Genomic DNA, 57,671 nt, shown 5'->3' on the forward strand with positions numbered 1-57,671 from the left:
CGCGCCGTACGTAAGCATAAAGTGACCGGTTCTGGAAAACCTAAGCCATCGCGTCAGCGCAGCTAAGTTGTTTTATCCCAATGAAAAAGGCCGCTAAGCGGCCTTTTTGCTTTCTGTTATTTGCAGCTATGTTATAACAAGTCTCAGTTGGATTGAGGAGTGAATGAATGAAGCTAATTTCAGTGAAACGGATTTGGGAGCACGCTGTCCATAATGCGTTTACCGATTTAATCACGTTTCAGGGGGCACTGTTTTGCGTTTTTCGTGAAGGGACTGCCCATGTGTCACCCGATGGTGCGCTACGAATTCTACGCTCAGCGGATTTAGGCGACACTTGGCAGAGCGTGGCGCTGATCCGTTCGGATGAGGCGGATTTACGCGATGGCAAACTGATTGAGTATCAAGGGGAATTACTCTTACTCGGCGGCGGGACTTTACACGATAAGTCTGGTTTACAATCACATCTTTGGCGCTCAGCCAATGGGCTAGCGTGGTCGGATGCGTTAAAAGTCGCTGATAAAGGCTATTGGTTATGGCGCTTAACTGAGCATCAAAATGCACTCTATGGCGTGGGTTATCGCGCTGGGCCCGATGGTGATACCCGTTTGTATAAGAGTGAGGATGGGGTGAAGTTTGAAACTTGGCTAAAGCTGTTTAATAATCAAGGTTATGTCAACGAAACTGCCATTGTTTTTCATCAAGAAAACGGCTTTTGTCTATTGAGGCGCGATCCCGTATGGGGCCCAGAATTTGTCGGTTTACTCGGCCACAGTCGCGCGCCATTCACCGATTGGCAATGGCAAGAACTCGATAAGCGCATTGGTGGGCCAGTGATGTTGATGTATCAATCCCGTTTGTTGGCTGTAGTGCGTTTATATGATGAACAAGTTAGAACGGCTTTAGTTGAAATTCATCCAGATACTGGCGTGGTTCAAGAACTACTGACACTGCCATCGAAGGGCGATACCAGTTATGCGGGCGTTGTGATTGACGGAAATGAGTTGTGGGTAAGTTATTACTCCAGCCATGAGTTAGCTGACTCACCGCTGGATACGCAAAATTCGCTTGATGAATCAAACAGAGTCGCCAAAGCTAAAACGATGATTTATTTTGCAAAAATTCAGTTAAGCTAAGATTGGCGGTGCGCTATCTTTGTTGTACTTAATGTCATCGACAAGTTCGGGTTTCATTTTGAGAATATCTAAAATAATAAAGAGCCATAAATAGGCCCTTTAATATTGCTGAATCATACCGGCAGAAACTCAATAAGCGATTCGATTACTGTGCGTTAAACTGCTGTCCGTTGACGGCACTAGAATCTTGACCCACCAAATAGAGATAGGTCGGCATGATCTCTTCAGCGGTTTTGAGATCCAGTGGATTCTCTGCAGGGTAGGCTTTAGCGCGCATCTCAGTGCGGGTAGCTCCTGGATTGATGCTGTTAACTCGAACTGAGGTGCCATCGCATTCATGGGCGAGAACTTGCATCATGCCTTCGGTGGCAAACTTAGAGAAAGCATAAGGTCCCCAATAGGCGCGGCCTTGACGACCCACACTGCTCGACGTAAAGATAATAGATGCACTGGGTGCTTGGCGCATCACAGGTAGTAATGCTTTAGTTAGCATGACTTGGGCCGTGACGTTCACTTTTAGCACGTCTTCGAGTGATGGAATATCTATGTGTTCAAACGGGCCTAAGGCACCGAGCAAGCTAGCGTTATGTAATAAGCCGTCTAAATGATCGAATTGCTCGGCTATGGTATCGGCCATATCGCGATAATTTTGTTCCGTTGCGCCCTTAAGATCCAATGGCACTATGGCAGGTTTGGGATAACCAGCTTGCTCTATTACGTCGTAAACTGCTTCCAATTTTTTCACTGTTTTACCAAGTAAAATCACAGTGGCGCCGTGTTTTGCAAACTCAATGGCGGCGGTACGGCCTATGCCAGCACCAGCGCCTGTGACTAAAATCGTCTTGCCCTTGAGTAAATCTTTTGCTGCTTGATATTCCAACATGAGTCTCTTTTTCCTCTTGGCGAGAATGCCCGCCACTTCTAGAGTCGCCGAAGTGATAAACGCATGTTTCAAACAAATGAATGAAACTTTGTTATCAATAGCTAAAATCTTTGTGACAAACTTGTGGCTAACTCAATATTTTTACGTTAACTTGAAATGAGTTAGGGGCTAACATAAGCCCTATTGGTCACAGATCTAAAAGCTATTGTGACTAATTTCTTGGGGAAAACAAAACTATTACAACAAGATTTGGGGAAAAAAGATGAAAAGACTCATTTTGGGTGTTGCGATTGCATCTGCACTGGGCCTCACAGGATGTGGTGAGGACAGTTTTAATGAACTCAAGGATAAGACAGAAGTGCTCATCCCTGAATCGCACATGGTGTTCGACCCTGCTAATTCAAAAGTTCCATTACCGAATGATTTGCTGTTCAGTGGCACCAAAGATGGCACATTATCAATTCCGGGTGAAAGCTCGGGCAATTATGTTGATCCACAAATAGCGCTTGGGGCGTTAGATGGGTGGTCGACAACATCACCGATTTCTATTGATATCGATTTGGCGAAAAAACATGACGGTACACCGCTAACCTTAATGGCGGCATCGGTTGCGCAACCGGGTGCTGTCAGAATGTTTGAAGCCACAGTAGGCGGCGCATTATCATCTGATCCCGAATGTAAGGCTAAACCGTCAGTTTCAGCCTGTAAAGTGGGCGCTGAGTTGCAGTTTGGCGTTGACTTTATATCAACCGCTTCGGGCAAAAAAGTGGTGATAATTCCGCTTAAGCCACTCAAAGCCGGGCAATCTTATATTTATGCGACAACGAATCTTATTCAAGATTCTGAAGGTCGAGGTATCGCTCCTTCAACGACCTATGGTTTGTTGAAGCTGGATATCAATACGTTACCTTTAGAAACGCCAGATCAATTGATGCTGCAAACCTTAGTGAACAGTTATGAGAAAGGGATTGCTGCGGCCCATAAGGTCGATCCTTTAACCATCAGTTACTCTGGCTTATTTACCACTCAGTCTGTTGCTAACGTCTATGAAACCACCAAATTGCTGATGGCGAAGGGTGCTCCCTATGCACCAAGCTTTGCCCAGATGCCAACACCGACTGGATTGACTGTGGCTCAAGTGGCGGGCTTAACACCAGCTGCTGGAGCTGCCTATGTTGCCGCAAACTTGGCTGATGTGTATACGGCAAAAATTAAACTGCCTATTTACGGTGATTGTTCTTCAGTTGGTTGTTTATCCGCTGAAGGTAAACCATTAATTAATGGTCATTGGAAAGCACAAGGTGATAGCCCTGTCTCTGTGCTACTAGCACTGCAAGCGGGCACACTCAGCCAGAATAATTTTGGTATGCAAGCGGTGGCTAATGGTATTGCCAACCCTGCTGATGCTTTAGCCAATCCCTCGTTAATGGCGGGTAAAACATGGGTTTTAGACGATGGTACGGCAGTTGATAAAACCAAACATCTGACTAAATTCAATCCTATTCCAGCAATCAAAGGTTATGAAACAGTATCTGTACTGATTTCTATGCCCAATGCAACGAAATTGGCTGCTTTTTATCAACAGCAAGGTCGTGAGTTTATTCCTCCTACATCTGGTTGGCCAACAACAATTGCCCTTCATGGTTTAGGTGGCGGTAAAGAAATGTCATTGGCCTATGCCGGCACGTATGCGGCAATGGGGGTTGCAACTGTTGCTATTGATATGCCACTTCACGGTGCGCGTTCATTTGATGCTAACGGTGATGGGATTTATGAAGTCTCTGCGACAGATCCTGCCTTCGGTGCAGTTGTCGGTAAACCGGACGCCTTTAAAAATGGTAACCCGTTGGTGTTTGTGAATATTTCTAGCACCTTGTCGGTGCGAGATAACTTCCGCCAAGCGACGATGGACCATTTAGGGGTGCGTCTTGCCCTTACGGGCTTAGCACAGGGCTTAGCACAAGCAGGTCAGCCGCAAGTATTTGATGTGACTAAAATCAGTGCTCAAGGTCTGAGTTTAGGCGCCATTGTGGGCACCGATTTTGCGACCTATGCCAGCACAGGCATGAAGAATCCAGCAACCGGCGATGCCTTGCAAAATGCTTATGCTATCAATGCTGTATCCTTAGTTGCGCCAGCAGGTGGATTAGCAGGATCATTCGCAGGTTCTGCAACCTTTGGCCCAGTACTGTTTAGTAATATTACGGCATCTGCAACTTTCCAAGCACAGGTCGATGCGGCTAATACAGCAGGTTATGAGCCTGGTAGCCCTGAATATGCGGCACTGGTGCAGGGGGTATATGCCCAATTTATTCCGACGTTTGCCTTTGCGGTTCAAACAGCGGTAGATTCTGCAGATCCTGTTAACCATGCTGCTATGTTAAAAGCGACAGGCTTACCTGTGCACTTAATTGAAGTGGCGGGTGATGGTAACGGTAACTTAGCAGATCAAGTGCTGCCTAATCGCGTCGATAACTTCCCATTATCGGGCACTGAGCCGCTGATCGCTGCCATCGGGCTACCTTGTGCCGATAGCACGAGCAAAGGTCATGGTGTTGTGCGCTTCGCTAAAGGTCACCACAGTTCGATTGTTGATCCTAAAGAAAAGGAATCAACGGATGGTATGGCCGCGGCTGCCACGGTTGAAATGCAGACTCAAGTGGCAACCTATGCAGCTACTGCAGGTAAGGGCGATGCGACGATTTTAGTGACAAACAGTGAGGTCATTGCGACTTGTCCTAACTAATCTTGCCTTAATCGGAAAAACCCAGCCTTTGCTGGGTTTTTTTATGGGCCTTTAGGCTGTTAGAATAGCGCGCAATTGACTGAATGATGTAACGCCCTAACGGAGAACACTTTGGAATTTTTATACGAGTATGGAATGTTTTTGGCGAAAGCCATCACAATAGTGGTCGCAATCGTTGCCGTTATTATTGTGGTGTTGGCTTCCACTGTAAAACACAAGTCAGATAAGGGCGAGCTGAGGATCACTAACTTGTCTGAAGAGTTAGAAGAACTTAAGCATGGCTTAAAAGAAGAACTTCTGTCAAAGAAACAATTCAAAGCCTATGAAAAGCAATTAAAAGCTGACGAAAAGGCAAAAGACAAGGCCGCAGATGAAGCCTGCACGGGCAAAGTGTTCGTGATTGATTTTAAGGGCAGTATCGATGCCGCTGAGGTCGCATCACTGCGTGAAGAAATCAGTGCAATTATCGCTATCGCAGAAAAAGGCGATGAAGTGGTTGTTAATGTTGAGAGTGGCGGTGGTATGGTGCATGGTTATGGTTTAGCCTCCAGCCAGTTAGATCGCTTACGTCAAGCTGATATTACATTGACTGTCTGTGTTGATAAAGTGGCTGCCAGTGGCGGTTATATGATGGCCTGTGTTGCGAATAAAATTTATGCTGCGCCTTTTGCCATTGTCGGTTCAATTGGTGTTGTCGCTCAACTGCCTAACTTTAATCGCCTGCTGAAAAAGCATGAAATTGATTATGAGCAACATACGGCCGGTAATTTTAAGCGCACCTTGACAGTATTTGGTGAAAACTCCGATGAGGGAAGACAGAAGTTTCAAGAAGAACTCGAAGAAACCCACGTCTTATTTAAAGCGTTTGTTGGTAAGTATCGCCCTGAGTTGGATTTAGTGAAAGTCGCCACTGGCGAGCATTGGTACGGTCAGCAAGCCATTGAATTAGGTTTAGTTGATGCGATTTCGACCAGCGATGATGTGATAATGTCACTCGCCACAGAGCGTACTGTGTACAAGATACGTTATCAGGTGAGAAAGAAACTCGCCGATAAAATTGCCCACGGTGCTTCTTTGTCTGTGAACGCTATTTTCAATCGCCTCATAGAAAAAAATCGTCCTATGTAATTCTGTCTATTGGTGAATAAAAGTAAAAACGCCTGCATTTGCAGGCGTTTTCATTTGCTGAGCTTTCGCGGCTAATACCGAAGTGGGTTAGATTTGATAGCTGATATGTTGATGGAAACGTACGATGAGATCTTCACGCTCCGGATCGACACCTATGTCGGCTGCGAAGGCCTTCAGAGCCGTTTCAACATTGTTCATAAAACGACCGAAACCCGAATCGTCACAGTCCTTAGTACCTGCCACTATGGTAAAGTGCGCGGCTTCGACTAAGTTATCGGCATCCCAACGACGGATAACTTGTTGCTCAGTCGCATTAGGATCGAACCCTATCATTTGTACTTCGGCTTTGCTGTCGAGCTTTTCAAACTTACTGTTACGCACAAGTGGTGTTAAGCCGTTCGCTATCATAGCAAGGCGTGTCAGTTGTCTATTAGCTGCCGCTTTGAGGAAGCAGTCTTCAAGATGCTGATATAAAGGCGTAAAGTCAGTGGCTGAGTCAGGTAATAAACCCTGTTTGAGTTTGCGACTCAGCGGCAAGCTCACCGTCACATAGGTAAGAGAGCTAACGTTTTCTGGTAACTCACATTTTCTGGCTTTATATCTTGGGCCGATGGCGCGCAGTTTATAACCATAGGTTTCTTTATAGCCCTTAGCTTTTGCGAACAGATCATAGGATAAATGCTGATGGTCTCGGACCTTAACCTTAAGATCGCTTATTGGCATTAAGGGCATTAATTCAGTGAGTAACTCACGCACCTTGATATGGAAACTGGCGGAATTACTGCGAATATCGTCACCTGTGGCGAGAAACACAATGCGCAGTTTACGGGCGCGATAGTTTTCTTGCGAGAATAAGTTTTGGGCTTCGTGGTAGGCTGGGTTATAAAAAAATAGAATTTGTTCAGTGGTTTGGAAGCAATATGCTTCGGTATGGTAACGCACTACTGGCAGTTTATCGTTAGTGATCACGTGAACATTACGGAGATCGTGTTGTTCTGCCAAATTAAATATCAAACGGCTTAACGTTTGATAACAGCTTTGATAATCGGGATATTGATTGAGTAGCTCATCCGTCACCTTGATTTCGGCTGTGATGTATTGATTTGTACGGGCTTCCTTGGGTATGTACACTTTTTGCTGATGGCTAAGGGACATATTGACTCCTTGTTTGAGTTAACCATTTGCTAACACGAATTTTACTGTTTATCTATAGGGTTAATCTTGCGTTAGAACACGTTTTTATCCGTTGAGTATGAGTTTAGCTAAGTAAGCGGTTCGTTAGCTTAAAATAGCAGCTATTTTATTGGGTTAACGCATTTTCTATCCATGGTTGCATCCAAGCCGCAATCTGAGCTTGTGCCTTTTCGTTGGGATGAATGCCATCCCTTTGCATTAATTCTGGATGGGGCGCGATATCCTGCATAAAGAAGGGGATCAACACTATATCCTGGGTTTTAGATATGTCTTGATACACTTGGGTGAACTTTTGGGTATAGCGAGGGCCATAGTTAGGCGGTACCATGATCTCGGTCAGCAGCACTTTTGCGCCGCTATCTTTGGCTAGGGTAATGATTTGGATTAGATTATTTTCGAGTTGCGTTGGGGGGAATCCACGTAAACCATCATTACCTCCTAGCTCAACGACCACAAGATCGGGAGCAACAGAATCGAGCAAGGCGGGTAATCGGCGTAGGCCGCCCGCTGTGGTTTCGCCGCTCACTGAGCCATTGGTAAACTGATGTTCGGGCAGATTTTTTTGCAGTAGTGCTACCCAGCCTGACTGTTCTGCCATGCCGTAGCTAGCGCCTAAGCTATCGCCGAGGATCAGTATCTTTGCCGCGTGAGCGGGCGTGACCATGAGTACACTCAGTAGGATGAATGCCCCTAGGGTCTTCGCCATTGATTTTAATCTTAGCGATTGATACCAGAACGATTTATATAAGAAGGATCCTATGTCTAACGTCATCTTAAAAAACAGTGCCATTAATGTTGTTAACCTCGAAAAATCAGTGATTACTCAGGAAGGAACGCTCACTATCCTCAAGGGCATTAACTTAGATGTCAAGCAAGGTGAGAGTGTGGCTATTCTCGGCCCATCAGGTTCAGGCAAATCCACCTTATTGGGATTGCTTGCGGCGCTTGATACGCCTACGTCGGGGGAGATTTGGCTCGATGGTGTGGCATTATCACCACTGAATGAAGAGCAAAAAGCTGCACTGCGTAAACAGAAGGTCAGCTTTATTTTTCAATCCTTTATGTTAGTTGATACCTTAACTGCGCTCGAGAACGTCATGTTACCCGCCGAGCTTGCAGGCGTGAGCAATGCCAAGGAAAAAGCGCAGGCCATGTTGGTGCGGGTTGGTTTATCCCATCGCTTGACCCATTTACCCAAACAGCTTTCGGGTGGCGAACAGCAAAGGGTGGCAATTGCCCGCGCTTTTATCTGTGAACCTACAGTTTTGTTTGCCGATGAACCAACAGGCAATTTAGATAGCGTCAACGGCCATAAGATTGCCGATATGTTGTTTGAGCTTAATCAAGAAAGCCATACAACTTTAGTCCTTGTTACCCATGATCTGCTGCTGGCCAAGCGGTGTGAGCGTCAATTGGTGATGGATAACGGCCATTTACAGGAAGATATCACTCAAACAGAACCGCTAGCCGATGTTAAGGAGGCTTAATAATGGAGTTAAGTCTGGCATGGCGCCTGTTTAAACGCGAGTTACAGCAGGGACAATTGTTATTGATTATCCTCGCTATTACGCTCGCGGTTTTGTCTGTGAGTGGCTTGGCGCGGGTGAGTGAACGTCTGCAAGTGGCAATTAGTGGTCAAGCTTCACAGTTTATTGCTGCCGACCGTATTATCGATTCGCCGGTTAAAATTGATGCGGCGATTTTATCCAAAGCCGAAGCGCTTGGGCTTAAGCATGTGACTAACATGCAATTTAATTCCATGGTCTATTCGGGAGATAAGTTTCAGTTAGTCACAGTACGCGCCGTAGAGTCGGGTTACCCGCTTAAGGGCGATATTGAACTCACCAGCGGTAAAACCAAGGCGTTACCTCAAGCGGGCGAAATCTGGTTTGAGACTCGCTTAGGCGGACTTTTGGGTTATCCCAAATCCATCGAACTAGGTAACAGCGAATTTGTGCTCAGCAATGAGATCAGCCGCTTACCCGACGCAGGTTTTAATCCTTTTGCTTCATCGCCGGTGGTATTGATGCGGATGGAGGATGTCGCCAAAACAGGTGTTATTCAACCAGGCAGCCGCGTGACCTATCTGTATCAATTTGCTGGCGATGAAGCCTCGCTTACGGCCTTTGAGCAAAGTGTTAAACCGCTTTTGAATAGCACCCAACGTTGGGTCGATGTGCAATCCGGTGATTCACCGATTGCGGGAGCGGTTAAGCGAGCGGAGCGCTTCTTACTGCTGGCAAGTTTGATGGGCATTGCATTGGCCTGCGCGGCGATAGGTATTGCCGCCCAGCGTTATTGTCAGCGCCATTACGATGTGGTTGCCATGCTGAAAACCTTTGGCGCCTCGGCAAAGCAAATTCGCCTGTTGTTTGGTACTCATTTATTGTTGGTAACGCTACTGGGAATTGGTCTAGGTCTAATTGGGGGAGGGTTACTCGATTTTGGGATCAGTTATCTATTGCCACCCGAAATTGCGGCCTATTCACCGCCACTCACACGGCCATTATTACTCGGTATCAGCACTGGGCTCATCAGCGCCTTTATGTTTTCGGCTTATCCATTGATGCGTTTACTGGCTATTCCGCCACTGCGGGTGTTGCAGCGCCAGTTAGAAGGCTTACAGCTTGGTATGTGGCTGCATTTGCTACTGAGTCTAGGGGCTATGGCGCTACTGGGCTATTTGTATTCCCAAAGTTGGACTTTGACTCTGACTGTGGTCGCGGCTGTGCTATTGCTGGCTGTGCTATTAAGTCTGCTTGGATTTGTGATGATACGAGCAGGACACAGTGTTGGTATGAAGACTACCAATCCTTTGCAATTAGCGCTGGCGGGGCTAAGGCGTCGTGCGCGGCAAAATGCGGTGCAATTGGTTGGCTTTAGCGCTGCACTGGTACTGTTATTGACGATTTTGGCGCTAAGACAAGATTTACTTAACGAATGGCAAAAACAGTTGCCCGAAAATGCGCCTAATTATTTCCTTGTCAATATTGCGCCTGATGATGCAAAGCCCTTGAATGATTTCATGACTACTAAGGGGATAGTGGCGACGGACATTTATCCGGTGATCCGTGGCCGGTTAACCCAAATTAATGGTGAAGCACTGATTTCGAATGAACAGTCCGAAGCGGGTGAAAAGGGGAGAGTGGGCATTTCGCGCGAGTTAAATCTAACGTGGCGCAATACACTGCCTGCTAACAACGAATTGTTAGAGGGGCATTTTAATCAAGCCGCTGATGAAGTGTCGGTGGAGTCTGGCGTGGCGGAGCGTTTAGGTATTGGTCTTGGCGATAAGCTGACTTACGTGATTGATAATCAAGAGCTCACAGTTAAAGTTGCCAGTATTCGTGCCGTGCATTGGGAAACACTGCAACCGAACTTCTTTATGATTTTCACCCAAGAAGCGCTCGCGCCTTTTGCTTATACTTCGATGGCGAGTTTCTATCTGAATGATCAGGCGACTAACGATAAGACTATGAATGCTGATGGTACGCCTAAGGATGCAGTGATCCTTGCGCTTATTCAGCAATTCCCGACCATATCGATCATAGATGTTGGCGCTATGGTGGGGCAGTTGCGGCAGATAATTGAGCAAGTGTCGCTGTCGTTGTCTTTAGTGCTGGCCTTAGTGTTATTAGCCAGTGCCTTAGTCTTGATTGCACAGACTGAGGCTGGCATGGCAACTCGGCAACGTGAACTGGCGGTGTTACGTACCTTTGGTGCTTCAGGATGGTTATTGCGCAGTGCAACGGGTTTAGAGTTCGCCTTACTTGGCGGTATTGCGGGTGTGTTAGCCGTAATTGTGGCCGAATTTGCGTTATATCTACTTAAGACGCAAGTATTTGAACTTAATGTATACATGCACTGGCCTTGGTGGGGTATTGCCCCTGTTTCTGGAGCCTTAATCGTCGCCTTACTAGGGGTTTGGCGTTGTCGACAATTGCTCAGCCAATCTTGCTCTGAGCTATTAAAGGCTGGGAGCTAGGGCGGTTTGTGAACTCTGTTGATGGGCTAAAACATAAAGCTTATTAAGACAACAAGCTGAGCCAACATTAAAAGCACTGATGCGACATAAGCTCAGTGCTTTTTTGTTATGGGGTTGATTCTGCTGCACTTGAATTGAATATGCTTTTTACATCGGCTTACAAATTGATCTGTGCTTAAGCAGGTAGCAACAGAACTTAGTGCAACGCAATGGGTCTATCTAACTGAGAACAGCGACTAGCTTATATATGCCATAGAGGGAATATTATGTTCAAAGGAATAACAAAACTGCTTAAGGATAATCGCTCCTTTTTTCTGTTTATCAGTTTAATGTTAGTGTTCAGGAGCGCTGTGGCCGATTGGAATACTGTGCCATCGGGTTCTATGCTGCCGGCTATCGTCGAGGGTGATCGCATTCTTGTTAATAAGATGGCTTATGATCTTAGGGTGCCATTTACGCATATCGCATTAGTCAAACTGGCAGATCCTGTTCGCGGCGATATCGTGGTATTTGACTCGAAAAAGGCCGATAAAAAGCTGATTAAGCGGGTAATAGCTGTGCCAGGCGATACTGTGATGATGCAGGATAATCGCTTGTATTTAAACGGTGAACTGCTCAGCTACACATCCCAAGCATTGAGTGCTTATGCTCCCGCTGATGTGACAGAAATGCAGGAAAATTTACTTGGTATGGTCCACAGTATTCGCCTTAACCCTGTACCCTCAAGGCTTGCCAATTTTGGACCTGTCACAGTGCCAGATGCGCATTATTTAGCCCTGGGTGATAATCGTGATAACAGCGCAGACTCTCGGGTTATTGGCTTCGTGCCCCGTGATGAGATTGTTGGCCGTTCAAGTTCAGTCGTTTTCTCCCTTGATTATGATGATTATTACCTGCCTCGGCCTGAACGCTTAATGCGTGAATTCTAGTCTTAACTATTTTGAACCATGAAATAGGGCGCCAAAGTCGGCGCCCTATTTTTTAAGTGATTGAGTTATAAACAACTACTTCATAAAGCTCAGATAGCCCTGTAAGACAATTAAGTTAACTATGTCGATGAAGAAGGCACCGACGATAGGTACTACCATAAAGGCTTGGGGTGATGGCCCTGTGCGTGATACTAGCGCGCCCATATTCATTACCGCTGTTGGGGTTGCACCCATACCAAAGCCGCAGTGGCCACCGGTGATCACCGCAGCATCGTAATTACTGCCCATGACTTTGAACGTCACGAAATAGGCAAAAATGGCCAACACTGCGGTTTGTACCAGTAAAATCACCAGTAGCGGGATCGCTAAATCAAAAATTTCCCATAACTTTAAAGTCATTAAGGCCATTGAGAGGAAGAGAGACAGCGCGACAGTCCCTATCACATCGATACTTTCGGTATGGGGTTTGTAACCGCGGGTGAGTTCTGTGAGATTAGCGATGAGCACGCCAAGAAAAAGAGCATATACAAAGTCGGGCATCTTTAGCCATGCAATACCCGATTGGCTGATCCACAGCGTGAGCCATTTTGATCCTGCAACACACAACAACAGCACAAACAGAGTTTCTAATATGGTTTTGGCGGTGACTTGGTCTTCTTCTAAGTGATCATAAGTGACTAAATGCGGATGTTCACTGTGATGCTTGCGGCCAACCCCATAGCGAGAAACGAGATTATGTTTACCGATTAATCGCTGTGCGACGGGGCCACCGATGATCCCACCCATGATCAAACCAAAGGTTGCCGCGGCCATAGCAAACTCTAAGGTGTTGATACCGTAGCGCTCAGCAAAGGTTTGTGACCAAGCGACGCCAGTACCATGGCCGCCCGACAGGGTAATTGATCCTGCGATAAGTCCCATGATGGGATCGAGCCCCAATAGGCTGGCTAAACTGACGCCGACGGCATTTTGAATCACAATATACACTGAGGCCACACCTAAAAAGATGAAGACTTTTTTACCACCGCTGAGCAATAGCTTGTAGTTTGCCGAGAGGCCAATGGTGCTAAAAAACATCAGCATTAAGGTATTTTGCAGTGATAGGCTGAAGTCGAGACTGATATTTTGAAAGTGAAGAAATGTAACTCCCGCGGCGACAACTAGGCCACCCACTATGGGTTCGGGGATATTATATTGCCTGAAGACACGTACATGGCGATTGATAGAGTGGCCGATAAACAGCACGAAAATGGCAATTAAAAATGATTCTAGCTCGCCAATCATATAGGTCGTGTGCATGAAAATTCCTTACAAACTGTCTAAGTGCGGGCGTTTCATTGGGCACAATGTCCAATGAGAAGTAACCCATCTTGTTATTAAGTACCTGCTAATGCTGGATGTTAAGCGCTTGATGTCGAGGACAGATCAGTGTTAATCCGATAAAAAATTTAAAGGACGAGTAGGCGCGAGTGTGTATCGTTTTATGGTCTACAGACCAAGAACAGCAGATTAAATAGCCTGTTCCTGAGCATAAATAACTGTCTATTTATGAGGTGTTGCTGAGTCTATCTGTGGTCAAGGCTGAGGCGGTTAATGCGTGCCTCCTATGACCGAATGGAGGCGAGTTTAGCAGAAAATGGACGTATTGTCGCTAAATCATAATAGAAATCATGATGTTACATTCTTGTTTTTCTAGTGTTGCTAAAATAATGGCAAGATTGACGTTACAATATACCTGGTTGTTGAGCGGATTTGAGTACTAAGATGCCACCTGCATTAGCCACTGATTTTATCAGCATATTAAAGCTGAGTTTAGGCGCTAGCGTGCTAGCCTATTTGGCTAACACGTTTGTTAAGGCGTTATCGAGATCACTGAATTGAAACTGAAAACCCGCTTCGAGGGCATGTTTGGGGTAAACAAATTGCCCTTCCGTCAGCAGCTCCGACATTTCGCCCATCGCTAAGCGTAATGCAAGCGGTGGGGTCGTGATTAACGCTGGGCGATTAAGTGCTTTTCCGAGCGCTTTTGTAAACACAGCGTTACTCACTGGATTGGGTGCTGTGGCATTAAATATGCCTTTACAGTGTTGTTGAGTGAGTAAAAAATCAATAAGGGAAATGAGATCCTGCACATGGATCCAGCTCATACCTTGGCGTCCATGGCCAATTGGGCCACCGAGTCCGAGTTTAAATGGCGGTAACATTTTCTCTAAGGCACCACCTTTACCTAGCACGATACCAATACGGATAATGCAGACTCGTGTGTGCTCTGAGGTTGCATTTAGCGCTTCTTGCTCCCATTTTCGACAGATGTCATGGCTAAACTCAACATGGGCACCACTAGACTCATCGAGTAATTTATCATCGTGCCGCCCGTAATAACCGACTGCCGAACCACTCACCATGATCTGAGGAGGAGTGCTACTCTGTTGTATTAGCTGAGTTAATCTTGCCGTAATATCCCAGCGACTATCACAAATGCGTTGCTTCTGATTTTTACTCCAACGTTTAGCGACTATGGGTTCACCCGCAAGATTTACGATGGCATCAATGTGATTTAAGTCGCTTAGCACATCGAGACTCTCGAGGTAATGGTGCTGATTGCCGAGCACTTTTTGTGTTTGTTGCACTGAGCGAGTTAATAACGTCAGTTGATGATATGGCGCCAGTCGTTCGACTAATTGGCGGCCAATAAAGCCGCTTGCGCCGGTGATCAGTATATTCATGGAACCTCTCTTAATTGGTTAAGCTCTGCGGATATATACCAAAATGCGGTGTGCAACGATCACTTAGTCGGAGTATTTTTAGCCAGATTATTTTTGATAACATAACTCCATCGAGACTGAATCGGCAAAGCGTAGTGCATGGGGCTTGTCGATTTCGACACTGGCAAATTCAACCCAAGGATGCTCACTGGCGATGGCCAGCGTTTGGCTGGTGAGATTTTCGAGTAATGAGAAACGGTTATTCTCAATCAGTTCAATGATCTTTTTGGTGATTGTGCGGTAATTGAGCGCATCCTCGACATTGTCACTGTTGCGGGCACGTTCGGCACAATAATGGATCACGACATTAATGATCACGTCTTGGCGATTTTGGATTTCATCTTCTTTAATGCCAATAAAAGTACGAAGTCTTAAGTTTTTAATGCGTATAATCGCGGTTTCTGGTTTCATAATGACAAATGGCTATCTTAAGCTAAAGTTGCTGAGGTTAAGTGGTTTCAAGGGTTAGCCTAACAATTTTATCTAAGATCAAGAAGGATTTTTAATAAATGACTCGACCTAATGCGCCCTCTGCTGCTTATCGTGGCTTTGCGGTTATGGCCTTTGTAGTGATTATTTTGGCAGGGATTAAGGCGGCGAGCCCGATTGTGGTGCCGTTTGTGCTGTCCAGTTTTCTTGCGGTGATTTGTAATCCTGCAATCGGTTTGATGACAAAGTTCCGTGTGCCTAAATGGCTGGCAGTGATCCTCTTAATGGGTTTTATTGTGTTGATGGGCCTATGGTTAGCCTCAGTCGTTGGCAGTTCTGTCAACGAGTTTTCTAAACAATTGCCCCAATATCGCGATCAGCTGGTGGAGCAGTTTTCGTGGATTATCCATAAATTACAGGCATTAAATATTCAGATTTCGAAGGATCAGGTATTAGCCTATTTTGACCCAGGTATGGCCTTGTCTATGACCACCAATATGCTATCGGGTGTCGGCAATGTGATGGCGAATTTATTTCTGATCATCCTCACTATCGTCTTTATGCTGTTTGAAGCTCAGTCGCTGCCAAAGAAATTGCATCTGGCATTGGACGATCCTGATATGCGCTTAAAGCAGATTGACCGTTTTTTACAATCTGTGAATCAGTACATGGTGATCAAGACCTTAGTGAGTTTGGCTACTGGGATCATTGTTGGTGTGGGGTTGACCTTCATCGGCGTGGATTACGCCATGTTATGGGCGGTGATTGCTTTCCTGTTTAATTACATTCCCAATATTGGTTCTATCATTGCCGCCATTCCAGCGGTGTTGTTGGCCTTTATTCAGCTTGGCCCTGCGGCTGCGGGGGGGACTGCACTTTTGTACGTGGGTGCCAACATGGTGATGGGCAATATCATTGAGCCTAAATTTATGGGGCGCGGCCTGGGGTTATCGACCTTAGTGGTATTTTTATCATTAATTTTCTGGGGCTGGTTATTAGGTTCTGTGGGCATGTTGCTGTCAGTGCCATTGACTATGGTGGTTAAAATTGCCCTCGAATCGAGTAAGAGTGGTAATTGGTTAGCCATTTTATTATCGGACGATATTGAAGATAAGTTCTTGGCCAGTAACACGGAAAATTCAATTCCCGATGGCGATGAAGCCAATACAAGTGCAACTGAGAGTAAGTAGTAGAAGATGCAAAGTTTTATACAAGCGCTAGCGACAATTGAGTTAGGTGATGATGCGGTGCGGTTATTCCACGGCCGCGGTGGGCATTACGTGGGGTGTGAGCACCTATGTTTAGATTGGTTTGCACCCGTACTATTGCTGACCAGCTTTACTCCCTTGGAGGATACGGATTTAACTCTCTGCCAACAGGCGATTGCAGCGCGCTGGCAAGCTATTCGGCCAGATAGCCAATTGAATTTAGTCTACCAATACCGTAGTGCGGGGGAGACGTTTACCCAATTATTGCAAGGTGAAGTGCCTGAGCCGCATATCGTTAGCGAAAATGGCGCACGGTTTCAGGTGCACCTAATGCGCGGACAAAACCACGGACTCTTCCTCGATATGGCTAATGGCCGCGAGTGGGTGAGAGCAAACGCCCGTTATAAAAAGGTGCTTAATTTGTTCGCTTATACCTGTGGTTTCTCGGTCGCGGCATTACAAGGGGGCGCCGATGAAGTTGTGAATATGGACATGAGCAAAGGCGCATTAGGCATAGGTAAGCAGAACCATTTGCTGAATGGCTTTAGCGCGGGAGCCCGTTTTTTAGGCCATGATATTTTTAAATCTTGGGGCAAACTGAAAAAGCTCGGTCCCTACGACATTGTTGTTGCCGATCCACCGAGCAATCAAAAGGGCAGTTTTGTTGCGACTAAGGATTATGTGCGTTTAATTAGGCGTTTACCTGAGTTGCTTGCCGAGAATGGCGAAGTATTACTGTGTCTAAATGCACCTGAACTCGATACCGCTTTCCTGCGTCAACAGGTAGCGGAAGCAGCACCTGCACTCGAATACATAGAGCGCTTAGCCAATCCGCTAGCCTTTATGGATGTGTCGGAAGAGAAGTCACTTAAGGTGCTTCGCTACCGCCTATCGACTCAAGCCTAGGCCTGATTTAGCTTAACTGGCCAGTATTAACTGGCCTTTTTTGTCGGCTTAGGTTGAGTGTTTAGCTTTCTACACTGTCGCTTATTACACAGCACTTATTCTTCAGTAGCTTAATCGCTCTGATAGCTGCGATCGCCCATAGGTTTCAATCACTTTACTGACTTGATGTTGGTCTAAGTGTTTGAGGGTGGAAATTTCACCATAAAGCCTGCCCTGAACATCTAATGGCATTCCCTAGATTCATTTTATGTAAGCGATTTTTGTTAATCGCTTTTGTGTATAAAGCGAATGATGAAATGGCGTCAGCATGGTCTCAATATCCTCGTAGAAAGTGAAAGTCTTTCATGTAGAAGTACTGATTGTGAGCTATTCAAATGATAACCAGCCTTAAATGCCATGCTTGGTGATACAAAACTGAAAGTTTTCTGTAATTATGGCTTTTGCTTTGTTATACTCCCGCCCACGGAATGTATCCCTTTCCCCATAGGCAAAATGTCAGCATAGAATGGCAAGCCTCTGCGACCTTACCCAATCAAGCAGGAGTTGTTATGGAAGTTCATGAATACGAAAATGCTTATTATCAAGTGAAAGACGATGTACTAACGTCTTTACCTGCTGAAAGCGAAGAAGAAGTGATCCAGGCTGAATCGATAACGATTAAACTGACGGTACTTATGAGTCGGAAATAACAGAACAAGCACAAAAAATAGCAACCTTAGGGTTGCTATTTTTTTGGCTGAAAGTAAGCAGAATGATTGTATGACAAGGTATGCGCGGTGAAAGCAGGCAAGAAAGGGGGTTAACCGTTAACTTTGCGCTTTTCAGGCAGAAGTTCGACGATAATCCATTGGCTCCCAATTTTGTGTAGGCGTATGGTCCTGTCATCAATCCATGGTTGACCACCTTTAAGACCTTTCATTTTGACCACAACAATGACGTCTTTGGTAAATTTGCGGAAGAAGTCGATATCGATATCATCAATTTCCATTTCAACATTGGTCATAGATAGGCCGAGCATATTACGCTGTACGGCTGCGGCAATGTGGTAATGGGTGAGCACTTGTTTAATGGGATCGTCGACGTATTGCTTGGCTTGTTCAACATTACGATCAACATAAATCGCTTGAAAAAAGCCTAAGCTCACTTCTTCCGGTGATAACTGGCGCTGCTCTTGCGTTGAGGGATCGCCACAACCGAAGAGAAACAGGAGGGTGAAAAAAAATAGAGTTCGCATAAGTTTTAGTTATTGGAATTTGTTCCGAGTATCGCGATTTTAGCTGTAATGTACAAGTCTTGTCGTGATTCGCTGTCTATTGTGAAAAGCATTGACTCAAACCTCATGTGTGTGGCATATAGTTAGGAGTCATATAAAAAGGTTATCCACAGAAACTGTGGAAAACTATGTTGAAGACTTCAGTGATACTTTGTAAGTCACTGATATTGTCTTGCTTTATTTGCTGGTCAAAAAGTGACGCTTTTCTGCTTTCCATTATGTTCCACTTCTACTTGTGGATATTTTTCGCAATTTGCCGAGCTTATTCACACTGCATAATTCGATATTTCTCGTTTTTTCTTCATCTTTTGTAATTTCGACTCATCCATTAAGCGATTCTTACGATCAACGGTATGGTTTACGCTAAATTTGAGCATAAAAAAGCACCGGTAATAACCAGTGCTTTTTTGTGCGTAACGCTATGCAGATTTAATGCTGTTAGCCTTTCGCTGCGTCGTTTTGTGCGGCTTGAATTGCCGTTAGGGCGATAGTGTAGACGATGTCATCGACTAACGCGCCGCGAGACAAGTCGTTCACAGGTTTGCGCATACCTTGCAGCATAGGACCAATACTGATCAGATCGGCGCTTCGCTGTACGGCCTTGTAAGTCGTGTTGCCTGTATTAAGGTCTGGGAACACGAAAACGGTAGCTTGACCAGCGACAGGGCTATTAGGTGCCTTAGAGCGGGCAACGTTTGGCATAACCGCCGCATCGTATTGCAATGGACCATCAATAATCAGATCTGGGCGTTTTTCTTTGGCAATACGGGTTGCTTCACGCACTTTATCCACATCAGAACCTGTACCAGAGTTGCCAGTTGAGTAGCTGATCATTGCCACTCTTGGCTCGATACCGAAGGCTTTTGCTGATTCTGCCGATTGGATGGCGATATCTGCTAACTGCTCAGCATTGGGATCTGGGTTAATCGCACAGTCACCGTAAACAAGCACTTGATCTGGCATCAGCATAAAGAAGATGGATGAAACTAAGCTTGAGCCCGGTGCCGTTTTGATCAATTGCAGTGGTGGGCGAATGGTATTGGCTGTGGTGTTAACCGCACCAGAAACGATACCGTCGACTTCGTTTTGCGCCAACATCATAGTGCCGAGCACCATGTTGTCTTCTAACTGTTCACGGGCAACGACTTCAGTTAAGCCTTTGCTGCGACGCAGTTCCAACATAGGTTCTACGTAACGGTCGCGCACCTCTTCTGGATCGATAATGATCACGCCTTCGCCAAGCACCACATCTTGCTGTGCGGCGATACGCAGGATTTCATCTTTTTTGCCTAAAAGTACACAGCGAGCGATACCGCGTTCGGCACAAATGGCCGCCGCTTTAATGGTACGCGGCTCATCACCTTCTGGCAGCACCACAGTCTTGTGGGCGGCACGCGCCAATTCCGTGAGTTTGTAACGGAAAGCCGGTGGTGACAGGCGATGCTCACGGGGCGAGTTTTTAGTGACACTTTCAATCCACGTTTGGTCGATGTGGCTGGCCACATAATCCTGCACCAGATCGATACGAACCGCGTCATCGACGGGTACTTCATGGTCGAAACGTTGAATGTTGAGCGAGGTTTGCCAAGTGTTACTGTCGATCAAGAACACAGGTAAACCAGTTTCAAAGGCCTGTTCACACAGCTTAAGGATTTCTGGCTCTGGCTCGTAGCTACCTGTTAATAACAGGGCACCAATTTTCACGCCGTTCATGGCCGCAAGACAGGCTGATACGATCACATCTGAGCGATCGCCTGAGGTTACAAGCAAGGAGTCAGTCTTGATATGAGTGACCATGTTCGGGATACTGCGGGCACAAAAGGTTACTTTACGCAGGCGGCGGGTATGCATTTCACCAGCATTTAGAATGCGTGCACTTAAATGTTTCGCTAAATCCGACGCACGAGGTGCAACAAGATCAAGGTTGTATGGCACGCTGCCTAAAATGCGCAGTGGGCTCTTACCCGGCAGTTGGAACATGCTGGCCGCATCTGAGCGTTGAACACCTTGGTGATCAAAGACTTCAGATAAGTCAGGGCGCGCGCGACCTTCGTCGTCAACGGGGGCACCAATCTTGTTGATCACAGCACCAATTAAGCGTTTATTCTTTTTCCCGCCCCAAGAGTTATAGGCGATTTCGAGGCGATTCATTAGCCCTGTAGCCGTATCACTGCCTGGTGTGGCAATAAAAATCACGTCGGCATCCATAGCTTTAGCGATGGCATAGTTCACATCATCGGCGAAGGGATGATTACGCGTTGGTACTAGACCTTCGACAATTAAGGTCTCTGTGTTGCTAGCGCAATCGGCCGCACGGGCAATGATTTGCTCCATTAAGACGTCGATTTGGTCGGCGCGGATTAAGGCTTCGGCATGGGCCATGTCGAAGGGCTCTAAGGGATTTACTGTTGGCGATTTGCTCAGAATAGTGGTCGAGCGTTCTGGGCCATTATCGTTTGGACGAAGCTGAGAAATAGGCTTAAAGAACTGAACCTTAACCCCGTGGCGCTCCAGTGCGCGCACCATCCCAAGGCTTAAGGAGGTCAGGCCGACTCCGGTACCTATGGGGATTAACATAATATTACGAGACATAAAAACCTCTAGTTTCGATGGTTTTTGGCAGAAGAGTTTCTGCAAATTTGCTTGTGAGTACGGCTACGTAAGGTATAAAGCCGTTTGGGTGAGCAAACGGCTTAGGTCTTTTTATTTGTTGATAAGTTTAATGGAATCTTCGGCGATAACCCATTCTTCGTTCGTTGGGATCACCATGGCAATCGTGCCTTTATCTTGGGTGATGATACCTTTCTTACCGAAACGCGCCGCTTTGTTGCGCTCACTATCGACATGGAAATTGAATATTTCCAGCATGTTGAGCACTTTTTCACGGATTAAATCTGAGTTTTCACCAATACCACCGGTGAAGACGACTGCATCTAAACGGCCCAGTGGCACAGTGTAAGAGGCGATGTACTTGGCTAAGCGGTAGCAGAAGATTTCTAAGGCTAAGGTCGCGCCTTTATGACCGTCTGCGTAACCTTCTTCGATGCCGCGGCAATCGTTAGTCAGCTCGGAAATGCCCAGCAGACCACTTTGCTTGTTCATCAGGTTATTCACTTCTTCTAAGGTGTAACCCAGTTGATGAACTAAGTGATAGATGATTGAAGGGTCAATATCGCCACAACGTGTGCCCATGACTAAACCTTCTAATGGGGTTAAGCCCATAGAAGTGTCGACACTTTTGCCACCTTTGATGGCAGTGACTGATGCACCGTTGCCTAAGTGAGCACAGATTACATTCGTTTCTTCAATTGGCTTGTTGAGCATTTTGGCCGCTTCACGGCTAACGAATAAATGACTCGTGCCATGCATGCCATAACGACGGATACCGTGTTCACGGTATAACTTGTAAGGCAGGGCGTAAACATAAGCTCTGTCTGGCATGCTTTGGTGGAAAGCGGTATCAAATACAGCAACCTGTGGCAATTTAGGGAAAGAGGCCATTGCCGCGCGGATGCCGATAAGGTGAGCAGGATTGTGCAGTGGGGCTAATGAAGCACAATCTTCGATACCTTTGATCACGCTCTCATCGATGATCACTGAGCGAGTGAATTTCTCACCACCGTGAACGATACGATGGCCAACGGCTTGAATTTTTGCTGCTAATTCAGGTTGTTCCGCAAGAATTTTATTAACAATGTATTCAACTGCTTCACGGTGAGCCGTAAATGCACCTAAGGCTGCTTCATGTTTTTCGCCGTTGATTTTCCATTTAATGCGAGAGTCTTCTAAACCAAAACATTCGGCTAAGCCAGAAATTTGGTCGTCACCTGTTTGCGCGTCAATGACGGCAAATTTGAGAGAAGAGCTACCGCAATTGAGAACTAAAACCAGTTTATTTGACATGTGTAAACCCTTTGCCATTGTGTTTAATATAACGATTCAAAATAATGAGGAACTGCGGTGTTTTTACCATATCAGTCTTGGGGCGATTCGCCAGATTGTGCTATGGTAAGAGCAGTATTCCATTGTAGTTGGTGTCTAAGATTGAGCATTAAGATCCTCAAAACCTTAGGTGATGGTCATCAGTATATGAAGACTTGGCCTATGGTTAGACAACTGGGTTTTTATTTTCCTGAGTATCGGGTCGTCCGAGCGACTCAGCTCGCCATACTGGTGATGCCAGTGCTGGCGATTTTTGTGAGCATGAGCCAGCTGTATATTCATGGTTGGGCATTTCTGCCCCAAGCTGTCACTCTCGGTTTATTTTTCATCAGCTTACCGTTACAGGGGCTGCTGTGGTTAGGCTGGCGAGCTCGCCATCCATTACCGTTAACGCTGTTCGACTGGATTAACCAGTTGAGTGCGAAGTTGTCATCCATGGGTATCAATTGCCACACGTTAGGCGCTAAAGCCTGTTACCTCGATATGGCACTGATTTTAAAAATAGCCTTTGAGCGTTTAGATGCCAGTTATTGGGAAGAACTTTAGGCCGTTGCCGCGGTTATCCGTTTTGGCTTTTCTATTACTGTGGATTAATAAATCGCGTTAATCCCTTGTTGGACAAATACCGCTTTGATCTTTTCCATGGTTTCTCGACTCGGGGGGGATATCCCATCGAGTTGATAGCTTTCGCCCATGGCTTCCCACTTATGTTTACCTAATTCGTGATAGGGTAGTAACTCTACCTTTTCAATGTTTTTCATGGGCTTGATAAACTCGGCCAGTTGTAATGCCGATGCTTCATCGTCGGTAAATCCGCCCACTACGACATAACGTATCCACGTCGCTTGATTACGCTCTGCCAAATACTGCGCAAACTGTAATGTTCTATGGTTGCTGACTTTGGTTAACTCAATATGTTTTTCATCGTCCATGTGCTTGATGTCGAGCAGGACCAAGTCAGTATGGTCGAGTAACTCATCAATCACTGGCGTGTACTTACGTACAAAACCATTGGTATCTAAACAGGTATGAATACCTTCTTGCTGACAAGCCGTGAATAATTCGGCGACAAATTCGGCCTGTAAAATGGCTTCACCACCACTGGCCGTAACACCACCATTGCTGGCATCGAGAAAAGGCCGATAGCTGATGATTTGGCTCATTAACTCATCGACCAGAACTTCTTTTCCGCCATCAAGATCCCAAGTGTCACGGTTGTGGCAATATTGGCAGCGCATTAAACAGCCCTGCATAAAGGTGATAAACCGTATGCCGGGACCATCTACTGTGCCAAAGGATTCCACCGAGTGGATCCGACCGATAACTGCCATTGTGACTCCTGTTAAAATAAGTGAGGCTGTAGCACAGTGTACTACAGCCTTGACTAATTTAGCTTACAGACCTTTTGTGAATGTACGCGTGATCACATCTTGTTGCTGTTCTGGTGTCAGTGAGTTAAAGCGCACTGCATAGCCAGAAACTCGGATGGTCAGTTGTGGATACTTGTCTGGATGCTTAACGGCATCTTCGAGCATCTCGCGGTTCATCACGTTGACGTTCAAGTGTTGGCCACCTTCTTTTTTGTCATTGTGGTCGAAGTATCCGTCCATCAATGCCGCTAAGTTGGTACGGCGAGCATCATCATCTTTACCCAGCGCATTTGGCACGATTGAGAAGGTATAAGAGATACCATCTTGAGCGTGGGCAAATGGGAGTTTTGCCACTGAGGTTAAAGAAGCGATTGCACCTTTTTCATCACGGCCATGCATAGGGTTTGCACCCGGTGCAAATGGCGCACCTGAACGACGACCATCGGGTGTGTTACCGGTTTTCTTACCATAAACCACGTTTGAGGTGATGGTCAGAATTGACTGCGTTGGGATCGCATTGCGATACATTTTACGGTCACGAATTTTCGCCATAAAACGTTCAACTAAGTCACAGGCGATATCATCTACACGTGGGTCGTTGTTACCAAATTTTGGATAGTCACCGCTGATATCGAAATCAACTGCTATGCCGTTTTCATCACGAACCGGTTTTACGGTGGCGTATTTGATGGCAGACAGTGAGTCGGCTGCGATAGATAAACCCGCAATACCACAAGCCATAGTGCGACGTACGTCTCTGTCGTGCAGCGCCATAAGCGCGGCTTCGTAAGAGTACTTATCGTGCATGTAGTGGATTGAGTTCAGTGCAGTGACATATTGAGTCGCTAACCAATCCATTAAACCGTCTAAGCGATTCATCACATCATCAAAGTTGAGCACTTCGTCTGTGATCATGTCTGCTTTAGGGGCAATTTGGATTTTCAGTTTTTCGTCTACGCCGCCGTTAATCGCATACAGCATGGTTTTCGCTAAGTTAGCGCGAGCACCGAAGAACTGCATGTGTTTACCCACAACCATAGGGCTCACGCAACAGGCGATTGCATAGTCGTCTGATTGGAAATCAGGACGCATTAAGTCATCGTTTTCATATTGGATTGAGCTAGTGTCGATAGACACTTTGGCGCAATATTTTTTGAAACCGATTGGCAGTTTATCTGACCATAATACTGTGATGTTTGGCTCTGGACTTGGACCCATAGTGTAAAGGGTGTTCAAGAAACGGAAGCTTGATTTCGTCACTAACGTACGGCCATCTAAGCCCATACCGCCGATTGACTCCGTCGCCCAAATTGGATCGCCTGAGAACAATTCGTCGTATTCAGGGGTACGTAGGAAACGCACCATACGCAATTTCATCACGAAATGGTCAACCATTTCCTGAGCTTGTTGCTCAGTTAAGGTGCCATTTTTCAGATCACGTTCAATATAGATGTCGAGGAATGAAGAGGTACGACCTAATGACATGGCAGCGCCGTTTTGGCTCTTCACTGCAGCTAAATAGCCGAAGTAAGTCCATTGGATCGCTTCTTGTGCATTGGTCGCTGGACGAGAAATATCGAAGCCATACTTGGCAGCCATTTTCTTCATTTGGCCTAATGCACGGTGTTGCTCGGCAATTTCTTCACGTAATTGGATAACGTTAGATAATTCTTCACCCGCTTCGAACTGCGCTTGCAGTGAGCTAAATTGGGCAAACTTATCTTTCATCAGGTAATCGATACCGTAAAGTGCCACACGGCGATAGTCACCAATGATACGGCCACGGCCATAGGCATCGGGTAAGCCCGTTAAAATACCTGATTTACGACAGGCCATAATTTCGGGGGTGTAAACATCGAACACACCTTGGTTATGGGTTTTGCGCAGTTCTGAATAAACGTATTTAACATCTTCATCCAGTACACGATCATAGGCGGCGCATGAGCTTTCCACCATACGAATACCACCGTTAGGCAACATAGCGCGTTTTAGCGGCGCGTCTGTTTGTAAGCCAACGATAGTTTCTAATTCTTTGTTGATGTATCCAGCGTCGTGGGAAGTGATGGTTGAAACCATCTTAGTGTCGAAATCAACAGGCGCGTGGGTACGGTTTTCCTGTTTGATGCCTTCCATGACTTTATCCCACAATTTTGTGGTCGCTTCGGTGGCACCGGCGAGGAAGGACTCATCGCCTTCAAAAGGCGCGTAGTTTTGTTGGATAAAGTCACGTACATTGACTTCAGATTTCCAATCGCCAGGAGTAAAGCCTTCCCATGCGTTGGCAAACAGTTCAGTTTTGTCGGTCATCGTACTAATACCTTCTGGTTGAGATAAAAGGTTATTGGCGATCAGCGTTAAGCAATGCTGAGTATAAGCCAATAGCTAATTCCTGAAATAAAGCTCCCTTCATGATGACGCCCTATGATGGGAACTGGATTTTGAAGCGCTCGTCACTCCAAAAGTCTGTCTATTGATACCCGATAAGATGACAAATATTCGCTTACTTTGATTATCGGCTACTGATAAATCTTTATAATTGGTAAGACCAATTGTCCATAAGCATATTAACATAGGTCTGTCGCTATCGCATCTTAAACGGCTAGGTTTATGCTCTGTTAATCCCAAATTTGCTAGCTAGGTAGCATTTTTTTACCACAATAGGGAATACGGCACGCTTTTTAAGTTGGTGTGACATCTGAACCCCATTATCTCTTAAATCAGCCTGCCTATATTGTTCCCATTTACTGTCCACCTTTAGCGAGGATAAATCTATCCTCGTATAGGCTGATTTTGATTGGTGGGAGTCACGGCTCGATAATGGGAGCTGTCACAGTAGGCGCAGTGGTTATGATATTAAAAATAAGTTTGATGTTAGCTATTTGTATTAATTTATTTTTATTTGCTAACTTAGTGTCGATTTAGGAGACGGCATGTCATAACGCCATCAAATAAAGCATGCAATGCTTAAATCATTCAGGAAGGGTTAAAGAGTGGCTAAATACAGTCGTTTGCTATGATTCAGGCAACTTGTTACTTGCTGTTGGACTAAACTGTAAATGCTAAAGTATGGGTTATAGTGGGTTCAATTTAATGAATACCGAGATACACGCATCAAGCTATTGGTCATTTAATGTGTCATTGCTGAGGTTAACTTGAATCTATAGCGCATTAATTTAAGCGTTAGTTCGCTAAATATGAGATGGAAACGTGCAGAATATGCATCGTATACCATCTTAATTAAGCCACATTCTTGCGATGAAAATCGGGTCGCTGTGGTAAGACCAATTAACCTTTTGTGTTTTTGGCTTCAAAGTTTTCACATTTTGGGTGTGAATAGCATCACGCTTTAGCAATATCTGCTTCACAGCATAAGCGCGTTGTATGATACAAAGCGAGACTTTAGTGAATCATCATTTAAGCTAAGCAAATCATTATCTCGGTTTTGATTCGTGTTATCTGCGCAATGGCGCTGCTGGAGATACCTATGCTACGCGTTCAAGTTTGTTTATCTGAAGTTGGAGTTATGCAATGAAAAGCCCAAATCCATCGTCATCAGTTCCAACTGTGACAAACAGCGCACATGAAGCGCCACAGGTTTCAGCTCATTTTAGTTGTTACAATCAGGCTGAAATTTACGGGACAAGCAAAGTGGTTAAAGCACCTTGGCAGTCCTTTGGCTTAGCCGTGTTTGCTGGCGCCTTTATCGCTTTAGCCTTTGTTTTTTATTTAACCGTAACCACTGGCGCAGGCGATGCGTCTTGGGGTTTAGTTCGTTTCGTTGGCGGAATAGCCTTTAGTTTAGGTTTAATCTTAGTGGTTGTTTGCGGTGGAGAACTGTTCACCAGTTCTGTGCTCAGTACCGTCGCCTGGGCACAAAAACAGGTCACTGGCGCTGAATTACTCAAATGTTGGTGCCGCGTATATGCCGGCAATTTTGTCGGCGCTATGTTGATGGTTTGCTTGATCACTGCCGCAGGTATGTATGATCTCGATGGTGGTAACTGGGGATTAAATGCCCTTAAAGTGGCACAGCACAAACTGCACCATACTTGGATTCAAGCCTTTAGTTTAGGCATTTTATGTAACATGTTGGTGTGTTTAGGTGTGTGGATGACCTTTGCCAGCCGTGATGTGCTGACGAAATCGTTACTGTTAATTTTACCTGTGGCTATGTTCGTCAGTAGTGGCTTTGAACACAGTATCGCTAATTTATTTATGGTGCCTATGGGCATGATGATCCAATCAATCGCCAGCCCAGAGTTCTTCGTGTCTTTAGGGGTTACTCAAGCACAATTTGCCGATTTAACCGTGGCAAACTTTATATTCAATAATTTAATACCTGTAACCTTAGGCAATATTGTCGGTGGCGGTGTGATTGTTGGTTTAGGTTATTGGTGGATAGAGCAGGGTAAAGTCACCTTGGCTGAACCACACAAAGCTCATCATGAACACTTTTCTGCACCACATTCACATACTGAAAAACCTCAGCATCAGAGTGAGATTAAGCTGACTAAACATTCCTAAAACGTCTTTAATTATTAGTCTGAAGTGAAAGTGTCCAGCAGGTAGCTGGGCATTTTTATGTCGGTTTACTATGATGTGTAAATGATGAAGTAAATAAAAACGGCATCCGAAGATGCCGTTTTTTGATTGGGTTCTAACTAATAAATGCGAGATTAGAATTTCACATCATATTGTAAATAAACGAAGCGACCGATATTGTCATAGACGGTTTGATCGTAGAAAGGCCATTTATCTACTTCACTGAATGATGGCTGTCTATCCAGTAAGTTGCGAATACCTAAGGTAACTTTGTTGTCATCAGCAAAATAGTAAGCCGTTGTTAAATCAAACTGTACATAAGCTGCCACATGTTGACTTCTGCCTGGGTTAACTAAATCACCATTAGCATTAACTTCAGCACCTATGTCGTAGTAACCAACTAATTGGCAAGACTTGTTACCTGTATTCCGCTTATCATACATTTCGTACCCAGGGAGGTAACGCATATTAAGTGAGGTTACAAAATCATTTTGTTCTAATGAAATGCTGCCGTTAATACGATAGTCGCGCATTGAATTATCAGCAATATCATCACATAAAGGTTGTACCGCTGAAGATTGTGTTTTATAGCTTAGGAACTGTTCTGCTTGTAAGCTTGACTTCAAAGTACCAAATGAGAACTCACTGCTATATTGAAGATCATAGTTTAAGCCAGTTGCACTTTGTTCTGTCAGGTTTTGTCTGTTAGTTTGAACATAACCGTTTCTTTCTGAGTCCGTTAGACGGCCTTCTGAGTTACGTACGACTAAGTTTGTCAAATTTCCTTTTGCTTCTTCATCCAGAACCTCTTGAATAGCAAGGCTACCTACAACGTCGTCTATTTGAAGTGACCAGAAATCGACAGATAGTGATAAGTTGTCTGTAAGCTGATAAACCGCACCTAAGTTGTAAGATTTTGATGTTTCAGGTGTTAGCTCTGGATTGCCACCGCTTTTCGAGTTTAACTCGATGCGCTGACAATCTGGGTGGCTTTGAACATTGCCAGCAGCATTACACAGCTTAGTATCAATAGCTTTAGTAACACCAAACGATGTTGATAGGAATAAATCGCTTAGGTTTGGTGCTTTAAAGCCTGTTCCGTATGATGCTCGTAGCAATAAGTCGTCAATAGGGCGATATGATACTTTGGCTGAATAAGTCGTATCACTTGCATCCGCTAGTTCCCAATCCGCTTTATCTTGGCGAGCTGCTAGGCTGACTTCTAGATTCTCAAGTACGGGTAATGAAAGTTCGATGAAACCTGCAAGGTTATCAAATTTACCACCACCGTTTGAACCTGCACCGCCGATCACTTCACCATTTACAGAGGCTGGATCTGAGCGGTCGGTATATTTCTCTTGGCGTATATCTAAACCAGTAGCTAAACCAATTTCACCACCAGGTAACTCAATTCCTGGGAGCAGTCCTGATAAGACAAGAGAAGAGAAAGAGACTGTATATTCGCCTGTACGATGAATTGATGCTTGTAGATCTCGGCATGTATCAGCTAATTCTGCTGAATTACAGTTATTAATAACGAATGGATTCAGTTTTGACTTAGGATCATTGAATGCATCTGCAACACCTGCGGATAATAATTGACCCGCTGAGCCAATTTGACGGTTGGTTAAACGAGAAAAACCAATATCAAAGTCTAAGCCCCAATTATCGTCGATGTTATAATTTAAACCACCAACAGTTTCGAATGTTTCGTTTGTATTGTCTTTTTCACGATTCCCAAAATCAAGGTAACGACGGCCGACAATAACGTTGGCTTCACCCGCTTCAACTAAACGGATAATTTCTTCAGCTTTTGCTTGGTCATCTTTATAACGGTCATTTCGTAAAAAATCCGCTAGGAATGGACTGTTAGATACATCGACTTGACCTGGAGCCGGAGCATTAGAGGTTTTAGTATATGCACGAGTGTAACGGAATTGACCATTAAACGTTAGGTCATCATTCATCTCATGATTGATACTAGTGAAAATTGACTGTCGTTCTGACTTAGGTTGTAGTTGGTATAAAGAAGATGTGTCAAATAAACAACGAGTACCAGAAATACTTTCAGGAGGGCAACTAGACCAAGGGGCTTCACCTTGACCTTTTGCAGCATTATCTAAACGCTTACCATCTACTAGTGCTGAGTTAATATTGGTAAAGCCAGGGATACCCCAAGGAGAACGGCCTTCACCACCTTCATGTCCTTCAATGAATGAAGTTCTACCAAACTCACGATCGGAGCCTTGTATTACATCGCGTGCAAAATGTTCTGCTGAGAATAAAATGCTAGTTTTTTCGTTACTTGCACCAGCAACAATTGATGTGGATAATTCGTTCCCATCCCAATGGTCAGATGCTGCGCCATATTTAGCACTCAATGCTACACCGTCGAAGTCTTTCTTAGTAATAATGTTAATTACACCAGCAACGGCATCAGAACCATAAATTGCAGAAGCACCATCATTAAGAATGTCGATTCGCTCAACGGCTGCCATAGGCACTTGGTTTACGTCAGTAAAAATACCGCCTGCGGTATTTTTTGCGATGCGACGGCCGTTCAATAGAATAAGTGTATAATCTGAATCAAATCCTTTTACACCAATTGATGAAGCACCAGCTGCCTGACTTAAGGTTGATGATTCGTTAAATCCACCAGACGCAGCATTAGTTCTTAAAAACTCAGAAACAGTAGAGAACCCTGTTTTTTCTATGTCTGCTGCAGAAAACATAGTTATTGGTGTTGATGTTTCTAAGTTAGTTCTTTGAATACGAGAGCCTGTTACAGCAATACGTTCAACTTTGGCGCCGTCTTCAGCAGCAAATACCGCTGTTGTTGATAAAGCTGCAGTAGTTGCTCCACCTATTAATGCAAAGCGAACGGCTTTGGCTAATGTAGAATTTGTGCGCATTTTATTCTCCCTTAACACATGTTGTATGTTTATTTTTTATTTTTCTTAAATGGTTACTTATGTAAATAACTAAGCGCTCATTTAATTGAGTTCAGGATATAACCACAAGAAAATAACAAGTGCAACATTGGTTACGCTGGGGTTTTGTTTGAAATTTGTTACTTAATCTATTTTTAAAATAGAAATTGAAGAGGCTGTGTGTGTGTGTGTGTGTGATTAAGGTTTTAATTTGAGGTTTTTGTTTTTTATTTGAGTTAATTGATTTTATTTTGATTCTTATTTGTTTTTAATTTGTTGATATTTATTTTGTTTTTTGTGTTTTATATTTTGTTTTTTTAATAATAGTTTGAAACTATTTTATGTGAAAAAGTAAAAATTAATAACGATATGGTTTGTCATTCCATATATTTTAGATTGGATGATTGATGAGTGTTATCAATAAGGGTTTTCATGCGGTTTAATTTTGTATGGTGATATTTTTACACCGCGTCAGTAAGCTAGAAGTAAAATTATGGAATGAAATGTTGTAAAGAGTAAAAACTAATCAAATGCTATTTCTGATTATTTAATTTTGACTGTTTAAATATAAAGGCGAAGTGAATATCTATTCACTTCGCTTTCGGTTTATTGTTTAGTTTTTTGAGTGAACAATTTATTTGTATGGTTAATTATTTTTACAAAAAGCTGTTCTGTTTATTTGCTATTTAGAACTGATTTGTGCTCTACCACGTTAAATTGCAGTGGAAAGTAGTGTCCTAAATAACGTAGGGCGACATAGGCAACCACTAAGGTGGCGATTACCAGTTCGAATTCTGCTAAGTATTTTATCCATATCGCTAACTCACCCATGTTATTGAACTGCGTTAACCAAGCTGCGGTTTTAAAGAGGGCGGTTGCACCGATCACCATAGGGAAGGTAAAGGCTGCGTAGCCTGGGCTAAAGGGCAGTTTTAGTAGGTGAAAGAAGGCCAAGTAGATGATGCTGGTCATCAGAATGGCGATGCTCAGTAGTAAGGCGACTAAGGGAATTGATGCCTGCTCACAAACAGTCAGATAGCCCGCGAGTGATAAACTGGCGGGCGCCGCGAGAATGGCAATGGTTGGTTTAGCGGCATCAGGTATCGTCTGACAGAAAATGAGGCGATAGAGCATCAAAGGCAGCATGATTAAGTAGGCTAACATTCCAAAAACCAAAATGGCGTTTGCTAACCATTGGTAATCAGACACTGGGAAAGACACCGCCGCGACGATAATGCCAATGGGTGGTACGAACCAGCTCGGAACCATGTGCTCGAGTTTAAAATCAATGGCGCGATAATAGATAAACGCGCTTAGGAAGATCACATGGATACCAATGGCGACTAGCCACAGAGTTAAGCCTGCATGGGGGAAATAATCGCCGAGTGATTTAGACACCACCATCAAGCCCATGGCGAAGGTGGGGATCACACTACCAATCACAGGGTGACTTAGCTCGTCCTTTAAAATATTAGGATGAAGCATGAATTTACCCATGAGCAATAACAGTAACACAGAGGCTATGATGGCACCTGTGAGTTGTCCTGCGCCATTAAGTGAAGGTGTCATGTTCTCCCATGTCCAACCTAAGCTGGCAATTGCCAGTGCCAACCCAGCCATAGGGCTGGGAAGTTTAGCTGCGTGGGATGTCCAGCGTTTGCGTTTTGAAGTCATTTTGAATACCTCTCAATACTGACAATGCTTAACATCGCTTTTTTGGAGCGCTGTTTTGATGTATTTAGTGTACTGCGGGTATCAATGATAAATAAATTTGATTAATTTTATTCATTGCATAAGTTTTGTTTACTTTTATGTTGCTATTAAACTTAAGGTTTGAGTTTACAACGCAGTAGCGTGTGCCCTAGGCCAAGATTGTCTGTGTCTTCATCCACATACAGTCCCGCTTGGTGAAGCAGGGCCAATAAATCCTTAGAGTGATACATGCGGCTATTGCCATTGGCCATGGCGCTGAAATAGAGGCTAGTGGCATTTACGCAATAGGCGGAGGCGGCCGATGGCTGTCTATCCCAAAAGGTTTCGACGATAAAGAGTTGGCTGCTTGATGTCATTGCCTTTGCCGTGCGTTGTAAAATGTTCAGGATTTGGCTTTTTGAGAAGCAATCCAGAAATTGACTCATCCAGTAAGTATCGGCGCCTTCGACAAAGGGTTGGGAGTCGTCCAGCAGATCGGTGGCAAAGGTATGCACTCGTGCTGCAAAACCTCGTGCGAGTGCATTTTGTGTGGCTACCTCTAGTTGCCCCGGGAAATCCATAATCGTGACTTCAACGTTTGCGTCATAATTACAGCAGCTCAGTGCCCATTTTCCCGTATTGCCGCCTATATCCACTAAATGGCTTGGCTTATGGGCAAACACTAATGGCAGAAGCTGTGGAAAGGCATGATCCGAATAGTAATGATCGAAGGCAAACCAGCTCTGTTTCGCTTTGGGCGGTAGATCTTTTAAGGCGGGGTAGATGGTATTCCAGTCACCGAACACCTTAAGTCCTGCGGCCTTGCCTTCGAGTAGCGCGGTATCAAGGTTAAAAAGGCCTTGATAGCAAACATCCTGCACAAAGTTAAGATTGATGGCGGCCATGTCGTCATGGAGTAAAAAGTGCCCCGTTTTATCGAGCACATAGCAATTTTCATTTTGCCAAACTAAACTCATACTGAGTCCCATATCCAACAATACCCCCAAGGCATATTCACTCAGTGGGGTGGATTGGCTTAACTCGGCTGCAGTGATCCCATGCTCGGCCGCGTTATCTATTTGGGCTAGCACATCGAATTTGAGTAGGCAGTGGGCGACTTGGAAACTAATGGGGCCAAAGGCAATTTTTTGAGCTTCAAACTTTGCATTGAAGGCGCTGATATTACTTGGTGTTCGGTAAAAAGACATAAAAAGGAATGAATTGGCGAGCGGGTCCGTTCTTTATAACCAAGTTAGCCGTGAAAGCCAGTTGAGATACGAAGAACTATGAGCTGTATCCAAACTTGAGCAGTAACTTGTTTATGCTCTGTAATCGAGATCTAAATAATGGAATGCCATAAATAAAAATACCCAGCCAAAGCTGGGTATTTTAAGGACGAGAAAACGTCGTTTATTGAACGTTTTCTTCGTCGCCGAATTGGCCTTGGAACAAGACTGAAGATAGGTAACGCTCGGCTGCCGATGGCAAAATCACCACAATGGTTTTGCCTGCAAACTCTGGCAACTCAGCGATGCGGTTTGCGGCGACAACGGCGGCACCCGATGAAATACCCACTAAAATGCCTTCTTCTTGCATTAAGCGGCGGGCCATGTCGATGGCTTCATCGTTAGTTACAGCCTCAACACGGTCAATCAATTCTAAATCTAAGTTACCAGGGATAAAGCCTGCACCAATACCTTGAATTTTATGCGGCCCTGGTTGCACTGGTAAACCCGCTAAGGTTTGAGCTATAACAGGAGAATCTGCTGGCTCAACCGCAACTGAGGTGATGGTTTTACCGGCCACTTTTTTCAAGTAACGGCTTACACCAGTAATTGTACCGCCAGTACCTACACCGGCAACAAACACATCCACTTCACCATCGGTATCATTCCAGATTTCTGGACCTGTGGTTTTTTCATGGATTTCTGGGTTAGCAGGGTTATTAAACTGCTGCAATAAAATGTATTTTTCAGGAGCCGATTGGCGAATTTCTTCCGCTTTATCAATCGCACCTTTCATGCCTTTCGCGCCTTCAGTCAGCACGAGAGTTGCGCCTAGGGCTTTGAGTAGCTTACGACGCTCTAAACTCATGGTATTTGGCATGGTCAGGGTCAGTTTATAGCCACGGGCCGCGGCAACATACGCTAATGCAATACCTGTGTTGCCTGATGTCGGCTCAATCAGCTCGTGATTTTTTGTTAATAGACCTTTCTTCTCGGCATCCCAAATCATATTGGCACCGATACGGCATTTAACACTGAAACTTGGGTTACGGGCTTCGACTTTGGCCAGCACTTTACCTTGGCTAACACGGTTTAAACGTACTAGCGGTGTATTACCAATAGTATATGAATTATCTTCGAAAATTTTGCTCATGGATTGCTTGCTCCTATGTTGGCACTACTGAATCATAATCTGCTGTGGCGCTTTTAGAAGTGATTGTTTGTTCTTCTTTATTCGATTTGGTTATTAAAGGGTGTGCTGTTATTCGCAAACCCTGATTGGCAGCCAGTTTAACTGTGTTAACCTCTTGCTAACATAAAAAAGATTGTGGCATTAACAGGGATAACTTCTTGATGTCTCAATCGTAAAACTAGCCTATCACTCGTATCGGACAAGCGCAAAGATGAAGCAGCAACAAATGGATCTGGGTAAAGATCCAAAAACGATGGTAACACCAAAGGCATTTACCATTGCAGCAGCCGTGTTATACACCCCATTGGCGACACCGTTGAAGCGGATGTTAGCCATACTGATTGATGGTTTGCTGATCACTGTGTTAGCTGAGCAGATGGATTGGATGTTTGTCTTGCTGGTGGTCAGTATTATCTGGATTGAAAAGCGCAGTCGTAAGTTTGGTCGTTTATTAAAGTGGGGACTTTATGCCTTGATGTTGGTTTTTATGTTGCTGACAACCGCTAATAATCTGTTTGATTTTAATGGAACAGACGTTAAAAGCAGTGAGGGAGTAGAGCAACAATTGGCATTAGGTGAACAAATCATTACGTCACTACCAGCATTGATGTCGTTGAGCCAGTGTAATAATTATGCTTGTGGTAAAACTCAAGTTCAGTCCCTACATGAAGCGATAAAAAATGCTTCAGGATCAAAGGGCATGACAGAAAATGATCAACGTGAAATAGTGCTAGCAACCATAGCCAACAGTAGTTTGCCTGCCATAGACAGTGAAAAGTTACAGGCGGAAGTGCTTAATGGCAGCCTATGGCCTGTTATTACGCTTCCTGTTGAGTTGGCGACAACAGATTCTCCGCCTGAGCCACTTCAGCCTATTCAAGCTATTTCGCCGGATGTACAGCCGCAAAGTGCGGTGGCTGATGCAGTGAATGTGAGCCCTTCGCAATATTCTCGCCTCAGAACCGTTGATGAAGCTACAAGCCATAGTGTTGTCGCTTGGGTGAAAGGCTTTCTGAGTGATATGGGGCTGGGTTTTGGGTGGGCAGCGTTTTACTTTACCGTCTTTACTGCACGATTTGATGGTCAAACCTTAGGTAAGAAGATGCTGGGCATTCGGGTGATCCAGCTCGATGGTGCCAACATCAGTTTATGGGCCGCGTTTGGCCGTTATGGTGGCTATGCCGCAGGCTTTACCACAGGCTTACTTGGCTTTATGCAAATATTTTGGGATGCCAATCGGCAGGGGATCCAAGATAAAATATCTTCAACAGTCGTGATAGACTTAGTGCAAATGCATAAAAAGCAACGATTAGAGCAACAAGCGCAGGGGCAAAATGAGTTAGCACCTGTGCTTACGGATGATGCATCCTCTGCTCACCTTACAACCAGTACCCGTTTGGAGCATTTATGAAACAGGTCGTCATTTCGGGGAGTGGCCTATTTACGCCGCCCCACAGTATTTCCAATGAAGCCTTAGTTGAGAGCTTCAATGCTTATGTGGATATTTTCAATCTTGAAAATGCAGGCTTAATTGAGCAAGGCCATGTTGCGGCTTTGCCCTATTCATCGAGCGAGTTTATTGAAAAAGCCTCAGGCATCAAGCACAGATATGTGATGGTGAAAGAGGGCATTCTGGATCCCGAAGTCATGATGCCGTTGATTCCTGAGCGCAGTAGTGACGAATTATCGATGCAGGCCGAGATTGGCCTTGAAGCCGCATTGATGGCGCTTAAAAATGCCAATCTCAAGGCTGAACAAATTGACTTAGTGATTGTTGCCTGTGCTTATACTCAGCGTGCGTATCCTGCTATGGCGATTGAAATTCAGCGTGCACTGGGTACGCGGGGTTATGGTTACGACATGCAGGTAGCGTGTTCATCGGCGACGTTTGCAATTGTCGCCGCGGCTAATGCCATTGCTACGGGTTCTGCCTCAAGAGTGCTAGTGATCAACCCTGAAATTTGCTCGGCACAGGTGAATTATCGCGACCGTGACAGCCATTTTATCTTCGGTGATGTAGCGACGGCTCTGGTACTGGAAGAACAAAGCTTAGCCCAGTCTGACCATGTGTTTAAGATCATCTCAAGCCGCTGTTTTACCGATTACTCGAACAATATTCGCAGTAATTTCGGTTTCTTGAACCGCTGCGATCCGAGTGCGGCCCATCAAGCCGATAAGCTATTCCACCAACAAGGGCGCAAGGTATTTAAAGAGCTGTTGCCGATGATTTATCAACATTTGGATGAACATCTGGCCGAACAAGCGTTAACGCCACAGTCTTTCAAACGTTTGTGGTTACATCAAGCGAACATCAACATGAATCAGTTTGTGGTGAGAAAGTTGCTTGGGGATGATGTGTCAGCGGAACAAGCGCCCGTGGTACTAGATGAATACGCCAATACGGCTTCCGCGGGTTCTGTTATTGCATTTCACAAGTTTTCCGGTGACTTTAAGACTGGCGATTTAGGTTTATTGAGTTCGTTTGGCGCAGGATATTCTATTGGCAGTGTTATTCTGCAGAAGGTCTAAGATTCTCACCGTCATAATAAAAAGCCCACATCGAGGAAGATGTGGGCTTTTTTATGTCAGTTGTTTGTCTAAGTTGCTTTCTGTTTAAGGCAATGATTGTTTATAGCAGCCATGCGTAACTTAACTTCATAAAGTAGGTTTTCTCGTCCCGTGTCAGGCGGCTTAACTCATCATTAGCCTGCAAACTATCAGAGTATCCGAGGTAGAACACACTCTGCGGATTGAGTTTATAACCGTAGAGGAGCTCATTGCCTAAATGCGCTTCCTCACTCTGCGGCGCTGAATATAAATACTGCGCCACATTCCGATTTATCCGGGTGTAAATGCTAGAAAGGCGAATAAAACTGTGTAGACTGAATTGCCAGTTGAGGCGTACATCGCTCAGATTAGCGGTAAAAAGCGCACCTTGTTCCACATCCATTTGCTGATAAAGATGGGAGATATCGATAGAAAGTCCATTAGCAATTTTCCAATTGATATTCGGGTTCATTTGCGTTTTAGTGCCCAGCCTATCATTGATAAAATCAATTTCATCACCGTAGTACATTTCAAGCTCCATACTCAGGGGCGATAACGGGGTTACTGCGCCATAAAACCACACTTGGGTTTCATCATATAGTTGACTATTTCCGGCGATAGTGAGCAGTGAAGCATCGCGGCGAGGGCCCACACGTTCACGGGTTTCTACACCAAAGGTGATTTCGCTTTGTAATGCGCCGAGGATTTCGATGTAGGCTTCATACTCTTCTTCAAGTCGTTCGCCTGCTTGGTTATGAGTGATATCCCAATCTCCCGCTAATTCCACCTTGTTAAAGGTGCCCGTAGGATACCAAATCAAACCCGCACCAGCCTCAAAGGTGCGGTAATCGATTTTTTCGACAAAGCCTAAATCGGCACGAAAATCGGGATCAACGGCGTTGTATTCACTGTAAGCAAACCAATTTCGTTCTTCGTGCTTAAAGGTTAACTGATATAAATTGCCGCCAAAGCGGTTATCAGATTTGCTACGTAATACTTGTTCGTTGAGTTGGCAGTGACCGAGTTCGCAATCAAGCTGAGATTGGCCACAGGGCAACCCATTACTAGGGGCCTTTTCAGTGTCAGTACAAAATTGACGATAGACTCCCGTGGGGTACTGAGTATCCGATTGGGCCACTTGCGCAGTGAAACTGTCCTGTGGTGTTGGTTGATATTTCGCATCTAGACTAATCACATAGTTGTGGTAATCGGGTTGGCTGTTGATCTCATTGTGGGGGTTATTTGCTGTACCATTGTGACTGTTGTCACTGCTCGTTTTCGCGGTAAGTAATCCACCGATGGAGAAAGTTTTGCTCATGTCGAAACGATAACGTCCCGCAAGGTTCAAACTTTCTTGATCAAGCGAGGCAACCTCTGAGCTTAAATTTCCCGGTACCAAAAACGTGGTTTGGCTATCGTTACTCGCTAGCAGAGCTAAGGTGTGATCATCGCTCTTACTTGTCAGTTTGATACCATAGTCAGGTGCAACAATATTGCGGGTGTGCAGCAGATTCACCTGTGTGTCGAAATAGTCTTTATTATCCAAAAAGAACGGCCGTTTCTCATCATAGAACAAGGAGAAAGTGCTGTTCACATCGAGCTGGCCAGCATCGGATTCCACTTGGGAAAAATCGGGATTAATGGTGGCATTGAGTAAGGTGCTGGAATTAATGCCCCAGCGCAAGTCTACACCTGGCTCGAGATTGTTATCAGCTTCCCAGCCATCCGCCTGTTTATGTTCGTTACGGTTGGCGATAAAAGTCGGGGTGATTTGTACATCCTGTCCTTGTTCTGCCCCCGCCAAGCCAGAAGCCACACCTAACTGACAAAGTTGACAACTCGTATTACGGTCAATCTTATGGGTCGATAGGCGATGTTTTTCATTGCGTGGATAATAACGAATTAGCTCAAAGCCCCATTCTTGCAAGCTTTTCTTGTCGTCAAAGTTGAACAGTCTCAGTGGTAACTCGACTTCGACCTGATAGCCATCGGCGGTGATCTTGCCTGCGGATTTCCAAATACCATCCCATGCTTCGCTTTCTTCACCCGTTAGTTCGTTTTCAATTGAGTCTAATTGCACGCCAAGGGGATTAATAAAAAATTGGTATGCTAAACGGGCATTATTAAAAGTATCGAGTTTAATTCCGACTAAATCATCACTCCACAGTTTGTCTCTGTCCTTGAGTGTGGCGCGAATGAGTTTGGGATTAATGTCTTTGGCAGTAAATGCCACAAAAAGACTGGTTTTAGTCGCATAGACTCGCGCCTCGGTTTTCACTAATGCGGCAATGTTTTCCCCTGGTTGGGTTTCGTATTTGAGCTCTGTGACTGCGGCTTGTTGCCAAATGGCATCGTCCAACTCACCGTCGATATTGGCAGCACTGTTAAGTGTTGGAATGGCTAACTGAAATTGGCTGGCATAGCCAGCAAGACAAGTTACAGGTAGAAAAGTAAGACTAGATAAGATGATGGCTAAGATTGATTTCAACAAAAAAGACTCAAATAACACATTCGTGGCGCGCATTTTGCCAGAAAATGTGAAGTTAACAATAGCGAGTAATTGTTACAAGGTTTGCGTTGATTTTAACGAGGCGAAACATGATTGGATTATTGGGTCTAAAAAATTGGGGAGCAGTGCTGAGCCATGACTCAGCACTGCTGGTGTTACTACTCGGGTGCGATGGCATGGTTGCGATACGCTTCACGATACTTATCGACCCACATGGCCGTCGCGCCACAAATCGCCACTGGCATGACGATAAAGTTGACTATGGGGATCATCGAAAATAGCGTCACAGTTGCGCCAAAGCTAAAACTGGTGCCACGGGTTTGATTCAAGGCAAAGCGCATATCTTTAAAACTGACCTTGTGGTTATCGAAGGGATAATCGCAGTACTGAATCGCCATCATCCAAGCGCTGAACAGAAACCATAAAATCGGCGCCAGCGTCTGGCCTACCATAGGCACTAAAAACAATAACAAAAATACCAGTGCGCGGGGCAGATAGTATTTGAGTTTGATCCACTCACGCCCAAGGATACGCGGTAAGTCTTTGATTAAATCAATACCAGAACCGGTATTCAGCTGCTTACCAGTTAACAGCTGCTCGACTTTTTCAGCCAACAGACCATTAAAGGGGGCGGCGAGCCAGTTCATGACGGAGCTAAATACAAAAGCAAGCATCACCAGCATAGTGGTGACGGCGAGGGGCCAAAGCAAAAAGTTTAACCAGCTTAAATATTCAGGGAGCTGGGCATTCATCCAAGTGAATAGCGTATCTAACTGGCCTATGGCTACATAAATGACGCCAGCAAACAGCAGTAGGTTAATCATTAACGGAATAAATACGAAAGTGCGCAGGCCTTTACGTGTGATTAAACCAAAGCCATCGAGAAAATAATTAACGCCACTTTTGGCTGGGAAGGGCAAGGTTTTTTTCTGTGTCATATCGTTTTTCCAAAAAGTTAAGCGACAGCTATATGCGATTGTGATCAACTCATGGACAGATGACAAGCTAAAAGCCGCATGAATTCAATAAAAAGCGTTACAAAATGCTGCCTGCTTTGTTAAAGTTGCCAGCAGAATGCATTTGCACCGCTCGGCTCATTTTCGGGCCAGACTTCAGAGACGCGCTAACTGGCACCATGAGATTAAAACAGATAAAACTTGCCGGCTTTAAGTCGTTTGTCGATCCCACGAAAATTCCTTTTTTACAGGCATTAACCGCCATTATTGGCCCAAATGGCTGCGGTAAATCGAACGTGATCGATGCCGTGCGTTGGGTGCTCGGTGAAAGCTCGGCGAAGCACCTACGCGGTGATTCTATGGCCGATGTGATATTTAACGGTTCAAGCGCGCGAAAACCTGTGTCTGTGGCGGGTGTTGAACTTATTTTTGAAAACAAAGAGGGTCGCCTCGCTGGTCAGTATGCCAGTTATGAAGAAATCGCCGTTAAGCGTCAGGTGAGCCGCGACGGTGAGTCTTGGTATTTTCTCAATGGTCAAAAGTGTCGTCGTAAAGACATTACCGACTTGTTTATGGGCACAGGTCTTGGCCCGCGAAGTTATGCCATTATCGAGCAAGGCACTATTTCCCGCCTGATTGAATCTAAACCCCAAGACTTGCGTACCTTTATTGAGGAAGCCGCCGGGATTTCCCGCTATAAAGAGCGTCGGCGCGAAACTGAAAACCGTATTCGCCATACCCGCGAAAACCTCGAGCGTTTGGGCGATATTCGCAGTGAGCTCGGTAAGCAGTTAGATAAACTTGCGCAGCAGGCTAAAGCCGCTAAACAATATCGTGAGCTTAAACAGGCCGAGCGTAAGACCCATGCTGAACTCCTTGTGATGCGCTATCAAGAGTTGCAAGATCAGATGGCGAGCCTATCTGAGCAGATAAGTGCTATTGAAGTGCAGCAAGCGGCGGCGCAGTCACTCGCGCAAACTGATGAATTACAGACCACTGAATTGCAAGTGCAACTCGCGCAATTGGCGGAGCAAGAGCAGCGAGCGGTTGAAGCCTATTATCTGACCGGTACTGAGATCGCTAAGTTAGAGCAACAGCTACAGAATCAAAAGCAACGCGACGCCCAGCTCGAAACCCAGTTGGCGCAAGTCAAAGAGCAGATCCAACAAAACACCGATAAGCTTAACGGCTATAAAGCGAGTCTTAGCGCGTTAGAGCTTGAACTTGCCAAACTTGGGCCACAGCATGATGAGCAACAAGAGCTCATGGATGAGCTGCAATCCCAATGGGAAATGAGCATAGAACGCAGTCAGCAGCAGGCCGAAGTGGCGCGCCAACAGGCAGCGGATGTTTCTCAGCATAAGTTACAGCTTGAACTGCGTCGCAGCCAGTTAGCGCATCAGCAGCAATTACTGCAACACAAACAGCAGCAAAGTCGTGAGCAGCAGGCGCAACTTGTGGCGTTAATGGACGGTGATCTCGCATCGAGTATTACACCATTGCAGCAAGATATTGAGTCTTTGGATGATGCGCTCACACTGCAAAATGAAATTAATCATCAGCAAGAACAAAGTGTAAGTGCAAGTACGCAAGCCTTAGATGAAGCCCGCCATAGCGCTGAGCACATTCAGCAGCAATTAACTGCGACTAAAGCGCGCCATGAGCTGGTTGAACAGTGGTTGACTAAGCAAGAACAGCAGAGTGATAAACCGCAGTTATGGCAGAGTTTAACTGTTGAAAATGGTTGGGAAACCGCGGCCGAACTCGCCCTAAATGGCTTGTTGACCTTGCCCGTTGGCGTCACTGAAACTGAAATGGGGTTTCAAGCGTTAGCGTCACAATCAAGCCAAAGTGAATTTTTACAGGCTAAGGTGAATCTCGCCCCTTGGTTAGCGGGGCTTAAGTGGGCAAAGGATATCCATGCAGCGAAAGAACTGCTGCCACAGCTAACATCCGATGAACGGATTGTCACTGCCGACGGTTATCTACTGGGACAAGGTTTTTTAATCACTAAAACAGAGGGCGCCCAGTCACTGGTGCAACTCAGTAAAGAGCAAGCTCAGTTAGCGCAAAATATCCTCGATTTGCAACAATCCCTGCAGATTCGGCAAGACAAGATGACAGATCTTGCGGCTATTTTGCAGCAACAAAGACTGCAACTGACCGATGGCGCGCAAAAATTACATCAATTGCAGTTAGACAAAGCGACTAAGTCGATGCAGCTTAGTGGTTTAATCGAGCAAGTGAAGGCGCGCGTCGAACAGCAAAGTAAACTCGACGCGGCTTTAAGTACGAGTTTGATTGATATTGAACGCTTAAGCGAGCAATGCGAATTATTAGCAGAACAAGAAATGGAGCTCGATGAGACGCTGCAGGCTAGTGAAGATATTCAGCGGCAACTCATCCAAGACACACAGGCCGATAGTGTGCGCCATCAAGCATTAAAAGGACGTATTACTGAGGTAGAACGTCAATTATCAGCCACTGCGACGAGTTTGCAAGCCGTGACGATGCGCATGGCCGTGAGCACGGAGCAAATTGAATTACAGCAAGTGCGTGTCAATGAACTCATCCACTCCCGCGAGTCTGTGTTAACAGAACTTGCCAAAGTTGCCCAATTGAGTGGGGTGCAAAATAGTGTGCAGCTGACTGAACAGTTAACGCAGTTACTAAAGCAACAACATGAGCAACAACAGGGCTTAAAAGAGGTTCGTCAGCAGCAAAGTGTGCTCACAGACACATTAAACCGTATAGGAATAAAGCAAAAACAAGAGCTTGGTAAGCTTGAGGACTTGACTCAAAGCCTGAGCACGTTAAAGTTACGTCGTGAAGGAATAAAAGGCCAAGCGAATAGTCAGCTGGAAGCCTTACAGGAACAGCAAATAATTCTGTCTGAAATCCTTGGAAACTTGCCTGCAGAGGGGATGCCAGACAAGTGGCAGAGTGATTTAGATCAAATACGGCAGAAAATTGTTCGTTTAGGTGCCATTAACCTTGCGGCGATCGAAGAATTTGAACAGCAAAGTGAGCGAAAATCTTATCTTGATCATCAAGATGACGATTTAAATAAAGGGCTTGCAACCTTAGAGGAAGCGATCCGTAAAATAGATAAGGAAACCCGAAGCCGCTTTAAGACGACATTTGACTCAGTCAACGAAGATCTCGGACGCTTATTTCCGAAAGTGTTTGGTGGCGGCCGAGCTTATTTAGCGTTAACTGACGACGATTTGCTAGAAACGGGCGTGACTATCATGGCCCAACCACCGGGGAAGAAGAACAGCACAATCCATCTTCTTTCGGGTGGTGAAAAAGCATTAACCGCTTTATCATTGGTATTCGCCATTTTTAGGCTGAATCCTGCTCCCTTCTGTATGTTAGATGAAGTGGATGCGCCATTAGACGATGCCAACGTAGAACGCTTCTGTCGATTGCTAAAAGAAATGTCACAGAGCGTACAGTTTATTTATATCAGCCATAACAAAATAACCATGGAAATGGCGGATCAACTTATTGGCGTGACTATGCACGAGCCCGGTGTGTCTCGTATAGTTGCGGTAGACATAGAGCAAGCGGTGGCGATGGCTGACGCTGGATAACTAGAAGAAAGACAGGGTAACCAATGGAAGATTTGCAACTAGTATTGTTCGTTTTAGGCGCCATAGCCATAGTTGCTGTGCTGGTGCATGGATTTTGGTCTATCAGAAGACAACAGCCTAAATCATTGAAAGATAGCCCAATGAGCAACTTTTATAAGAAACAGGCTGAGAAAGGTGAGCCGAGTCCGAAGCGGATCGATTCAGAAGGGTTTGATGCCGATGGTATTGGCGCCGTACGCGTGCGCAAAGCCGGTGAACTTGCACCTAACAACGAAACTCCTGCGGCCAACCCTTATTTGAAGCAGGAAGTAAAGCTAGAACCTAAGCCTGAATTTAAACCACAAGAGTTTAAATCAACAGAATTTAAACCAGAGTTGAAAGTTGGCCCTAAACACGAGCCTGTGACAGCTCAGCCTGATTTTAGCTTGCAGCCACCCGTGGCAAAAGAGCAACACCGTGGCCCGAAAGTCTCGCGTCAAGAGCCCGTCTTGAACACTCAAGCGAGCATGCAAACTCCGCCAATGGGTCAATCCCATGCGGCTATCGTCGCGCAAAAAGCAGCTGAGCAGGAACATGCGTTACGTAGTGCAGTTCCGCAGCAAACGGCCTTGTTTGACGAAAATGAATATAAAGAAGATAGCTATCAAGAAGAGGTTGTCGAACAAGCCGCTGAAGATGAGTTAGGTGAACCACGCGACGTACTGGTATTACACGTGGTCGCTAAAGAGGGTCTACAGCTTAACGGCGCCGAATTGCTGCCTTGTTTCTTAACCTTGAATTTTAAATATGGCGATATGAATATTTTCCATCGCCATGTGGATAATGCTGGCAATGGTAAAGTATTGTTCTCGATAGCGAATATGCTAAAGCCTGGCGTGTTTGATCCAGATAATATGGAGCAGTTCAGTACCCAAGGGGTGGTGTTTTTCATGACTTTGCCTTGCTACGGTGACGCCCTAATGAACTTCTCGATTATGCTTAACTCGGCGCGCCAACTTGCGGATGATATCGATGCGGTCGTGCTTGACGGACAACGCCAACCTTGGGGTGAGTTCACTAAGCAAGATTATTTACACCGCATTCGCGCTAACGCTTAAGCCGACACCGCAACTTGGCGGTTAATACATTGATGAGGCCGCGATTGCGGCCTCATTTTTTGTGATCTACTTTTTGTGTTCTAAAGAATTCTGGATAAAGAATATGCAAGACATTCAACTCGATACACTTCTGTCTAAAGACGTCACCCCAGAAAACGCATCGCAGGTGATGCAGGCGCTCAGCCAATCGCTGAACGAGCACAACATTCGTTACTATGTAGACGATGCACCGAGCATTACCGATTCTGAGTACGACAGGTTGATGCAGCGTTTACTCAAGTTAGAAGCCTTGTATCCCCATTTGATTGTCGCTGATTCACCGACTCAAAGGGTGGGCGGATTGGCACTGGCTAAGTTTGAGCAAATCACGCACCTTAAGCCTATGTTGAGTTTAGATAATGCCTTCGATGAGGCGGATTTCAGTGCTTTCCATAAGCGTGTCACCGATAAAGTCGGTGAGGTGAGCTTTTGTTGTGAGCCTAAACTCGATGGCCTTGCCGTGAGTATCTTGTATCGCCATGGTGTGCTCGAGCGTGCGGCGACGCGCGGCGATGGTTCAGTGGGTGAAGACATCACTGAAAATGTGAAAACCATTAAATCGATCCCGCTTAAATTACGTGGTAATGACTTCCCTGAACTCGTTGAAGTACGTGGCGAGGCTTTTATGCCAAAAGCTGCTTTTGAGGCTTTGAATGACAGGGCGCGCGCCAAGGATGAAAAACTCTTTGTGAATCCGCGTAACGCAGCAGCCGGTAGCTTGCGACAACTTGACAGTAAAATTACTGCTGCCCGTTCATTGGCTTTTTATGCCTATGCGCTCGGTGTGGTGGAGCCGGATTCCCATCCGTTAGCTAAAACCCATTTTGAACAGTTGCAACAGCTTAAGTCGTGGGGTTTACCCGTTAGTAGCGAAATCAAAGTCTGCGCTGAATTAAGCCAAGTCTATGATTACTACAAAGACATTCTTACTCGTCGCGGCGATTTAGCCTTTGAAATTGATGGCGTAGTGATGAAAGTTAACGACATTGCCCAGCAGCAACGTTTAGGTTTTGTGGCTAAATCTCCCCGCTGGGCGATTGCCTATAAGTTCCCCGCGCAGGAAGAAATGACTCAACTTGAAGGCGTTGATTTTCAAGTGGGCCGCACAGGTGCCGTGACGCCAGTGGCGCGCTTAAAGCCAGTGTTTGTTGGTGGCGTGACGGTATCGAATGCGACGCTGCACAATGCCGATGAAATTGCCCGCTTAGGCATTAAAGTCGGTGACACAGTGATCATCCGCCGCGCTGGCGATGTGATCCCACAAATTGTTGCCATAGTGCCCGAAAGACGCCCTGAAACAGCGACTGATATTGTATTCCCACACAATTGCCCTGTATGCGGCAGTTTAGTCGAGCGTCTCGAAGGTGAGGCTGTGGCGCGCTGTAGCGGTGGTTTATTCTGCGAAGCACAGCGTAAAGAAGCGATTAAGCATTTTGCATCCCGCAAGGCATTAGATATCGATGGCATGGGCGACAAAGTCGTTGAGCAATTGATTGATAAAGAGTTAGTTCAAAGTCCTGCGGATCTGTTTAAGCTCACCGCTTCTATGATGACGATGCTTGACCGCATGGGGATGAAGTCGGCAACCAATTTAGCGGCCGCGATTGAAGCAGCCAAAACCACCACTCTTGCGCGTTTCTTATATGGCTTAGGTATTCGCGAAGTGGGTGAGGCGACGGCAGCAAACCTGGCGGCGCACTTTGCCAGTCTAGATGCGCTGCGGGTGGCAACTGTGGAGCAGTTAACTGAAGTGGAAGATGTTGGTGCTGTTGTTGCCCAGCATGTGGCCCATTTTTTTGCCCAGCCCCATAACCTTGAAGTTATTGATGCTTTAATCGCTGCTGGTGTGCATTGGCCCGCCATTGAAGCGCCAAGTGCAGATGCACAGCCGCTTAAAGGCCAAACTTGGGTATTGACTGGCACCTTAAATCAGCTCAATCGCAATGATGCTAAAGCTCAGTTGCAGGCGCTGGGGGCGAAAGTGGCAGGCAGTGTCTCCAAAAATACCGATTGTTTAGTGGCAGGTGAGGCGGCAGGTTCAAAACTGGCTAAAGCGCAGGAGCTTGGTGTTAAAGTGATGGATGAAGACGCGTTGTTAGCCCTTCTCGCCGCGAACGCTTGATTGGCGTCATTTCAGAGAGGGCGTTGGCTTGATGTTGATTCAATGCCGGCTGTAACGGCTGCAGCCTTGTATCGAGGGGGGAATACCGCCGAATAGCAGATATTAAATAGCGCCTGGCCCAAGGCGCTATTTTTTGTCTGAAAATAATCAAGGTGCGGAAAGATTATCTGCTTTGGCTATTGAATTAACCGCGATTGGCACCATCTCCTTGATATGCTGTTTTAGATTTTGCTGATTGGAAACCTATTTGAATTTTAGTCACATCACTTGGCTCGATGATAAAGGCCACATTAAACCGCCCATCTTTTTATATGCGCTTTTGGCTTATCTCGCGCGTGGTTGGTGTATTTTTATCGCCTCGCTGACTCAGATGGGTGACCGTTCTGAGTTAGTGCGGATTTTTTACCCTGAAAAGTCAGATTTTTTGCTAGCACTCGGGGCGGGACTTGGCGCGGTTTTGATTTATCTTGTGGTGATAGCTGAACGTCGACGTTCGCCCCAATGGTTAAGACCGATTTTTGTGCATTTAAAATGGGGGTTGTGGTTGCTGTTGATTATTGATGGCGTTTTGTTGGGTCAGCGATTGATCCATGGCCAATTTCTGTTTCATTGGAGTCTTGCTTTAGATGCTTTAATGTTATTTTGGTCGAGTATTTATCTTATTAAATCGAAGCGACTCAGTTATTACCTCCGTGATTGGCCAAAAGAAGAAGCTAAAGAACTTCAGCCTTAGTTTTTATCGTATTATTATATAATAACTTTATTTAGATCTGAGCGGTGGGGCGCATTACGATGTGTTCTATCCCTCAGTTTGATAAGGATTTTTACCTTATTTCTCCATTGAATGCTTTGAATCATCTATAGTTATATGTACTTAGCTTAAATGTGCCCTGTTGGATACGCAGATGAGGCCATCTGTTTATATCCACATTACATTTGAAAGGAGTCATATTGCGTGGCAAAAGTACCTCAAAAAAAGTTGTTACTGTCAGAAATTCAACTTGGCATGAGAGTCAAGTTGCCTTTGTCATGGACGAACCACCCTTTTTTATTTAACCGTGTTGATATTAGCAGTGCCGCTCAAATCGAAATGATCCGTGGCTTAGGCGTTCCCTATGTTTTTTTGTTATCTGAATTGAATGCCGAACTGGATATTGTTGAAGAAGATGACATCGAAGATGAGATAGCAGTAGAACCCGAGCGTGATCTTAAGGCTGATACCCGTAAGGCGATGCGTTTGAGTCAGAAGCGTTTTTTAATGAATGTGAATAACTGCCGTAGTGTGTTTGGTAAAATAGTCAGCGATCCTGAAGGCGCCTATCGTTTATCGGCGGCACTGGTTGAAGACTTACTCAGCCATTTACAGGAAGTTGAAACACCGTTCCTAACATTAGTTGGAATGGATGATAATGATGTCAGTGTGACCCAACATGGCGTCTCTGTGGCTGTGCTGGCAATGATGATAGGTCATGCGCTGGATTTAACTCCAAGAGAGCTGCGTGATATTGCCCTTGGCAGTTTGCTGCATGACATTGGTAAACTTAAGGTACCTGATGTTATTCGCCGAAAGCGTGGTGCGCTGACGACACACGAAGCAAGCTATTTGCAAATGCACCCTAATTTTGGCTTTGACATGCTGAATCGGTCGGGATTATTCCCTAAAGAAGTGCTGAATGTCATTTTACACCACCATGAGTTTGTTGATGGTTCAGGATTTCCTGACGGATTGACGGGTCATAAAATCCCTATCATTACGCAGATCGTGAGTTTGGCAAATGACTACGATCAACAGCTCAGTGGCCAGCAAGTGACATCTCCTCAAGTAGCATTAGGTTATTTGTTTAAAAACCGTGCGAGTAAACATTCAGAATCACTGATTTCTGTGTTGGTTAAAATTCTTGGCATCTACCCACCAGGAACTATAGTAAAGCTCTCCGATGGCTGTATCGCAAAAGTCATGATGACCACCAAAGAAGTGAGTCAGCCCCAAGTGTGGGCCTGCAAAGAGGATGGCAGTGAGCCATCGCTGCGTTTTTTAAGTAATGAAGGCGTGACAGTACAAAAAGCCATCAAGGCGGAAGAGTTGTCCGAGGGGGCTATTCGTACCTTACAAGTCGATAAAGGGATTAGTTTTTATTTTAGTTCGCTACAAACTTGAATTTTATGCGCTAAGTTCCGTATTCTATCCGCTGATGTGATTCCCTTAGGGCTAATATGGCGAATGTAAAAGCAGAAAACAGCGCAGTAAAATCCAGTGTTGCTTTGGTCGGTTGTGGATGGTTTGGTTTTGCTTTGGCAAAGCAACTTGTCCATGAGGGCTATCGAGTCACTGGCTGTAAGCGCAGTGCCGAAGAATTATCGGTATTAACTGAAGTCGGGATTGAAGCCTATCCGCTGCAATTGGGCCACGAAGCATCATCTGCCCCCGATGCTAAGGCGTTAAGCGGTTTATTTCAGACCGATTATTTAGTGGTCAATATTCCTCCCCGATTAAAGCGTGGTAATGCCGCTTATCTTGAAGAATTACAACAACTCATCGCATTAACTCAAGGCTGGCAATATCAGCGGATTGTGTTTATCAGCACTACGGGCGTATATCCGACCCAAGATAAATTGATGACAGAAGCCGATGCGATGGCAGAATCAAGCGATAGCCAAGTGCTGTTAGATGCTGAAGCTTTATTTCAAGCATTGCCCCATACCTGTATCGTTCGTTTTGCTGGACTCGTCGGTCCTAAACGTCATCCTGGGCGTTTTCTTGCTGGAAAAACCGATGTGAGTGGGGCGAATGTCGCGGTAAATTTAGTCCATCTTAGCGACTGTGTGCGCGCCGTTAGCGCAATTCTCGCGGCAACTCATTCTGGATTATCAGTGGCGCCGATTTATAATCTTTGCGCACCTTCACATCCGACTAAAGCTGAGTTTTATCAAGCTGCTGCCGAATCTCTAGGTTTAGTCGCGCCAGAATTTAACCAACAATCTATGCCGAGTAAAGTCATCCAAGCTGACGCGATTGTCACAGATTTAGGCTTTCGATATCAGTATGTTTCGCCGCTGGATATGCTAGCGGCATGTTGAGAAAGGTTCATTACTGTAAAAGGTAAAAGTCGAACTTTTAGGTTATCTTTGGGTTCCAAATTTGCTTGAGCAAATGTGTAATCCTTATTTAAGCAAATGACGAATAAAAAGAGACAATATAATGAGCGTATTTAATCGAGTTCGACCTATAGCAGTATTTGCGTGCGGATTAATGCTGAGTGCCAGTTTTGCCCTGCAGGCTGCAAGTTTCGAAGAGGGCAAGGATTATGTCACTGTGGCGGGCATTACCGAAACGCAAAAGCCAGTGCTGCGGGAGTTTTTTTCTTATAACTGTACACATTGTTATAAGCAAGAACCGCTCATTGAGTCGACAGTAAAGCTGCTTGGTAAAGATGTGGCCTTTGAGCGTACCCCCGTTGGTGCCGGTCGCCCTGCTTGGGAATTGAGTCAGTTTGCCTATTATATGGCGCAAAAATTAAAGATGACTAAGCAAACCCATGGTGCCATTTTTAAGCAAATTCATGAGAAAGGTGAGCAATTTACCACCCTTGAGCAAGTAAAAGCCTTTTTCCTTGCCCAAGGCGCTAAGGCAGATGATGTCGATGCCGCGATGAATTCCGTCGATGCTAAATTCACCCTAATGAATTATGACTCTCAAGCTGAGCTTGCTGGGATCAAGGGGGTACCGTCATTACTGGTTAATGGCCGTTATATGCTGACCTCAACCGCGCATACCGCAGAAGAATTGGCGGCGTTAGTGAAGTTTTTAGCTGCGAAGTAACGGCATTTTATAGACGGACGGCACGCGATGTATCATGCGATGAAAGCCGCTTTTTGTGAGTAATGTTTAGTCACGTTTCCTCAAAGTAGATTGAGTAACCCAGCATAGGCTGGGTTATTTTTTGTTGTAAACCTGCAAGGTGACTGTGAGTCAAACCCTAACATTTTGACGAAATAACATGATGAAATAAAACGGTAAGCAATTGGCCTGACCTAGGTTTGATGAGAGATTTAACGTCTCTAATTGATTGAGAAACTCATGATTAAAATCCTCAATAATCTAGGCTAAAAATCTTAAACCATCTGATTTTTAGCCAGTCTAGAGCCGTATTAAAGGTCATTTAAATTTCTAATTTACCTAGTTCAGACAATAAGTTATTTCTATTTATTGGATGAAAATCCTCTTTCTCCATTCACATCCCACTCATTCATGTTCGACATTGGTCTAACCTGTTAAAAAAGTTAAAACCGTATCAAAATGTAATGTCATTGTTAACTCTTTGAATTTGTTTCTATTCGCTATTTGCAGACAGTGTTTTGAATCACGGGTTAGACGAAAGTCGTGATTGTGCTCACACCAGCTGTTGCTAGATTAAACATGACTTAAAATTAAAACAGCACAGGGGAGTCACTATGGGTTTTGAAAACAACGACAAGGCAAAGGGTTATTGGCGCGAGAATATTCGTCTCGTACTGAGCTTATTAGCCATTTGGGCGGCAGTTTCTTTTGGATGCGGCATTTTATTGGTTGATGTACTCAATGAAGTCCATTTCATGGGATTCAAATTAGGTTTCTGGTTTGCACAACAGGGATCTATGTATGTATTCGTTGCGCTTATCTTTGTCTACGCGGCAAAAGCCAACGCCTTAGATAAAAAATATAACGTACAAGAAGACTAAGGAGCTTTGAGATGGATGTTCAAACACTCACATATATTATCGTAGGGCTCTCATTTGCGCTCTACATTGGGATTGCAATCTGGACCCGTGCGGGTTCAACCAAAGAGTTCTATGTTGCTGGCGGCGGTGTTCACCCTGTGGTGAACGGTATGGCAACGGCGGCAGATTGGATGTCAGCGGCGTCATTTATTTCGTTAGCGGGTATTGTGTCTTTCGTCGGTTACGATGGTAGCGTGTACTTGATGGGCTGGACGGGCGGCTACGTATTGCTTGCCCTTTGTATGGCACCGTATTTACGTAAATTTGGTAAGTTTACTGTGCCAGATTTCGTCGGTGAGCGTTATTACTCACAGGCGGCACGTACAGTCGCGGTTATCTGCGCTATCTTTATTTGCTTTACGTATATTGCAGGGCAAATGCGTGGCGTGGGTGTTGTGTTCTCGCGTTTCCTTGAAGTGGAGGTGGATACTGGTGTATATATCGGTATGGCGGTCGTGTTCTTCTACGCGGTACTCGGTGGTATGAAAGGGATTACCTATACTCAGGTTGCCCAATACTGCGTACTGATTTTCGCCTTTATGGTTCCGGCTATTTTCCTTTCAGTGATGATGACAGGCCACTTAGTTCCGCAAATTGGTTTTGGTGCTGAGTTACTAGATGCCGCTGGCAATAATAGCGGTGTGTATTTGTTAGAAAAACTCAATAACGTTTCGGTTGAGCTCGGCTTTGCACCTTACACCGACGGTTCTAAGAGCATGATAGATGTGTTCTGTATTACGGGTGCCTTGATGGTGGGTACTGCGGGTTTACCCCATGTTATCGTGCGTTTCTTCACTGTACCTAAGGTGAAAGATGCACGTATCACTGCAGGATGGTCGCTTGTTTTTATTGCGATTATGTACACCACAGTGCCTGCGTTAGCAGCGTTCTCCCGCGTGAACATGATTGAAACTATTAACGGTCCCGATTCTAAAGGTGTGGCTTATGAGTCTGCACCAGATTGGATTAAGAACTGGGAAAAAACCGGTTTGATTAAGTGGGATGACAAAAATGGCGACGGTAAAATTTACTATTCGTCAGGTAAGATTGAAGATCCCGCTAGCAAAAATGAAATGAAGATTGATAACGATATTATCGTACTTGCTACGCCAGAAATCGCTAATTTACCAGCTTGGGTTATCGCCCTCGTGGCGGCGGGTGGTTTAGCAGCAGCGTTATCAACATCTGCAGGCTTGCTATTGGTGATTTCAACGTCGGTTTCACACGACCTATTGAAAAAGAATTTAATGCCTAACCTTTCCGATAAAAAAGAGCTGCTATACGCTCGCTTGGCGGCAGGTATCGGCATTGTGATTGCGGGTTACTTTGGGGTGAACCCTCCTGGTTTCGTGGCGGCAGTGGTGGCATTCGCCTTCGGATTGGCGGCTTCCTCACTGTTCCCTGCCATTGTTATGGGTATTTTCTCTAAGACAATGAATAAAGAAGGTGCGATTGCCGGTATGTTAACGGGTCTACTGTTTACTGCTGGTTATATCATCTACTTCAAGTTTGTTGATCCAACGGCTAACGTAGCTGCTAACTGGTTCCTGGGTATTTCACCAGAAGGTATTGGTATGGTAGGCATGTTAGTGAACTTCGGTGTGGCAGCGATAGTGAGTCGAGTCACTGCGGCAACACCACTGCATGTTCAGGAGATGGTTGAATCGATTCGTTTCCCTAAAGGTTCGGGTGAAGCAAGCGGCCACTAACCTTACTGCGTAATGATGAGTATCAACACAAGAGAGCGCTTCGGCGCTCTTTTTTTATTGCCTCTTTTGGCCTGCCTTTATCACTCTGTGGGGAGTCACTTTATTATGCTTGCGGCTGACTTTAGTCGAATGTAGCGTAGCGACAATGCAGGCTATAGTGATGACATCTCAGTAAAAATTCACCTAAAGAAGGTGTTGCCTATGAATGCCAGTGAGTTACAACCCGTAGTGCAATTTCTACAGGGACTTGTGCCCTTTGATGCTCTGCCTGAGGATGTAGTCGTGCGCTGCGCTAAGGCTGTTACTGTTGGGTATTACAGCAAAGCCTCTGGTTATGTTAATTTCGACGCGAATTCGCCTAAGTTGTATATGGTGCGTAGCGGCGCCTTTGAGGTGCGCGATCCTGACGGCGTGTTGGTGGATAGAGTGGGCGAGGGTGAGTTTTTTGGCTTTTCTACTTTGTTATCAGGGGAAAAAGTCGTTAATAAAGTCGCTATTCTTGAAGACGGTCTAGTTTATCATCTGCCCCAAGCCTTGTTTGATAGCCTTAGGAGTGAGAGTCGTCACTTCGATAAGTTTTTTACCCGCGCCTTCGCAAAGCGTTTACGCCATGAGGCTCGCTTTAAGGCAAAGGATCTGACGACCACAAGTCGGATAAGTACCTTGATGTCTTCCACTCCCATCGTTATTGATGCCCAAGCTAGCGTGACTCAGGCGGCACTCTTGATGCGAAATCGCCGAGTATCGTCCTTATTGGTGACGGATAATCATAAATTGGTTGGCATCTTAACCGATAAGGATTTGCGTAATCGCGTGTTAGCTGCAGGGCTTGATGGCAACGTTGCTGTGCATCAAGCCATGACGGTTTCACCTATCTCGATTTCCTCCAATGCATTGATTTTTGAAGCCATGCTGCTGATGAGTGAGCATAACATTCATCACTTACCTATTATCGATCAAGATAAAGCTATCGGTATGGTGACCAGTACTGACATCTTGCGCGGGCAGGGCTCACAACCGCTACTGTTGATTGGTGAGATTGAACGGCAGCAGGATCTTGCCAGTTTAATTGGTGTCAGTAAGCAAATTCCCCTATTGCTGCAAAATCTTATTAGTGCCGATGCTAGAGCTGAAGAAATTGGCCGAGTGTTAACCTCTGTCACCGATGCGCTGACGCGGCGATTAATTGTGCTCAATCAGCAATTACTCGGTGAACCGCCCATGGCCTTTTGCTGGTTGGCATTTGGCTCGCAGGGACGACAAGATCAGGCTGCGTGTTCAGATCAAGATAATGGCTTGTTAGTCGCAGAAGAGATGGATGATTTTGCTAAAGGTTATTTTGATGCCTTAACCCATGCCGTGTGCGCAGGGCTTGACCAATGCGGTTATGAATTTTGTCCCGGCAATATTATGGCGCAAAATCCCCAATGGCGGATGTCACTCAAACAGTGGCAACAGGTATTTGAAAAATGGGTCATAACGCCTGAGCCTAAGGCGTTAATGCACGCCAGCATCTTCTTCGATATGCGATCGGTTTACGGTCCGCAAACCCTTTTTGATGCCTTACAGGATAAAGTCTTAGCTCAAACCCGCGATAACGATATTTTCCTCGCGGGTATGACTGGCAATTCACTAGTGGAGTCGCCGCCGTTAGGATTTTTTCGCAAATTTGTACTCGAGCGGGATGGTAGTGAAGTTAAAGGCATAGATTTGAAGCATAAAGGTAATGCTTTGATTAACGATATTGCCCGTGTTTATGCCTTGTCTGCGGGCATTAAAGAAGTGAATACTGCAAAACGTATTCGTGCCTTGATGGATGCGAATATCCTCAATCGACAAGATGCGCTCAATTTGGCTGATGCCCACGAGTTTATCGCTCATATGCGGTTATCGAACCAAGGTTATCAACATAATCTAGGGGTAGAGGTGAGTAATTATTTGCTGCCTGGGCATTTATCTTCGCTGGTTCGTCATCAGTTACGTGACGCTTTTAAAGTCGTGCATGAGGCGCAGGCGGGGATGAAGATGAAATTTATGCGAAGCTTTTGATATGAATACATTGTTGCTGAAAACTCAGCTCAATTGGCGGGCGCTGCGTTGCCAACATCATTTATTTAAAGGCTATTATCAGTCGCTGTTGCCTCTGCTGGCAATGCCGTTATCCGAAGCGCCGTTAACGGCGATGGATTTGGAGATGACAGGGCTCAATCCACAGCAAGATCAAATTCTCAGTATTGGATTGGTGCCGATTGAGCGCGGTGAGATCCCGTTGGCACGCGCCGAGCAAAAATTAGTGCAAATTCGCGGTAGTGTCGGCCAAAGTGCGACGATCCACGGCATTCTTGATAATCATTTGGTGCAAGCTGTCACTATTGAAGAAGCCATGGGTTGGTTTATCAATCAAACCTATGGCCGCGTGCTGGTGGCACATCATGCCCCTTTAGATTGTCGTTTTTTACAGCAGGATTTATTGACGATTTATCATCAAGCCATTGTTTTACCTGCAATTGATACTTTAATGATTGAAAAGCACCGTTTACTACGGGAACACTCAGTGATTAAAGAGGGGAGTTTGCGCCTTGGCGCTTGTCGCGAGCGTTATGGTTTACCCATTTATACGGCCCATAGTGCGCTGACCGATGCCTTAGCTTGTGGGGAATTATTACTCGCGCAAATGGCCGCTATGGGCGGTGCGGCAAAGCTTACTGTGGCTGATTTACTGCAAAAATCGACTTAGTCAGTGTTAACAGAAATCACTTTTTGTGGTGAGTGAATCCATTTGAGATGGATTGATTTCACCTTGATTTCATCTTAGGTTAATCACTGACAAGCTAAACTCAGTTGACATTTAATCCTCTGTTCAAA

General features: G+C 45.3%; 43 protein-coding genes (1 of these 43 only partly in view). 25 read left to right on the plus strand and 18 right to left on the minus strand.

Going from position 1 to position 57,671, the window contains the following annotated elements:
* A protein-coding gene (rluB, locus tag KFE26_RS13335) for a 23S rRNA pseudouridine(2605) synthase RluB (protein ID WP_028760991.1) crosses the window boundary here: on the plus strand, window positions 1-66 show its final stretch. Its footprint begins 810 nt before the window's first position; the window shows 66 of its 876 coding nt (coding positions 811-876); its start codon lies beyond the left edge, outside the window; its stop codon occupies window positions 64-66.
* Window positions 67-167: 101 nt separating this feature from the next.
* Window positions 168-1,133, plus strand: a complete 966-nt coding sequence (locus KFE26_RS13340; protein WP_212600691.1) for an exo-alpha-sialidase — start codon at window positions 168-170, stop codon at window positions 1,131-1,133.
* A 145-nt stretch (window positions 1,134-1,278) separates the two neighbouring features.
* On the opposite strand, the gene KFE26_RS13345 is transcribed toward KFE26_RS13340, so the two are convergent.
* Window positions 1,279-2,016: a YciK family oxidoreductase gene (locus tag KFE26_RS13345; protein WP_212600692.1), complete on the minus strand. Its 738-nt coding sequence runs from the start codon at window positions 2,014-2,016 to the stop codon at window positions 1,279-1,281.
* Between the two features lie 262 nt (window positions 2,017-2,278).
* On the opposite strand from KFE26_RS13345, the gene KFE26_RS13350 reads away from it, so the two are divergent.
* Together KFE26_RS13350 and sohB are read left to right on the plus strand one after the other, a co-directional pair.
* Window positions 2,279-4,762, plus strand: a complete 2,484-nt coding sequence (locus KFE26_RS13350; RefSeq protein ID WP_212600693.1) for a VolA/Pla-1 family phospholipase — start codon at window positions 2,279-2,281, stop codon at window positions 4,760-4,762.
* A 111-nt stretch (window positions 4,763-4,873) separates the two neighbouring features.
* Entirely contained in the window at window positions 4,874-5,890 is a 1,017-nt protein-coding gene (gene sohB, locus KFE26_RS13355; protein WP_212600694.1) for a protease SohB, read from the plus strand.
* Window positions 5,891-5,977: 87 nt separating this feature from the next.
* On the opposite strand, the gene KFE26_RS13360 is transcribed toward sohB, so the two are convergent.
* On the minus strand, window positions 5,978-7,045 hold the full coding sequence (locus KFE26_RS13360; RefSeq protein ID WP_028760986.1) for a DUF3083 family protein: 1,068 nt from the start codon (window positions 7,043-7,045) through the stop codon (window positions 5,978-5,980).
* A 145-nt stretch (window positions 7,046-7,190) separates the two neighbouring features.
* The gene (locus KFE26_RS13365; RefSeq protein WP_028760985.1) at window positions 7,191-7,790 is read right to left on the minus strand and encodes an arylesterase; all 600 of its coding nucleotides are present in this window, start codon (window positions 7,788-7,790) and stop codon (window positions 7,191-7,193) included.
* Window positions 7,791-7,842: 52 nt separating this feature from the next.
* Here KFE26_RS13365 and KFE26_RS13370 point away from each other — a divergent pair, with 52 nt between their 5' ends.
* The 3 genes from KFE26_RS13370 to lepB all read left to right on the plus strand — a co-directional run bounded on the left by KFE26_RS13370 (window position 7,843) and on the right by lepB (window position 11,998).
* A complete protein-coding gene (locus KFE26_RS13370) occupies window positions 7,843-8,571 on the plus strand; it encodes an ABC transporter ATP-binding protein (RefSeq protein WP_212600695.1) in 729 nt (242 codons plus the stop codon).
* A 2-nt stretch (window positions 8,572-8,573) separates the two neighbouring features.
* Window positions 8,574-11,069, plus strand: coding sequence for an ABC transporter permease (locus KFE26_RS13375; protein WP_212600696.1), 2,496 nt, complete (start codon window positions 8,574-8,576; stop codon window positions 11,067-11,069).
* A gap of 266 nt (window positions 11,070-11,335) precedes the next feature.
* A complete protein-coding gene (gene lepB / locus KFE26_RS13380; protein WP_212600697.1) occupies window positions 11,336-11,998 on the plus strand; it encodes a signal peptidase I in 663 nt (220 codons plus the stop codon).
* Window positions 11,999-12,073: 75 nt separating this feature from the next.
* On the opposite strand, the gene gltS is transcribed toward lepB, so the two are convergent.
* The 3 genes from gltS to folX form a co-directional block, all read right to left on the minus strand.
* A complete protein-coding gene (gene gltS / locus KFE26_RS13385) occupies window positions 12,074-13,297 on the minus strand; it encodes a sodium/glutamate symporter (RefSeq protein WP_113940752.1) in 1,224 nt (407 codons plus the stop codon).
* Window positions 13,298-13,830: 533 nt separating this feature from the next.
* Complete coding sequence (locus KFE26_RS13390; protein ID WP_212600698.1) at window positions 13,831-14,724, minus strand: TIGR01777 family oxidoreductase; 894 nt, start codon at window positions 14,722-14,724, stop codon at window positions 13,831-13,833.
* Between the two features lie 87 nt (window positions 14,725-14,811).
* Window positions 14,812-15,174 carry a dihydroneopterin triphosphate 2'-epimerase gene (gene folX, locus KFE26_RS13395; RefSeq protein WP_006082167.1) on the minus strand — a complete coding sequence of 121 codons (363 nt, stop codon included), beginning with the start codon at window positions 15,172-15,174 and terminating at the stop codon, window positions 14,812-14,814.
* Window positions 15,175-15,272: 98 nt separating this feature from the next.
* Between folX and KFE26_RS13400 the strand changes: the two genes are divergently transcribed.
* Window positions 15,273-16,382 carry an AI-2E family transporter gene (locus KFE26_RS13400; protein ID WP_212600699.1) on the plus strand — a complete coding sequence of 370 codons (1,110 nt, stop codon included), beginning with the start codon at window positions 15,273-15,275 and terminating at the stop codon, window positions 16,380-16,382.
* Window positions 16,383-16,388: 6 nt separating this feature from the next.
* Window positions 16,389-17,306 carry a class I SAM-dependent methyltransferase gene (locus KFE26_RS13405; protein WP_131523541.1) on the plus strand — a complete coding sequence of 306 codons (918 nt, stop codon included), beginning with the start codon at window positions 16,389-16,391 and terminating at the stop codon, window positions 17,304-17,306.
* 102 nt (window positions 17,307-17,408) lie between these two features.
* Here KFE26_RS13405 and KFE26_RS24195 read toward each other — a convergent pair whose 3' ends face one another.
* Window positions 17,409-17,537, minus strand: coding sequence for a hypothetical protein (locus KFE26_RS24195; RefSeq protein ID WP_263146341.1), 129 nt, complete (start codon window positions 17,535-17,537; stop codon window positions 17,409-17,411).
* A gap of 236 nt (window positions 17,538-17,773) precedes the next feature.
* Between KFE26_RS24195 and KFE26_RS13410 the strand changes: the two genes are divergently transcribed.
* The gene (locus KFE26_RS13410) at window positions 17,774-17,995 is read left to right on the plus strand and encodes a hypothetical protein (protein ID WP_212600715.1); all 222 of its coding nucleotides are present in this window, start codon (window positions 17,774-17,776) and stop codon (window positions 17,993-17,995) included.
* Between the two features lie 110 nt (window positions 17,996-18,105).
* Here KFE26_RS13410 and KFE26_RS13415 read toward each other — a convergent pair whose 3' ends face one another.
* From KFE26_RS13415 to ackA, 3 genes are all read right to left on the minus strand, one after another.
* Window positions 18,106-18,540, minus strand: a complete 435-nt coding sequence (locus tag KFE26_RS13415; protein ID WP_212600700.1) for a hypothetical protein — start codon at window positions 18,538-18,540, stop codon at window positions 18,106-18,108.
* 477 nt (window positions 18,541-19,017) lie between these two features.
* On the minus strand, window positions 19,018-21,171 hold the full coding sequence (pta, locus tag KFE26_RS13420) for a phosphate acetyltransferase (protein WP_028760976.1): 2,154 nt from the start codon (window positions 21,169-21,171) through the stop codon (window positions 19,018-19,020).
* Between the two features lie 111 nt (window positions 21,172-21,282).
* Window positions 21,283-22,482, minus strand: a complete 1,200-nt coding sequence (gene ackA / locus KFE26_RS13425) for an acetate kinase (protein WP_107948097.1) — start codon at window positions 22,480-22,482, stop codon at window positions 21,283-21,285.
* A 141-nt stretch (window positions 22,483-22,623) separates the two neighbouring features.
* Here ackA and yfbV point away from each other — a divergent pair, with 141 nt between their 5' ends.
* Window positions 22,624-23,067, plus strand: a complete 444-nt coding sequence (gene yfbV, locus KFE26_RS13430) for a terminus macrodomain insulation protein YfbV (protein WP_081729091.1) — start codon at window positions 22,624-22,626, stop codon at window positions 23,065-23,067.
* Between the two features lie 44 nt (window positions 23,068-23,111).
* Here yfbV and pflA read toward each other — a convergent pair whose 3' ends face one another.
* Both pflA and pflB read right to left on the minus strand, forming a co-directional pair.
* The gene (gene pflA, locus KFE26_RS13435; protein WP_105252135.1) at window positions 23,112-23,852 is read right to left on the minus strand and encodes a pyruvate formate lyase 1-activating protein; all 741 of its coding nucleotides are present in this window, start codon (window positions 23,850-23,852) and stop codon (window positions 23,112-23,114) included.
* Between the two features lie 63 nt (window positions 23,853-23,915).
* A complete protein-coding gene (pflB, locus tag KFE26_RS13440) occupies window positions 23,916-26,198 on the minus strand; it encodes a formate C-acetyltransferase (RefSeq protein WP_028760972.1) in 2,283 nt (760 codons plus the stop codon).
* Between the two features lie 1,221 nt (window positions 26,199-27,419).
* Between pflB and focA the strand changes: the two genes are divergently transcribed.
* A complete protein-coding gene (gene focA / locus KFE26_RS13445; protein WP_105252136.1) occupies window positions 27,420-28,415 on the plus strand; it encodes a formate transporter FocA in 996 nt (331 codons plus the stop codon).
* 152 nt (window positions 28,416-28,567) lie between these two features.
* On the opposite strand, the gene KFE26_RS13450 is transcribed toward focA, so the two are convergent.
* The 4 genes from KFE26_RS13450 to cysK form a co-directional block, all read right to left on the minus strand.
* Complete coding sequence (locus KFE26_RS13450; protein WP_212600701.1) at window positions 28,568-31,345, minus strand: TonB-dependent receptor domain-containing protein; 2,778 nt, start codon at window positions 31,343-31,345, stop codon at window positions 28,568-28,570.
* Window positions 31,346-32,038: 693 nt separating this feature from the next.
* A complete protein-coding gene (locus KFE26_RS13455) occupies window positions 32,039-33,037 on the minus strand; it encodes a TDT family transporter (protein ID WP_212600702.1) in 999 nt (332 codons plus the stop codon).
* 152 nt (window positions 33,038-33,189) lie between these two features.
* Window positions 33,190-34,263: a methyltransferase gene (locus tag KFE26_RS13460; RefSeq protein ID WP_212600703.1), complete on the minus strand. Its 1,074-nt coding sequence runs from the start codon at window positions 34,261-34,263 to the stop codon at window positions 33,190-33,192.
* Between the two features lie 202 nt (window positions 34,264-34,465).
* On the minus strand, window positions 34,466-35,434 hold the full coding sequence (gene cysK, locus KFE26_RS13465) for a cysteine synthase A (protein WP_113940761.1): 969 nt from the start codon (window positions 35,432-35,434) through the stop codon (window positions 34,466-34,468).
* A 250-nt stretch (window positions 35,435-35,684) separates the two neighbouring features.
* Here cysK and KFE26_RS13470 point away from each other — a divergent pair, with 250 nt between their 5' ends.
* Both KFE26_RS13470 and KFE26_RS13475 read left to right on the plus strand, forming a co-directional pair.
* A complete protein-coding gene (locus tag KFE26_RS13470; protein ID WP_212600704.1) occupies window positions 35,685-36,884 on the plus strand; it encodes an RDD family protein in 1,200 nt (399 codons plus the stop codon).
* On the plus strand, window positions 36,881-38,002 hold the full coding sequence (locus KFE26_RS13475) for a beta-ketoacyl-ACP synthase III (RefSeq protein WP_212600705.1): 1,122 nt from the start codon (window positions 36,881-36,883) through the stop codon (window positions 38,000-38,002). The genes KFE26_RS13470 and KFE26_RS13475 overlap by 4 nt, the downstream gene beginning before the upstream one ends.
* Window positions 38,003-38,102: 100 nt before the next feature.
* Here KFE26_RS13475 and KFE26_RS13480 read toward each other — a convergent pair whose 3' ends face one another.
* Both KFE26_RS13480 and cysZ read right to left on the minus strand, forming a co-directional pair.
* Window positions 38,103-40,544, minus strand: a complete 2,442-nt coding sequence (locus KFE26_RS13480; protein WP_212600706.1) for a carbohydrate binding family 9 domain-containing protein — start codon at window positions 40,542-40,544, stop codon at window positions 38,103-38,105.
* A 143-nt stretch (window positions 40,545-40,687) separates the two neighbouring features.
* A complete protein-coding gene (gene cysZ, locus KFE26_RS13485; RefSeq protein WP_131523549.1) occupies window positions 40,688-41,467 on the minus strand; it encodes a sulfate transporter CysZ in 780 nt (259 codons plus the stop codon).
* Between the two features lie 197 nt (window positions 41,468-41,664).
* Here cysZ and KFE26_RS13490 point away from each other — a divergent pair, with 197 nt between their 5' ends.
* The 11 genes from KFE26_RS13490 (at window position 41,665) to KFE26_RS13540 (ending at window position 57,543) form a co-directional block, all read left to right on the plus strand.
* Window positions 41,665-45,081: a chromosome segregation protein SMC gene (locus tag KFE26_RS13490; protein WP_212600707.1), complete on the plus strand. Its 3,417-nt coding sequence runs from the start codon at window positions 41,665-41,667 to the stop codon at window positions 45,079-45,081.
* Window positions 45,082-45,104: 23 nt separating this feature from the next.
* Window positions 45,105-46,178 carry a cell division protein ZipA gene (zipA, locus tag KFE26_RS13495; RefSeq protein WP_212600708.1) on the plus strand — a complete coding sequence of 358 codons (1,074 nt, stop codon included), beginning with the start codon at window positions 45,105-45,107 and terminating at the stop codon, window positions 46,176-46,178.
* 103 nt (window positions 46,179-46,281) lie between these two features.
* The gene (ligA, locus tag KFE26_RS13500; protein ID WP_212600709.1) at window positions 46,282-48,339 is read left to right on the plus strand and encodes an NAD-dependent DNA ligase LigA; all 2,058 of its coding nucleotides are present in this window, start codon (window positions 46,282-46,284) and stop codon (window positions 48,337-48,339) included.
* A 247-nt stretch (window positions 48,340-48,586) separates the two neighbouring features.
* Window positions 48,587-49,072 carry a DUF2919 domain-containing protein gene (locus tag KFE26_RS13505; RefSeq protein WP_131523553.1) on the plus strand — a complete coding sequence of 162 codons (486 nt, stop codon included), beginning with the start codon at window positions 48,587-48,589 and terminating at the stop codon, window positions 49,070-49,072.
* A gap of 222 nt (window positions 49,073-49,294) precedes the next feature.
* Window positions 49,295-50,497 (plus strand): HD domain-containing phosphohydrolase, encoded by a 1,203-nt coding sequence (locus KFE26_RS13510; RefSeq protein ID WP_212600710.1) that lies wholly within the window; start codon window positions 49,295-49,297, stop codon window positions 50,495-50,497.
* Window positions 50,498-50,553: 56 nt separating this feature from the next.
* On the plus strand, window positions 50,554-51,417 hold the full coding sequence (locus KFE26_RS13515) for an NAD(P)-binding domain-containing protein (protein WP_212600711.1): 864 nt from the start codon (window positions 50,554-50,556) through the stop codon (window positions 51,415-51,417).
* A gap of 121 nt (window positions 51,418-51,538) precedes the next feature.
* A complete protein-coding gene (locus KFE26_RS13520; protein ID WP_105252156.1) occupies window positions 51,539-52,159 on the plus strand; it encodes a thiol:disulfide interchange protein DsbA/DsbL in 621 nt (206 codons plus the stop codon).
* A gap of 632 nt (window positions 52,160-52,791) precedes the next feature.
* Window positions 52,792-53,058: a DUF4212 domain-containing protein gene (locus KFE26_RS13525; RefSeq protein ID WP_006082142.1), complete on the plus strand. Its 267-nt coding sequence runs from the start codon at window positions 52,792-52,794 to the stop codon at window positions 53,056-53,058.
* Window positions 53,059-53,069: 11 nt separating this feature from the next.
* Window positions 53,070-54,806 (plus strand): sodium:solute symporter family protein, encoded by a 1,737-nt coding sequence (locus tag KFE26_RS13530; protein WP_105252157.1) that lies wholly within the window; start codon window positions 53,070-53,072, stop codon window positions 54,804-54,806.
* A 201-nt stretch (window positions 54,807-55,007) separates the two neighbouring features.
* Window positions 55,008-56,855, plus strand: a complete 1,848-nt coding sequence (locus KFE26_RS13535; protein ID WP_212600712.1) for a DUF294 nucleotidyltransferase-like domain-containing protein — start codon at window positions 55,008-55,010, stop codon at window positions 56,853-56,855.
* A 1-nt stretch (window position 56,856) separates the two neighbouring features.
* Window positions 56,857-57,543 carry an exonuclease domain-containing protein gene (locus tag KFE26_RS13540; protein ID WP_212600713.1) on the plus strand — a complete coding sequence of 229 codons (687 nt, stop codon included), beginning with the start codon at window positions 56,857-56,859 and terminating at the stop codon, window positions 57,541-57,543.
* Window positions 57,544-57,671: the final 128 nt, after the last annotated feature.

The sequence above is a fragment of the Shewanella sp. M16 genome, from assembly GCF_018224605.1.
GTDB lineage: Bacteria > Pseudomonadota > Gammaproteobacteria > Enterobacterales > Shewanellaceae > Shewanella > Shewanella oncorhynchi.

Excerpts from the sequence above, each read along its gene's own strand:
- pflA (WP_105252135.1), bottom strand. The coding sequence starts at position 23,852 with ATGGCAGTTATCGGTCGGATCCACTCGGTGGAATCCTTTGGCACAGTA.
- KFE26_RS13375 (WP_212600696.1), top strand. The coding sequence starts at position 8,574 with ATGGAGTTAAGTCTGGCATGGCGCCTGTTTAAACGCGAGTTACAGCAG.
- KFE26_RS13520 (WP_105252156.1), top strand. The coding sequence starts at position 51,539 with ATGAGCGTATTTAATCGAGTTCGACCTATAGCAGTATTTGCGTGCGGA.
- KFE26_RS13405 (WP_131523541.1), top strand. The coding sequence starts at position 16,389 with ATGCAAAGTTTTATACAAGCGCTAGCGACAATTGAGTTAGGTGATGAT.
- ackA (WP_107948097.1), bottom strand. The coding sequence starts at position 22,482 with ATGTCAAATAAACTGGTTTTAGTTCTCAATTGCGGTAGCTCTTCTCTC.
- focA (WP_105252136.1), top strand. The coding sequence starts at position 27,420 with ATGAAAAGCCCAAATCCATCGTCATCAGTTCCAACTGTGACAAACAGC.
- folX (WP_006082167.1), bottom strand. The coding sequence starts at position 15,174 with ATGAAACCAGAAACCGCGATTATACGCATTAAAAACTTAAGACTTCGT.
- KFE26_RS13490 (WP_212600707.1), top strand. The coding sequence starts at position 41,665 with ATGAGATTAAAACAGATAAAACTTGCCGGCTTTAAGTCGTTTGTCGAT.
- pta (WP_028760976.1), bottom strand. The coding sequence starts at position 21,171 with ATGTCTCGTAATATTATGTTAATCCCCATAGGTACCGGAGTCGGCCTG.
- KFE26_RS13460 (WP_212600703.1), bottom strand. The coding sequence starts at position 34,263 with ATGTCTTTTTACCGAACACCAAGTAATATCAGCGCCTTCAATGCAAAG.
- cysZ (WP_131523549.1), bottom strand. The coding sequence starts at position 41,467 with ATGACACAGAAAAAAACCTTGCCCTTCCCAGCCAAAAGTGGCGTTAAT.
- lepB (WP_212600697.1), top strand. The coding sequence starts at position 11,336 with ATGTTCAAAGGAATAACAAAACTGCTTAAGGATAATCGCTCCTTTTTT.
- KFE26_RS13390 (WP_212600698.1), bottom strand. The coding sequence starts at position 14,724 with ATGAATATACTGATCACCGGCGCAAGCGGCTTTATTGGCCGCCAATTA.
- KFE26_RS24195 (WP_263146341.1), bottom strand. The coding sequence starts at position 17,537 with ATGCCATTAGATGTTCAGGGCAGGCTTTATGGTGAAATTTCCACCCTC.
- ligA (WP_212600709.1), top strand. The coding sequence starts at position 46,282 with ATGCAAGACATTCAACTCGATACACTTCTGTCTAAAGACGTCACCCCA.
- KFE26_RS13415 (WP_212600700.1), bottom strand. The coding sequence starts at position 18,540 with ATGCGAACTCTATTTTTTTTCACCCTCCTGTTTCTCTTCGGTTGTGGC.
- KFE26_RS13470 (WP_212600704.1), top strand. The coding sequence starts at position 35,685 with ATGAAGCAGCAACAAATGGATCTGGGTAAAGATCCAAAAACGATGGTA.
- KFE26_RS13400 (WP_212600699.1), top strand. The coding sequence starts at position 15,273 with ATGACTCGACCTAATGCGCCCTCTGCTGCTTATCGTGGCTTTGCGGTT.
- zipA (WP_212600708.1), top strand. The coding sequence starts at position 45,105 with ATGGAAGATTTGCAACTAGTATTGTTCGTTTTAGGCGCCATAGCCATA.
- KFE26_RS13525 (WP_006082142.1), top strand. The coding sequence starts at position 52,792 with ATGGGTTTTGAAAACAACGACAAGGCAAAGGGTTATTGGCGCGAGAAT.
- KFE26_RS13530 (WP_105252157.1), top strand. The coding sequence starts at position 53,070 with ATGGATGTTCAAACACTCACATATATTATCGTAGGGCTCTCATTTGCG.
- pflB (WP_028760972.1), bottom strand. The coding sequence starts at position 26,198 with ATGACCGACAAAACTGAACTGTTTGCCAACGCATGGGAAGGCTTTACT.
- KFE26_RS13370 (WP_212600695.1), top strand. The coding sequence starts at position 7,843 with ATGTCTAACGTCATCTTAAAAAACAGTGCCATTAATGTTGTTAACCTC.
- KFE26_RS13360 (WP_028760986.1), bottom strand. The coding sequence starts at position 7,045 with ATGTCCCTTAGCCATCAGCAAAAAGTGTACATACCCAAGGAAGCCCGT.
- KFE26_RS13345 (WP_212600692.1), bottom strand. The coding sequence starts at position 2,016 with ATGTTGGAATATCAAGCAGCAAAAGATTTACTCAAGGGCAAGACGATT.
- KFE26_RS13455 (WP_212600702.1), bottom strand. The coding sequence starts at position 33,037 with ATGACTTCAAAACGCAAACGCTGGACATCCCACGCAGCTAAACTTCCC.
- gltS (WP_113940752.1), bottom strand. The coding sequence starts at position 13,297 with ATGCACACGACCTATATGATTGGCGAGCTAGAATCATTTTTAATTGCC.
- KFE26_RS13535 (WP_212600712.1), top strand. The coding sequence starts at position 55,008 with ATGAATGCCAGTGAGTTACAACCCGTAGTGCAATTTCTACAGGGACTT.
- KFE26_RS13475 (WP_212600705.1), top strand. The coding sequence starts at position 36,881 with ATGAAACAGGTCGTCATTTCGGGGAGTGGCCTATTTACGCCGCCCCAC.
- KFE26_RS13365 (WP_028760985.1), bottom strand. The coding sequence starts at position 7,790 with ATGGCGAAGACCCTAGGGGCATTCATCCTACTGAGTGTACTCATGGTC.
- cysK (WP_113940761.1), bottom strand. The coding sequence starts at position 35,434 with ATGAGCAAAATTTTCGAAGATAATTCATATACTATTGGTAATACACCG.
- KFE26_RS13350 (WP_212600693.1), top strand. The coding sequence starts at position 2,279 with ATGAAAAGACTCATTTTGGGTGTTGCGATTGCATCTGCACTGGGCCTC.
- KFE26_RS13340 (WP_212600691.1), top strand. The coding sequence starts at position 168 with ATGAAGCTAATTTCAGTGAAACGGATTTGGGAGCACGCTGTCCATAAT.
- KFE26_RS13410 (WP_212600715.1), top strand. The coding sequence starts at position 17,774 with ATGTATCCCTTTCCCCATAGGCAAAATGTCAGCATAGAATGGCAAGCC.
- KFE26_RS13450 (WP_212600701.1), bottom strand. The coding sequence starts at position 31,345 with ATGCGCACAAATTCTACATTAGCCAAAGCCGTTCGCTTTGCATTAATA.
- KFE26_RS13480 (WP_212600706.1), bottom strand. The coding sequence starts at position 40,544 with ATGCGCGCCACGAATGTGTTATTTGAGTCTTTTTTGTTGAAATCAATC.
- KFE26_RS13515 (WP_212600711.1), top strand. The coding sequence starts at position 50,554 with ATGGCGAATGTAAAAGCAGAAAACAGCGCAGTAAAATCCAGTGTTGCT.
- KFE26_RS13540 (WP_212600713.1), top strand. The coding sequence starts at position 56,857 with ATGAATACATTGTTGCTGAAAACTCAGCTCAATTGGCGGGCGCTGCGT.